The sequence below is a fragment of the Ruegeria sp. F5 genome (assembly GCF_056533845.1).
Genome location: NZ_JBQFOU010000003.1, coordinates 394,926 through 450,096, shown reverse-complemented (window position 1 = coordinate 450,096; position 55,171 = coordinate 394,926). Strand labels below are relative to the sequence as shown.

Here is a 55,171-nt window from a genome sequence, read left to right as displayed (position 1 = left end):
TTGTTCCAGCAATCCATGCGCAGGCTGCAGAAACGCCGTGGTCCGCAGGTCGGACCCATCGACGTCACGTTCGGTGATCGGCAGGGTCGTGTCGACGCACACAACGTCGAACCCGGCTGCTCCGAACACCGCCGCAGCGGTCAGGCCGGCGATTCCGCCGCCGGAAATCAGGATGTCGCAGCTGTCAGTCATGGCGTTTCCCATCGTTTTGGGCGGACCCTAATGCGGTTACGCACGACGTGCCAAGTGACATCCTGTCCCGTGTCTCAGCCGCGCGAGATCAGGATGAGGATCAGGAACATCACCGGCACCATCATCAGGGCGGGAATGTAAAGACCCGGCAGGCCGAACAACAGGGCGGAACAGCCCCACATGCTGAAAATCGCAAGGGCGGTATAGCCCAGATCCTCGGGCTCGCCATCGGCCACATCGCGGGCCATCCAGCCAAACAGGGGGATTGCAAATAGCAGGCGTTGCCACATCGGCGGGTGCCGAAGGCTTTCGATCGCGGTCATGGGGGTCTCCGTTCTGTTCGTCGCAACAGGCGATATAGGGCGCATGCTGCACGCGCAAAATGTTCAGAAGGTCGCAGTGCGACAGCCTATCGCAGGCGGGACAGAAAGGCGGTCAGATCGTCGGTGTGGTGGTGAATATGATCGGCCTGATGCGGCTCGGGCGCGACATGCACCGTGCGCATGCCCATTTCGTGCGGGGCGGCCAGATTGCGGGGGTCATCCTCGAACATGGCGGCGGTTTTGGCCTGGATGCCGTCTTTGGCAAAGATCGCCTCGAACGCGGCTTTGGTTGGTTTGGGGCGGTATCCGGCGTGCTCGATGCCGTAGATCGCGTCGAACAGGCCCGACAATCCGCGCGCCTCGAGCACCCGTTCAGCATAGGGCGCGCTGCCGTTGGTATAGACGATCCGGCGACCGGGCAGGGACCGGATGTGATCGGCCAGTTCGGCGTCGGGGTCCATGTGGCTCATGTCCACCTGATGCACGGCGTGCAGATAGGGGTCGGGGTCCAGATCATGCTCGGCCATCAGGCCGGCCAGCGTGGTGCCATATTCGCGCCAATAGTGGGAACGCAGCCGGTCGGCCTCGGCCCGGTCGACGCCGATGGCCTGAACCACGTAATCCGTCATCAGCACCTCGATCTGATCGAACAGGCGCATGTGGGGCGGGTAGAGCGTGTTGTCCAGATCGAACACCCATTGGGTGACGTGGCTGAAGGCGGGTTTGACCATGATCCGGGTTTAGGACGCGGCGGACCGGTTTTCAATGCCGCACTTGATTGCAGCCCCTCGCCACGGATAGACATGTCCGAACCAGGAGACATAATAACCCCATGCCCCAATCCCGACAGTCCAACAAGGACGCCTATAGCCTGATACTCGAAGCCATCGATGTGGGCGTCTACAAACCCGGTGATCGTCTGGTCGAAAGCGAGCTGGCCGAGCGGTTTGGCGTATCCCGGACTCCGATCCGCGAAGCGCTGCAGCGGCTGGAAACGCAGTCCTTGCTGGAACGGGACGGGCGGTCGCTGATCGTGGCGTCCCTGGATCACAATCAGATGGCTGAACTTTATGTCGTGCGGCGCGAGCTTGAGGGGCTGGCCGCAAGTCTGGCCGCAAAACACGCCACCGAGGAAGAAATCAAGGTGCTGCAGGACATGGTCGCCGCCGATGACGCGCTGGTCGACGATCCGTCGGCTTTGTCGCGGGCCAACCGGCGGTTTCACGAACAGATCCATCTGGCCTCGCACAATCGCTATCTGGTGCAGCAGCTTGACCTTGTGCACCGCACGATGGCGCTGATGGCAACGACCTCGCTGGCCGTGCAGGGGCGCGGAGAGATTGCGCAAAGCGAGCATAAGGGCATTGTCGAAGCCATCGCCGCCCGCGACGAAGAAGGGGCGGCGCGCGCGTTGAAAGACCATATTTCGATCGCGTTCATGACCCGTCTGAAACAGGATGCTGTCCGGCGCGAAGGCTAGGGGTCAATGGGTTGGCTGGTCCTCGCCAGCCTGTCCATGTTGGGTCTTGTCCCAGAAGAACGGTTTGACCGCCAGTTCCCACAGCGCCTTGTAGGCCGCGACCACGCCAAGAGGATAATACAGGAACATCGTCGGGACCCATGGCAGCAGAAAGCGCCGCTCGCGCGCGGATACGGCCAAAACGCCGATTGCGGCGTTCAGCCCCTCAGCCCCCAGAAAAAGCCAGATGAGGCTGGTTTGCATCTGGGGCGAGATGACCTGCAGCAAAGGGTTGTGCAGCCCCAGTGCGGTCAGCCAGAACATCCAGAGCACCGGGGCCAGCAGAAACTGGCCAATTGTGCCCAGAAAAAACGCCTGCACCCCGAGGAATTTCCACCAGCCAAGGTCCCTGCACAGCCGCGCAGGATCGCGCATGTGAACCAGATAGGTGACCATGAACCCCTTGAGCCAGCGCGAGCGTTGCTTGACCCAGGGCCAGGCGCGGAAATTTGCCTCTTCATAGGTTGCGGTCCCGACCATCTCGGTCCGGTATCCCGCGCGGCTGAGGCGCACGCCCAGATCCGCGTCCTCGGTGACGTTATGCGCGTCCCAGCCGCCAAGCTTCAGCAGCTTGTCGCGGCGGAAGAAGAACGTGGTCCCGCCCAAGGGGACGACAAGACCCAGACGGGCGATGCCCGGCAGGATGATACGGAACCAGCTGTTGTATTCGATGGTGAAGCAGCGGGACCGCCAGTTGGTGCGGGGGTTGTAATAATCCAGTACACCTTGCAGGCAGACGACCTCAGGCGGGGCCTGCACGAAGTGTTGCACTACGCGTTCGATCTGGTCCGGTTGCGGGGCATCTTCGGCATCCCAGACGCCCAGAATATCCCCCCGGCAGAAATCCAGCGCATAGTTCATCGCGCGGGGCTTGGTGGTCAGCCCGTTCAGTTCCGGCACCTCGACCGTGCGAATCCAACTGGGCAGGTCGACGTTGGCCAGTGCGGCACGGGTGACCTGGTCTTCCTTCTCGAGCACAAGGATGACGTCGAGCAGGGCTTTGGGATATGTGAGTCGCTGAAGCCGTCGGATCAGGGCGCCTGCGATCTCTCGTTCCTTGTAAAGCGGCACCATGATCGAGACGCGGGGCTGCTGCAGTGGGAGGGGGGCGGTGTTTTCCGGCCTTTTGGAAAACAAAAAAGCAAATGCGCCGGAGACGCGCAAAGAAACAAAGAGGATCAGCGTGGTGACGGCCACAAATACAAGCAGGGTCAATCCAAGCTTAGGTGCCGCTGAAAAAAGTGCCAACAGCCCGATCAAGCCCAGCACAGGCCCGACGCGTGAACGTGCAGACCATGTGCGGCAGCTTTGCGCCTCGTCCACGCGTGTTTCAGCCGCCTGCGCCAGCGGTTGGGAAAAGAGATGCGCAATCGCCCGATCGATCTGCTCTGGCGCGGCCAGAACCGGAATAACGACATAGCCGCAGTCCTGCATCTCGGCCTTAACAGTCGAAAAGCTGTCGGGCCGGGCGGTTGCGATCAGAACCAGAGGCCCGACGCGCATCCATGGAATGACATTATGCTGCAGCCAGAACCCGACCGGCCTCAGATCGCACAGTTCGGGCGATGGCGGGACCTGCTCCAGATCCGCGACCTGCCAGCCGGTCTGTTCGGAAAGCGCGTTCAGAACGTCCTGTCGGCTGACCCAACCTTCGCCAACAAGGATTTCCCCCAGCGGTGCTTTTTGCCGAGATTGCAGCTTAAGCGCGTGATCCAGTTGATCCGGCGTAATCAGCCCTGAATCGAGCAGGCAGGTTCCAAGCGGTTTCCGGTGTCCCGGCGGCTGCACCGGCGCGGCGGAGGTAAAATTCTGTAAATTCAGTTCCACCATAAAGAAAACCCTGACGCACTGATCTGGCGTCAGGGTTGATCCATCAAGGTTAACAGCGGGTTAACTTCGACCCGGCAGGGATCAGGCTTGTGCCTTTTTCGCGGCCATAGCGCTGGCAAACCGCTCGAACAGGTAGAAGCTGTCCTGCGGGCCTGGCGATGCTTCGGGGTGGTACTGCACCGAATAAACCGGGCGGTCGGTCATGCGGATACCGCAGTTTGACCCGTCGAACAGCGACCGGTGGGTTTCAACCACGCCATCGGGCAGTGTCTGGGCATCCACAGCAAAACCGTGGTTCATCGAGGTGATTTCGACCTTGCCGGTTTCCATATCCTTGACGGGGTGGTTCGCACCGTGGTGGCCGTGGTTCATCTTGACGGTCTGGCCGCCAAGGGCCAGCGCAAGCATCTGATGGCCAAGGCAAATTCCGAAAACGGGCAGATCGGTCGTGTCCAGAACCTGTTTGATCATCGGCACCGCGTATTCGCCGGTCGCAGCCGGATCGCCGGGGCCGTTGGACAGAAAAACACCGTCGGGTTCATGCGCCAGAACTTCGGCTGCCGTCGCGGTTGCGGGCAGGACAGTCACGTCACATCCGGCCGAGGCCAGACAACGCAGGATGTTGCGCTTGGCCCCGAAATCCACCGCAACAACCTTGTGCACAGACGCTTCCTGCCGCGTGTAGCCATCGGGCCAGGCCCAACGCATTTCGTCCCAGCGATAGCTTTGGGCGCAGGTGACATCCTTGGCCAGATCCATGCCTTCCAGCCCGGCAAAGCCACGAGCGGCGGCGATCAGGGCAGCGATATCGAAGTTCCCCTCCGGATCATGCGCCAGCGCGACATGAGGCGCGCCCTGCTGGCGAATGGCACGGGTCAGACGGCGGGTGTCGACGCCGCCGATGGCGATGCGCCCACGGCGGGCCAGCCAGCCCTTGAGTTCTTCTGCGGAACGCCAGTTCGAAGGCTCGGTCGGGTCCCACTTGACGACCATGCCCGCGGCCACGGGGTCGCCGGTTTCATCGTCTTCCGGGTTCACGCCGACATTGCCGATATGCGGGAAGGTAAAGGTCACGATCTGCCCCGCGTAGGAGGGATCGGTCATGATCTCCTGATAGCCGGTCATTGCGGTGTTGAAGCACAGTTCGGCCACGGTCTGGCCGGTTGCGCCGAAGCCAATGCCATAAAACAGCGTTCCATCGGCCAATGCCAGACATGCGGTGGGCTTGGACGGGGCGTTCTGGGCCATGGCGCGACTCTCCTGCAAGGTAAACCGGCGCATACCTAAGGGGGTTGAGGCCTTGGGTCAAGCCTGATCAAAATTTGGGCTATTGTTACTTTTCAACAGGTTAACGGCTTTCGCCCCCTGTTGTGCCCGCCTTTTTGTTTCGATATGGTCGGGGTTCCTTTGCCATGGGGATGGACAGACCATATGGATATGCGATCACGGGTGAATGCCGCCCTGAAGCAAGCAATGAAAGACAAAGAGGCCGAGCGCCTGTCGACGCTGCGGCTGATCAATGCGGCGATCAAGGACAAGGATATCGCCGCGCGCGCCTCGGACAATGAAGAGGTCAAAGGCTGCGGCGACGCCGAGGTTCTTGAAATCCTTGGAAAAATGACCAAGCAGCGCAAGGAAAGCGCGCGCGCCTATGAAGAGGGCGGGCGTCTGGATCTGGCCGAGCGCGAGCTGCGCGAAGTTGAAGTCATCGAGGAATTCCTGCCCAAGCAACTGGATGAAGATGAAGTCGCCAAGGCGATTCAGACCGCCATCACAGCGACCGGCGCGGGCTCGATCCGCGATATGGGCAAAGTCATGGGCGAGTTGAAAACGCGCTATACCGGCCAGATGGATTTCGGCAAGGTCGGGCCGATGGTCAAGGACCACCTCTGCGCGGCTTCAAACGGCTAAAGCGACTGCACGGCAGGGTCGTGCAGTTTCTGAACCAGGTCGTCATACAGGGTGATGCGCTCATCCTCGGACAGAAACGCGCCAATCTCGACCTCGCGCCCGTCGCCGATCAGGGTGACGTAATGCGGCACGGGTCCGCCTTTTTCGTGCATCTCGGGCCGCGCCCAATAGCGGTTGCAGGACCATTCCTGTTGCTGCCGTCCCGGCGTGTGGTGGACCAGATGCGCCTGCGTGCCGCTGAGCGTCAGCACCTCGAATTCACTGCGGGCGCGGTAGTTGGTCTGGATGGCCAGCCACAGGCCCAGAACCGTCAGCAGCAGGAAGGGCAGCAGCCCCCACAGGATCACCGATCCCAGCACCGCCAGCAGGGGGATCAGGCCGAACAGAAACACCGACAGGATCACAATCATCGCCCCGCGTTTGGGCAGCGAGTTGTGTGGCCACAGGCGTAGCTGCTGTTCGGTGTCCGAGGTCTGATTCCATCGATAGGGCATGACGAAAATCTAGCGCAATGACCCTGCGTGTCGAAGTGCAAATGATCAGATGACGTGGCCGACGCGCGCCCAGGACAGGGCATCGTCCAACCGGTCGTCGCCCCAGAAAACCTCTCCGCGCACGACAAGGCTGGGTGCGCCGAATACGCCCAGTTTTGTGGCCTGATCGGTCTCAGCCTCCAGCGCAGAGACGGCTTCAGGACCACGGGCCCGGGCCAGGGTCAGGCGCGGGTCTTGCTGGCACCGCAGCAACGCCTCGGACAGGGCGCTTTCGCTGCCCGCCTCGGTGCCCTCTTCAAACCAGATGCGATAGAGGTTCTGCGTGAACGCCTTGCCCCAGCCATCCGGCATGCCCATCAGCGCCACCTGATTTGCCAGCGCAAGATCGGTGATCGGGTAGGGCGCGGGCAGTTTGGCGTGGATGTGGTATTTGGCAGCGCGACGCTCGATATCGCGCCACATGTAGGCGGATTTGACCGGTTTGCCTGCAAAGGGCACGTTTTGCTGTTCAGACATCACGGTGCGCACGTTAAAGGGTCGCCACTGTACCGTTGCATCGTTTTCAGCGCACCAGTCATCCAGCCGCATGATCGTCAGGAAGCTGTAGGTGCTGCCGATGGAATACCAAAAGTCGATTTCGGGCATCTGAACACTCCGGATTGCCGGATGGTTTGCCCGAACCAGAATAGACTATTTTTGGCATTCTGGCGACTTGCCCGCATTTTCAGCGCCTGAACCAGTGCTTTTGGCAAAGAAAAACCCCGCCGGTTAGGGCGGGGTTTTCCGGGATTTCCGGTGGGATCAGTGCGCGTGGCCTTTGTCCCAGTCTTCCTGCTTGGGCAGCTGCTCGAACGTGTGTTCAGGCGGCGGGGTGGGCAGGGTCCATTCCAGCGTATCCGCGTATTCGTTCCAGGGGTTCGGACGTGTCTCTTTCGCGCCGCGGAACAGGGCGTAGAACACAATGCCGAAGAACAGCAGGAACGAGGCGAAGGACACGAAGGCACCGATCGACGAGACAAAGTTCCACTGAGCGAACGCCTCGGGGTAGTCGATATAGCGGCGCGGCATGCCCTGACGGCCCAGGAAGTGCTGCGGGAAGAAGGTCAGGTTGGCACCGATGAAGAACATCCAGAAGTGGACCTTGCCCCAGAACTCGGAATACTGGCGACCCGTCATCTTCGAGAAGTAGAAGTAAACACCGGCAAAGATCGCGAATACGGCACCCAGGCTCATCACGTAGTGGAAGTGCGCCACCACGTAGTAGGTGTCGTGATAGGCGCGGTCGATACCCGCCTGCGACAGAACCACACCGGTCACACCGCCAACGGTGAACAGAAACAGGAAGCCGAAGGCGAACAGCATCGGCGTCTTGAACTCGATGGAGCCGCCCCACATGGTCGCGATCCACGAGAACACCTTAACGCCCGTTGGAACCGCAATGACCATCGTGGCCAGCATGAAGTACGCCTGCTGACGCAGCGACATGCCAACGGTGTACATGTGGTGCGCCCACACGACGAAGCCCAGCACACCGATCGCGATGATCGCCCAGACCATCGGCAGGTAACCGAAGATCGGCTTGCGCGAGAAGGTGGCGATCACGTGGCTGATGATGCCGAAACCGGGCAGGATCACGATGTACACTTCCGGGTGGCCGAAGAACCACAGGATGTGCTGATACAGGATCGGATCGCCGCCACCGGCCGGATCAAAGAAGGTGAAACCGAAGTTCCGGTCCATCAGCAGCATGGTGATCGCGCCCGCCAGAACCGGCAGGGACAGAAGAATCAGCCATGAAGTGACGAAGATCGACCAGCTGAACAGCGGCACCTTGAACAGCGTCATGCCCGGGGCACGCATGTTCAGGAAGGTGGTGATCATGTTGATCGCGCCGAGGATCGAGGAGGCGCCCGATACGTGCACGGCGAAGATCGCAAGGTCCATGGACATGCCGCCCTCGGTCGTCGACAGCGGCGGGTAGAGAACCCAGCCAACGCCCGAGCCGAGCTGATCGTTACCGCCCGGAGACAGCAGCGAGGCCACACCCAGCGAGGTACCGGCCACATACAGCCAGAAGGACAGGTTGTTCATCCGCGGGAACGCCATATCCGGCGCGCCGATCTGCAACGGCATGAAATAGTTGCCAAATCCGCCGAACAGCGCCGGGATGACCACGAAGAACATCATCAGAACACCGTGGTAGGTGATCATCACGTTCCACAGGTGACCGTTCGGGGTACACGGGTCGGCCATGAACCCTTCGAGGCACATGTACTGTACACCGGGGTGCATCAGTTCGAGCCGCATGTATACGGTCATCGCCACCGAGATGAACCCGGCGATGGCCGAGAAGATCAGGTAGAGAATCCCGATGTCCTTGTGGTTGGTCGACATGAACCAGCGCGTGAAAAAGCTGCGCTGGTCTTCATGATCGTGACCATGAATGGCTGCGTCTGCCATTATAGGTGCCTCCTGTTGCAACTACACCGCGCAGCCAGACCTCTCCGGCGCGCGGGATTCCTGCTGGTTTTAGAATGCGTAGGGGCGACCTTCAATGGTCGAGTTTGATCTGGATCAAGATTAATTGTCGCGGGCAGAGGTCTGCCGCGCGATTTCCGGGTCTTGAACGGGTTCTATCTGGCTATTCCGGCCCTGATTTCAAGAGGGGCAATGCCGACATCCACCTTGACCCCCGCAAGGCCCCGCCGCAGAACTGTTACAACCGCCCGAAATCCGGAGATCACACATGGCCGCCTATGACCCCGAGAACATCTTCGCCAAGATCCTGCGCGGAGAAATCCCGTCGACCCGCATCTACGAGGATGACGACACACTGGCCTTCATGGACATCATGCCGCGCACCGATGGCCATCTGCTGGTGATCCCCAAAACGCCCTGCCGCAACGTGCTGGACGCGACGCCCGAACAGCTTTCCGCCGTCATGGCGACCGTCCAGAAACTGGCAAGAGCCGCGAAAGAGGCGTTCGGTGCCGATGGCATAACCATCCAGCAGTTTAACGAAGCCGCCGGCGGGCAAGAGGTGTTTCACCTGCACTTTCACGTTCTGCCACGTCACGAGGGCGTTTCGATGCGTCCGCCGGGCAATATGGGGGATTTCGACCTGATCGCTGAACATGCCGAAAAGATCAAAGCGGCCTTGGCATGACCCCGGAATGAGAATTGCCGTTCCGATTTTGGGTCGGAACGGCAGACTCGTACCAAACACTATACGGATTTCTCGGGGGCAGGCCCCGGTCCACCGGTTAACATACCACTCACTCAAGATTGGCAATTTCATACTAAGAGATTTGCGCCGCTCTGTATTCAACCAACGCGCGTTTTGGTTAAAATTGGTCGAAAACCTGCGGGGATGCCGGTCAATTGTTACCGTGACGGGAAACAGACAATCTCAGCGCGCAGAATTGTTGTTGCCCTGAATATCTCAATGCGATTCGAGTCAGTCGGGATCAGGCTTCGGCGTGCTCGAAGACTTCGGCAAAGGTTTTCTGCAGGGCGGCGTCAAGATCCGCCATGGTCACAGGCAACCCCAGATCGACCAGAGAGGTCACGCCGTATTCACTGATCCCGCAGGGGACGATCCCGGTGAAATGGTCCAGATCCGGTTCCACATTGACCGAGATTCCGTGAAAGCTGACCCATTTGCGCAGGCGCAGCCCGATGGCGGCGATCTTGTCTTCGGCTGGTTTGCCGGTGATCGTCCTGGGCTTATCGTCCCGGCGCACCCAGACGCCCACGCGACCGTCGCGGATTTCACCATTCACGTTGAACTCACCCAGCGCCGCGATGACCCAGTTTTCCAACTGCTTGACGAACCGGCGTACATCGCGCCCGCGTTTGTTCAGGTTCAGCATGACATAAGCAACACGCTGGCCGGGGCCGTGATAGGTGTATTCGCCCCCGCGCTGGCTTTCATAGACGGGAAACCGGTCGGGGTCTGTCAGGTCTTCGATCTTGGCCGAGGTCCCGGCCGTATAAAGCGGCGGATGTTCCAGCAGCCAGACGCATTCATCGGCTTCACCCGCCGCGATTGCGGCGACGCGCGCCTCCATAAAGGCGACCGCATCTTCATAGCTGGTCAGACCGTCGGTGATTTTCCATTCCATGGGGGCCTCATACCGTGCGGGGCAGGCGGGGGAAAGAGGTCAGGCGGCCTCGGTTTGGCAGCGCTGCAGGACCTGGCTGTAGGTCTCGGTCCCCTGAGCCCCGGTCAGCAGGTATTTCCCGGCAAAGACCATTGACGGCACGCCCGAGATCCCCCGGCTGGTCCAGAACTGCTGTTTCTCACGCACCGGGGCGGCGTGTTGCCCCGAATCCAACGCCACCCGCGCTGCGTCCGGGTCCAGCCCTGCGGCTTCCACGGCGGTCAGCAGAACCTCGGGATCCGAGACATCCTGTTGCCCGGTGAAATAAGCGTCGAACAGCGCCAGCTTCAGCGGATGCTGCCGACCTTGCGCTTCCGCCCAATCCAGCAGCTGATGCGCTGCGAAAGTGTTCACAATCCGACTTTCGTCATTGAAATTGAAGGTAAACCCCAGTTCTGCGCCCAATGCTGTCAGCCGGTCACGGGCTTGCTGGCTTTGCGCTGCGGTCGAGCCGTATTTCTCGGCAATATGCTCACGCAGGTTCTGCCCTTCGGGCGGCATGTTCGGGTTCAGCTCAAAAGGATGCCACCTGAGCCGCGCCAGCAGGCCCTGTTCCTGCAGGGCCAGATCAAGCTGCCGGAACCCGACGATGCACCAGGGGCAAACGACGTCGGATACGATGTCGATCTGGATGGCGGGGCGGGGGTCAGGTGTGGGCATTCGTTGTTCCTGTCAGATGAGCGCGTCTAGGATATGCCCCAAAATATGAACGCAGGCCGGGAATTTAAACCACTGTGTTTTTGCCTCTTCACATCACCTGCGCCAGCGTCTATACGCGCCTCTACCAAGCCAATGGCAGTGCGGTCGTGGCGGAATTGGTAGACGCGCAGCGTTGAGGTCGCTGTGGGGTAACACCCGTGGAAGTTCGAGTCTTCTCGACCGCACCAAACACTCCAACAAGACTACTGAATTAGCCGGTTACAGCCTGTTAAGGACGGCGGTGTATCCGTCGGGCTATGCCCTGCCGCAAATCGTCTTGTCTGGTCTTTCTTCGCGCGCCGCGGTCGGTCAGGTTCGAGAAGCCGCAGATGCTGGTCAGTCGCGGTGCGGTCGCTTGCAAAGCGTTGTTGGGACACATAACAAAGTCGGGCGTTCGGCGAACCTGAAAGAAACAGGCGAAAAACGCAGCAAACGGCTACAGGTGCAATCTGATGAGACTTGTCATTTCCACGATGAAAGACGAAGGGCCGTTTATTCTCGAGTGGATCGCCTATTACCTCTCCATCGGATTCACGCATTTCATTGTAAGCTCGAACGATTGCTCGGACGGTACCGACAAAGTCCTCAAACGGTGCGATGAACTGGGATTTCTTAAACATATCGACAACCCGGGGCCCTGGAAGTTTGGTCCACAGGCGTCTGCTTATTCAAACGCCATGGATCATCCCTGGTACAAAGAGGCTGAATGGATTCTGGTCTGCGATGTCGATGAGTTCTTGGACATTCGTATTGGGGGCGGGACATTGGATGACCTGTTCCGCGCCATGCCGCATGCGGATGGGTTTGCAGCGATTTGGCAGCTATTCGGCCATAATGGCATCGTCGATTTCGAAGATCGGTTTGTGACCGAGCAGTTCACCCGCGCGGGTGCACTGGGGGCGGTAAGCCCGCATAATCTGCGCGCTTTCAAATCGTTGTTCCGCAACATTGGTGCGTACCGTGAGATCAGTACGCACAGGCCCCGAGGCCCCGTTGGCGACAAAGCCGAAAAGTTTTTTTGGGTGGACGGAGATGGCGACCCCTTGCCGCCAGCGTTGCGCAGGCGGGGTTGGGCCTATTCAACCACGGGTGCCGCGTTTGGACAGTCCTTGTTCCGCATGAACCACTATGCTGTCAGATCAATCGAGAGTTACCTGATGAAGCGGCTACGGGGGGACGTGAACACCACGGCTTTTCATCCAAAGATGGAAGCGTCTGGTCAGGCTTATTGGAATCTGCACTGCCACAATGATGTTGAGGAAACATCCATCCTTTCGAAGTTTGATCGGCTTCGCACTGCCTATGAGAAGTTGTATTCAGATGCCGTTTTGAAAGAGTTGCACGATCAGGCCGTGGCCCACCACAAGACACGGATCGCAACCATCCGAGAGACGGATGTGGCAAAGAGTTTCATTAGGAAAAACAAGAAATTCCGCAGCGGTAAGAATGTGAAGGCGCTTGATTTAGGTGTAATGGAAGAGGCGGACCTTTCCTTTCATCCCGAAACCTACAAAGACCCCGAGGTCACATTTGCTCAGGTGGCCAAGTGGACACGCTTGGGCAAGATGTCGAAAATCGAAAACTCCAAGCCGAACAATTTTCCTTGGTTTGTCCGGCTGGATTCCCTGGAAACTGCTCTGGAGTATGAAGAGGCCGCAGCGCTGCACGACAGTATTATAGATGCCAAACAGGTGTCCCTTCCGTTTGACCCGAAAGACCCCGCGCTTCTGCCCGCAGCTTCGCCAGAGATGGAAAGAACCAGGGAACAGCGGCAAAGCTTTCTGAAATCGATCAGCGGCAAGAAGAACTGGGTTCTGATCGGGCATGTGGAGCCCGAACTGGTCGATGAAATACTGGCGCTGGATGCGGTGTCCCAACTGACGGTCATTGCCCCCTGGGGACTGTCATGGGACAGCTTCAACTGCGCCGATGCCACCAAAGACCCCGAATTGCAGGCGCTCGACCGGTCGTTCTACGCTTTTCTCGAGTATTTTCGGCAACCCATCCTTGACGGGCGGCTGCGGGTCTACCGGGCGTTGCCCCCATTGATGCTGAAACTGTTCGAGGACGAATCCGTCGGCGTGGTCATCATTCGCGGTGTCCGGGCCGAGCGTGTCATGACCCAGCTACTCCGGCGGATCGACCGTGTTCTGGCCCCCGGCGGCAGTATCGCGTTTACCTCTTACCGCAGGGGGAAGGGGTCGTATTCGGGTATGTCCGCAGCGATAAACAGTTTTCTGGGGGGCAACGCGGCCCGGTACCGTGTCACCAGCCTGCAGCCACCGTGGCTTGGCATCGACAAGTTACCTCCACTTAACACTGAAGATACATAGTTTCTGGCTCTTGCGTCTTGGGCATGGTAGCCCTTCATCAAGCAACAAAACGGGTTGGAACAAAGCCCGCCACCACAGCGAGGTCGAGATGTCAGACGAATCCAAGGTCATCGGTGCGATGCCCGGAAGCCAGAAGAAGCCAAAGGCGGCGAAGGCGACCAAGCGGAAGAACTCGAAAGATGCCATTCGTCGGACCTTTCTCTCGCGCCTGCCCAAAGGCGGTGTCGCGGTTGAGATCGGGGTCTGGCAGGGAGAGTTCTCGCCGACCATTCTGAAGCTTCTGGAACCCAGCCAGCTTTTCCTGATCGACCCTTGGAAACATATCGGTGAGGAATCGCACACAACCGCGTTTGTCGGGCGGACCGAAGACGAAAAGATGGAGGCGATTTTCCAGAAAGTCGTCAAATCTTTCGAGAAAGAGATTGATGAGGGCAAAGTCGGCATCATCCGCGATTTTTCGGTTCCGGCGCTGCAGTTGTTCGAGGATGAGAGTATCTCATTCGCTTACGTGGATGGCGATCACTCCTACGAAGGCGTATCTGCCGATCTTGCGGCGCTGTTTCCCAAGATCAAGCCGGGCGGGATCATGGCCTTTGACGATTACCACCGGCGCGGCTGGTGGGGCGATGGCGTGATCCGTGCGGTGAACGAGTTTCTGGGGCTTCACCCCCGCGAACTGCGCATCCGTGCAATCGCGGGCGCGCAGATCGCGATTGAAAAGATCGTTCCGCAGGACGACAGCAAGCAATAAGACCACAAGGTATCGGGTAGCGGCGATGGGCAAATCTGAAAAAGTCCTGATCACGTCCATGAAGAACGAAGGGCCCTATATCCTGGAATGGGTGGCCCACCACACGGTGCTTGGCTTCGACAAGATCATCGTATTCACCAATGATTGTTCGGATGGGACAAACCAGATCCTCAGACGCCTGCAGCATTTGGGGCATGTGGAGTTTCACAGGAACCGGGTCGGTGTCGGGGGAATTCACCGGTCCGCTTTGCGGCAGGCGCGCCGTCTTCCCGTTGTGAAAGAGGCGCAGTGGATTTACGTCGGGGATGCAGACGAGTTTTTGAATATTCACGTCGGCAACAACAGGGTCGACGACCTGATCGAAGCTACGCCGGATGTGGATGTCATATCCATCCCGTGGAAGCTGTTTTCGAACAATGGTCGCCACGTGCTGCGGGATTCCCCGATCACCCGGCAATTCACCGACAGTGAAATGGATTTCGAAGATGGCGGGGCCGGGCGGCGGTTCGTCAAGTCGATGTTCCGGCAGGGGGAATACTACACGCGCTACGGGCTGCATAACCCGCACCCCAAGCCTGACCTGCAGGCCGGTATCTTCCGTTCCGTACCGGGCGGCCACGCGAAAGAGCCTGCGCCGTTCGGAAACCACGTGGCGCCCCCATTCGGGTTTGAGGTGGCACAGATCAACCATTACGCCGTCCGGTCAACGCAAGCCTATCTGGCTAAGCGCAGCCGGGGGCGGGCCAACCATTCCGCGCAGACTTTGGGAACCGAATACTGGGATCGCTGGAACCGGGGCGGTGCTGAAGACACCTCGGTCCTCAGGTACAAGGATAAGGTCGACGCGCTGGTGGAGGAATTCAAGGCTGATCCAAAGCTTAAACGGCTCCATAAACGGGCCTTCCGCTGGCACAAGGATCTGATCGGCCAGCTTCTGGAACTGCCGGACTACCACGATCTTTACGAAAAGCTCATCGACAAACCGGCTGTGAAATTCGTCGCCCGGGATCGCGATACTCACGAACGGCTTGCCAAGGTCGCGGTGCCTGCCTCGGATGAAAAGCGCCCTGAAACCTGACCGATAAGCCCCCGGAGTTGCGTTAATGGGTGTCGACAACAATCTTCCGACAATTGGAATGCTCTGGCTGGAGGGGCCGCTGAGCTTCCTTGAACAGATGTGCCTGCTGTCCTTCACGGCCAACGGGCACAGGGTGGTGCTGTTCCACTATGGCGAGGTCGAGAACGTCCCCGAAGGTATCGAACTGGTGTCGGCGAACGAGATTCACGAGCCGAAGCAGTTCATCATGAACAATCAGTTCCAAACACCTGTGCCGCAATCTGACATTTTCAGGCTGCAGCTTATGAAAAAGACGGATTTCCTGTGGTGCGATACCGATGTGCTTTCGCTGGCCCCAATTCCGAAAGCGGATCATGTTTTCGGATATTTCAGCAAATACTCGATCTGCAACGCGGTCATGCGGCTGCCAACCGATAGCCCTACCTTAAAGGCCTACACCGAATACAGTCTGGACCCGTTCCCGATCCGCCCTTGGGTTGAAGGTGCCGAAAGGGCAGAGCTTGAGCGCCAGAAGGCAGCTGGGGAATTGCCACACGCGTCCGAGCAGGCGCACAGCGTCTATGGCCCCGAGGTCATGACGTGGTACCTGAAGCATTTCGATGAGATCTCGCATGCCAGCCCGATCCCGGTGTTTTATCCCCTGCCGTTCCGCCAGACCGGGCAGGCCAACGATATTCATGCGCGTGAGTTCCGCGAAACCTACCTGACCGACGAAACGCTTGCTATCCACCTGTGGGGGCGTCGGATGCGTTGGTGGATTGCCAGGGGCATCAAGCGGTATTCGTTTCTGGATCGCAGGCTGCGCGCGCTGGGCATCCGCCCGGCCAACGCGCCGCTGCCACCGAGCAAGAAAAAGGCCGCCCGGAACAAGATCAGGTTTCCCGACGACCTTCCCCCGTTGCGCATCAGCCGGGAAGAGATCAGCCGGGCCACGAATGGCATCGTGTCCGAGGCTCAGGTCGCCAGTTCCGAAGACTCTCTTCGATACGCGCAAGAGCAGCTTGACGGGATTATGGAAGACAACTTGTTCGGTGTGAACAACACGCCGCGTCAGGGGCTTCTGCGCGGCTGGGATCATTACAAAAACCATGCCGCTAGGCTGAATGCCCTGTCGATGTCGCTGTCACGTTTTGCGAATAGTCATGGCTATCTACCGGATTTGACCAAGCCAAAGACGCTGACGGAAAAGCTGTTGGTCACGAAGCTGTTCGGCGAGATGCCGGAGCGCTCGGCGGCTGACAAACTGTCTGCCGACAGCTTCGTGCCCGAGGGTGCCCGGCACCTGTTGACGCCGGTGCAACGATATTGGGACTCGCCGTCGCCCGTGTTGCCTTCGCAACTCGAGCTTAACCCGGGTCGGTACTGGCTGAAACTCAACAACGGGCAGGGGAAGAACTTGCGCCTGACCTGGCCGTTGGACGAGGCTCAGCGCGACTTTGCCAGCCAAACGCTTTCGATATGGGCCAGAAAGCGTATTCCGCACGGCTTTTGGGCGGCAGAGTGGTGGTATTCCACAATAGAAACCCGGTTCTTTCTGGAAGAGGACCTGACCGCAGATGGTCAGGACATCATCGACTGGAAGTTCTGGGTGATTGCCGGGCGGGTTCACCTTGTGCAGGTCGACCGGGATCGCTCGCGCGGGCATGTGCAGATGATCCACGACCGGGATTTCAAATACATTCCGAAAGAACTGTATTTCCCGACCAGCGCGGAAACCGAGCCCCGGCCCGAACGATATGACGACATGGTGCAGATCGCCGAAGCCATAGGACAGCGCGTCGAGTTTGCGCGGGTGGACCTTTATGCCAAGGGTGACCGGATTTATCTGGGCGAGATCACGCTATGCCCCTTTGGCGGCAAGCAAAAAATGCGCACGCCGGGATTGGATGAGGAATTGGGACAGCGCTGGGTCGGAACGCGGCTGTTTCCCAACTGAACCACCGGTCATGTGCCGCGCGGGTCACTCGACCGCAACCTCCCGCCGCAGTTTGCCCGTGGTTTTGTCAAAGATCAGAATGCGGTTGTCATCCGTCACCACCGCATACCAGTTGTTGCCTATCGTCAGCGCCTGCGCCCGTGCACCGTCCGGCAGTTCGATCTGATCGGGCAGGGTGGGGGTGCGGTCCGAAAGCCGGATGACAATCAGCGCGAATGTCACTAGAACCCCGCCAATCATCACCGCGGTCAGTAACATGACCATGCGCCGCAACAGCCGAAGTTGCGGTGTTTCCTGCGGTTCCTGGGGTTCGGAAGGGACAGTCATGAGCACCCGCCAGATTGAGTTTCAGATCGCGGCCGCTCCGCCGCCCCGCCTTGATAAGGCGCTTTCGCGGGATGTGCCAGCCGGGGAAAACCTGTCGCGCACCCGTTTGGTTCGGTTGATCGAAGACGGCGCGGTTCTTGTAAACGGGGCGCAGGCGCGGGACCCGAAATTCAAGGTGGCCGAGGGCGCTGTGGTCGTGATCACCGTGGCCGATGCGGAAGAAAGCCATATCGGCCCCGAAGATATCCCGTTGCAGGTTGTCTATGAAGACGACGATCTGATCGTGCTCAACAAACCGGCGGGAATGGTCGTGCACCCGGCACCCGGCTCACCCAATGGGACGCTGGTAAACGCGCTGTTGCATCATTGTGGCGATGACCTGTCCGGGGTCGGCGGGGTCAAACGCCCCGGCATTGTGCATCGGATCGACAAGGAAACCTCGGGCCTGCTGGTCGTTGCCAAATCCGACGCCGCGCATCACGGGCTGGCGGCCCAGTTCGAGGCGCACAGCGTCGAACGCTACTACCGCGCCATCTGTTACGGCGTGCCGGATGCAAACGACCCGCGTTTGCGGGGGGTAAAGGGCGTCAGTTTCGAGCCCGGAAACATCATGCGCCTGACCACGCAACTGGCGCGGCACAAGACCGATCGTCAGAGGCAGGCGGTTCTGTTTCACGGCGGTCGCCACGCTGTCACGCGTGCGCGGGTGGTTGAAACATTTGGCGCACCCGCTGGTCTGGCGCTGATCGAATGCTGGCTGGAAACCGGGCGCACGCATCAAATCCGGGTCCATATGGCGCATGCGGGGCATGGGCTGGTCGGCGACCCGGTCTATGGCGGCAAGCGCAAATTGTCGGCCAAGGCGTTCAGCCCGGCTGCAATGGATGCTGTGCGCGCTTTCCCGCGTCAGGCGCTGCATGCCGCCGTTTTGGGCTTTGAGCACCCGGTAACGGGCGAAAACCTGCGGTTTGAGGCTGATTTGCCGGAAGATATGCAAAACCTGATTGTAGGGCTACGCGATCCGCTGACATAATCAGCAAAGTCTTGTGAGTAAGCGTTTCTTATCTTTTCTTTACCAAGGTTTAATTTCAAACTGTTAACAGCACCTCTTGAACGGACAGGGTTCCTTACCCATATCCTATGTTAAAGACTTAAACATTTGTCGGAGGGACATCATATATGGCAAACTACGCAAATCTCCCCGCACCGACGCCCGAGGGCGGCCTGAACCGCTATATGCAGGAAATTCGCAAGTTTCCCCTGCTGGAGCCGGAAGAAGAATACATGCTGGCCAAGCGCTGGGTCGAAAAGCAAGACACCGAGGCGGCGCATAAAATGGTCACCTCGCACCTGCGTCTGGCGGCCAAGATCGCCATGGGCTATCGCGGCTACGGTCTGCCGCAGGCCGAGGTGATCTCGGAAGCCAATGTGGGCTTGATGCAGGCGGTCAAACGGTTTGACCCGGAAAAGGGGTTCCGTCTGGCGACCTACGCGATGTGGTGGATTCGTGCCTCGATCCAGGAATATATCCTGCGGTCGTGGTCTTTGGTGAAGCTGGGCACGACCTCGGCGCAGAAGAAGCTGTTTTTTAACCTGCGCAAGGCCAAGGCCCGCATCGGCGCTTTGGAAGAGGGCGACCTGCGCCCGGAAAACGTCAAACAGATCGCCAACGACTTGGGTGTGACCGAAGAGGAAGTGATCAGCATGAACCGCCGGATGTCCGGTGGCGATGCCTCGCTGAACGCCACGGTCGGGTCCGAGGGCGAAGGCACGATGCAATGGCAGGATTGGCTGGAAGACGAAGATGCCGATCAGGCCGGTGACTATGAAGCGCGTGATGAGCTTGAGGCGCGGCGTGAGTTGCTGGCAGCCGCTTTGTATGTGCTGAATGACCGGGAAAAGGACATTCTGACCCAACGCCGCCTGATGGATCAGCCCGTCACGCTGGAAGAGCTCAGCACGCAGTATAACGTCAGCCGCGAACGTATTCGCCAGATCGAGGTTCGCGCTTTCGAGAAGCTGCAGAAAAAGATGCGTGAGCTTGCCCGCGAGAAGGGCATGCTGGGCGCTGTCTGACAAGGCAACGATCAGCCCGCTGTTTCGGCGGGCTGATCACTTTGCCAGCGACCAAATTTCCCAAATAATCCAAGCCCCGGAAAAGACTGACTTCGCTCCGGTTGCCTGATAGACAGGTCGGGCTGGTGAAACCCTTTGAGCGCAAAGGGCTTCTGCGTTTGGATCACGGAGGGGATGATGCATAAACCGGTTCGCTTTGGTGTTTTGGGTGCCGCCAAATTTGCGCGGCAACATATGGCTCCGGCCATACATGCTGCGGGTGGGGCGGAACTGGCCGGTCTGGCGACCTCGGACCGGTCAAAGGCCGAGCCCTTTCTGGACTTCTGCCCCGGTTTGCAGGTCTATGACCGCTATGACGCCCTGCTGGCCGACCCGGAGATCGAGGCGGTCTATATCCCTCTGCCAAATCACCTGCATGTGGAATGGAGCCTGAAGGCGCTGGAGGCCGGCAAGCACGTTCTGTGCGAAAAGCCGATGACGATGCGGGTGGATGAGTTTGACGCCTTGATCGCCAAACGGGACCAGACCGGCCTGCTGGCAGCCGAGGCCTACATGATCGTGCACCACCCCCAGTGGCAACTGGCGCGCAAGCTGATCGCCGACGGGGCCATCGGCAAGCTGGCGCATGTGACGGGCGCTTTCAGTTTCGACAACCGGCAGGACACGACGAACATCCGAAACCGGGCCGAGACGGGCGGCGGGGGGCTGCGCGACATCGGCGTCTATGTCATCGGCGGCGTGCGGTTCGCGACAGGGCAAGAGCCGGCTTCGGTCCAATCGGCGATCCGCTGGCAGGATGACATAGACGTTTTCACCGAAATTCGCGCGCAGTTCCCCGATTTCACTTACTCAGCCTATGTCTCGATCCGCATGCATCCGCATCAGGAGATGGTGTTCCACGGCGAAGGCGGTGTGATCCGCCTGACCGCGCCTTTCAACGCGCGTGTCTTTGGCGAGGCGCGGGTGGAACTGCACCGTCCGGGGTTGGAACTGCAGGTCATGCGTTTTCCGGGGGACGACCACTATAAGCTGCAGGTCGAAGCCTTTTGCCGCTCGGTGCGCGAGGGCGTCGATTATCCGTGCCCGCTGGAATTCACACGCGGGACTCAGGACATGATTGATCGCGTGTTCGACGGGGCGGTTTCGCTGTAACTTGCCCGATCCCGCGCGACCTGTGTATCCTGTCCATCTCGGAAGCAGGAGGTGACTCATGGCCGGTGGTTGGGCGCGTGATGGCGCGGTAAGCGAACAGATCGAGGCGTCGATTTCGGACGAACTGGCGCGAATGCAGGCGCAAAAGCGGCCCGTTGGCGAAAGCCTGACCCACTGTGCGGAATGCGAGGAACCCATTCCCGAAAAACGCCGCAAGGCCCTGCCGGGGGTGAAGCTGTGCCTGGACTGCCAGCAGGACCGTGATGGCGCGTTCAAAGCGCGCGCCGGCATCAATCGGCGCGGATCGAAGGACAGTCAGCTGAAATAACCCGGGGAGGGGAGGCTTTGTGACCCACGATCCTGCAAAACGCACGCCGCTTTTGCAAAACGGACTGGTCCTTGGATTTGCAGCCGCTTTTCTGTGGGGGACCCACTCTGTCATCGTGCGGTATCTGACCGGTGATCTGGGCGGAATGCAGATTGCCGTGACGCGCCTTTTCATTGCGGCTTTGGCAATCTTCTGCATGCTGCGCGCGATGCGCGCGCCGGTCTCTGTTCAGTTTCGGGACGTCAATTTCCGCCTCGCGGTTTTGGCGACCGTTGTGAATTATGTGCTGTTTCATGTCGGGCTGGAACATACCGGTGCCGCCAACGCGATGGTGCTGGAAAACACGGCCCCGTTCTTCGTTCTCCTGTTCCTCTATTTCTTTGCGGACACACCCGTCAGACGGATCGAGGTGCTGGCAACCGTGCTGGCTATCTTCGGTGTTTTTCTGACCGTTTTCAGAGACTTCCAGGGCGGAGGTGAACCGCTCTTCGGCGACCTTATGGAGATCGGCGCAGGGTTCAGCTGGGCCGCGTTCCTGATCGCCAGCAGCCGGGCGATGAAGGCCTCGCAAACGACGGCTGAGCGGCTGAACTTTCTGTTCGGCATATTCGTCTGCTCTGGCGTGTTGCTGGTGCCTCTGGCGTTGTTTTCCTTGCAGATGCCGACAGCCAACGACGTGGTGTTCCTGTTGCTTCTGGGGATCCTGCCGACCGCGCTGGCCTATTACCTTTGGTACGAAGCTGCCGCGCTCGTCTCGACCCTGACCGCGACCCTGATGTTCGCGGCGTCGGTGGTGTTCACCTTTATCAACTCGGCGCTGTTTCTGGGGGCCGCAATCACGCCGATTGCGGCCTTGGGGGCTGCATTGATCGTGGCCGCCGTGTTCCTGACGACCACAAGCCAGAAGTGATCAGCCCTCCATCGCTTCCAATTCGTCAATAAAGCCCGAGATCATCGACAGGCCCTTGTCCCAGAATTTGGGATCGCTGGCGTCCAGCCCGAACGGGGCCAGCAGTTCCTTGTGATGCTTGGACCCACCGGCGCGCAGCATGTCGAAATACTTGTCCTCGAACCCGTCCGCGCCGCTTTCGTAAACGGAATAAAGCGCGTTCACGAGGCCATCGCCAAAGGCATAGGCGTAGACATAGAAGGGCGAGTGGACGAAGTGGGGGATATAGGCCCAGAACGTCTCGTATCCGTCCATGAATTCAAATGCGGGGCCAAGGCTTTCGGCCTGAACGCTCATCCACAATGCGTTGATGTCATCGGGGGTCAATTCGCCCTCGCGCCGGGCGGCGTGGAGCTTGCACTCGAAGTCATAGAACGCGATCTGGCGGACGACTGTGTTGATCATATCCTCGACCTTGCCGGCCAGCAGAACCTTGCGCTGTTCAGGCGTTTCGGCCTTATCCAGCATCTTGCGGAAGGTCAGCATTTCGCCAAAAACCGACGCAGTCTCGGCCAGCGTTAGCGGGGTCGACGACAGCATCTCACCCTGACCGGCGGCCAGAACCTGATGCACGCCATGGCCCAGCTCATGCGCCAGAGTCATCACGTCGCGCGGTTTGCCCAGATAGTTGAGCATGACATAGGGGTGAACATCGGTGACGGTCGGATGCGCAAACGCGCCCGGAGCCTTGCCGGGCTTCACGGCGGCGTCGATCCAACCTTTGGTGAAGAAAGGCGTCGCGATTTCGCCCATACGCGGGTCGAAGGCATTATAGGCGTCCATCACCGTTTTCTCGGCCTCGGACCAATTGACGACGCGGGTGTCTTCCATCGGCAGGGGCGCGTTGCGGTCCCAGACCTGCATCACGTCCAGACCCAGCCATTTGCGTTTCAAATCATAGTAGCGATGGCTCAGCTTGGGGTAGGCGGCGACAACGGCTTCGCGCAGGGCCTCGACCACTTCGGGTTCGACATCGTTTGACAGGTGGCGACCGGTTTGCGCTGTCGGCATGTTGCGCCAGCGGTCGACGATTTCCTTTTCCTTGGCCTGCGTGTTGTGGACGCGGGCAAAGGTTTTGACGTTGTCCTGAAATACGCTGGCCAGTTCCCGCGCGGCAGCTTCGCGCTTGCTGCGATCCTGTTCGGTCAGCAGGTTCAGCGTGCCCTCGATGTTCAGTTCCTGATCGTCAACGGTAAAGGTCAGCCCGGCGATGGTTTCATCGAACAGGCGTTCCCAGGCATCCCCGACAACGCCGAGGTCGTGTAGGAATTTCTCCAACTCGTCAGACAGTTGGTAAGGTTTCATCGCCCGGATACGGCGGAAAACAGGCTCGTAGCGGGCGAGGTCCGCATTTGCATCGAAATGCGCCTTTAGCGCGTTGTCGTCGATCCGGTTGATCTCGAGCGTGAAGAACACCAGCGGCGTGGTGAAGATGGTGATCTTTTCCTGCATGTCGGACAGGAACTTCGCGCGTTCCGCATCCGTGGTCAGTTGGTAGTAGCGCAGACCGGCAAAGGACATGATCCGCCCGGCGATGGCGTTGATCTTTTCGTTGCGCTGAACGCAGGTCAGCAAGCCCTGGGCGTCCAGATCGGCCAGCTTGCCTTCGTAATCCGCCGCGAACGAGGCGCATTCGCCTTCCAGCCAGTCCAGATCGCGCGAAATCTCGGGCGCCTCTTCCGAGGTGTAGAGATCACTCAGATCCCATTCCGGCAGGTTGCCCAGATTGTCGGCACCGCCGCCAGCGTTTGCATCACGGACGGGAAAGGGAAGGTCGCGCATGGATCACCTTTGTAAGATTGTTTGGCAAACATCTAGGGCTGGCGCGCCCGGATCACAAGCGGCCAGACCCTATCGCGACGATCAACGCGACAGGGCAGGCTCGGGCGCGCCGTTGGATTGGCTGGCCAGAAAATGCGCCGCCAACTGGTCAAGCACCGGTCCGCGGACGTCCGGGGCCTCCATCAGCACCTCATGCTCGCCATCGGGAATCTCGATCAGTTTGCCCGTGGGCCAGCTGGCCATGCGCGCCCGGATCGCCTTGCGGTCGACGATCTGTTCGTGACTGCCCATGAAGGTCAGGCACGGGGTGTCCGGTGCCGGCTGTTCGATCAGCCAGGCGCATTCATCCAGGGATTCACGCAGCCACCGGTTCGACGGCGCGCCAAGCGCCAGTTCGGGGTGGGCGGTCAGTTGATCCTGCATCATCTTGTACATGGCGGGATCGCGTGTCAGGACGTTTCCGTCAAAGGGCTGCGACAGGACATAGCTTTCCAACGTCGTCGTCGGAGGCGTCCATTGCCCCATCCCAAGCGCGGTGCCCCAATAGGCCGTGACCCGGCTGAGCGGCTTCATGATCGGGGTAAAGAAAATACCCCACATCGGGCCGGTAAAGGCGCAGGCCGCGAAGCATTTGTGTTCGATCACAGCCCGCAGACCGATTGCACCGCCCATCGAGTGGCCGATAACATACCAGGGCTGGGGCAGATCAAGTGTGGTGGCCAGATCAAGCACCGCCTGAACATCCCGCTGATAGTCGGGGAAGTGATCTACATGGCCGATGCGCGGATCATCCAGCAGCCGGTCCGCCATACCCTGTCCGCGCCAGTCCACGGCCAGCATTGCAAAGCCGCGTTTTACGAATTCGCCCGCCGTGCTGCCGTATTTCTCGACATATTCCGTACGGCCGGGAAACAGCATCACCGTGCCGTTCGCAGTGCCCTGCGGCAACCAATGGCCCACGCGAATGCGCTTGCCGTCCGAGGTGCGCAGCCAATGCGCCGCGCCCCCGGCAGGTCCACCGGCCACGGCTTCGAACAAGGGGGCCGGCGACAAGTCCATCAGGCCAGCACCGAGGCGAGCTTCATGGCGATTCCCATGTCTCCGTCCACGCTCAGCTTGCCGGACATGAACGCGCCGGTTGGGTTCATCTCACCGCTCAGGATCTGTTCGAACGTGTCCGCGTCGGCGCTCAGGGTCACGTCGGCCTCGTCATCACTGACGCGCGCGCCGTCGGCATCCAGCACGATGTTGCCCAGATCGGTAATGGCAAACCGGGCCGAGGCGTCGAACGCGCCGCTTTCGAGTTTTTCGTTCAGCGCGGCGGCTGCCTTTTCAAGAGTCACGCTCATGGTCTTCCTCACTTTTGTTTCGTGCGTCGTGAATGGACATCCTCTGTCTCGACGCTAAAGTGATGCTTGTTATGAGCATTGCAAGCATCAATCTCAAAGGTATCGTTGCGGCAACCGCAGTCCTAGTCATGTTTTCCACCAGTTGCATCGCGCAAGAGGCGGATTCCCGGGATGAGGGCGTGCTTTTGCAGCAATTGCAAGAATCGACGCCGGAACAGGCCATTGGGATTGAACGGCAGCTAAAGGCTTTGTGGTCGCAGTCGGGTTCGGCCTCGGCGGATTTGCTGCTGGAACGCGGGCGCGAGGCGATGGAAGACGGCGATATGGACGCGGCGCTGGATCACTTTACGGCGCTGACGGACCATGCGCCTGATTTTGCCGAAGGCTGGCATGCGCGGGCCTCGGTCTTTTTCGGGATCGAACGGTTTGGGATGGCCGCCGCCGATCTGGAATACGCGCTGACCCTGAACCCGAACAATTTCGAGGCGATCTACGGCCTGGGCTTGATTTTCGAAATTCTGGACAAGCCCAAGCAGGCGTATAACGCCTATGAGCGCGCGCTGGCTATACATCCCCACTATGAAGAAGTAACCAATGCCGTGAATCGACTGAAGCCTCAGGTCGAGGGCGCTGCGCTCTAAGATCCGGGGCAGGGGGCAAAGGTGAGCGGGTCATCCCGAATCGTGGCCGTACTTGGCCCGACAAACACAGGAAAAACCCATTACGCGATCGAGCGGATGCTGGGCTATCGGACCGGAGTCATCGGTCTGCCGCTGCGTCTGCTGGCGCGCGAGGTCTATGACAAGATCGTCGCCATCCGTGGTCCGTCCGTCGTGGCGCTGGTCACAGGCGAAGAACGGATTGTGCCGCCCCGCACCCAGTATTGGGTCTGCACGGTCGAGGCGATGCCCGAAGGCATGGGCGCGGATTTCGTGGCGGTGGATGAAATCCAGCTCTGTGCCGATCCCGAACGGGGCCATGTGTTCACCGACCGTCTGCTGCGTATGCGCGGCACGCATGAGACGCTGTTTCTGGGTTCTGACACGATGCGCGGTTCGATTGCCGCACTGGTGCCCGAGGCGCAGTTTGTCCGGCGCGAGCGGATGTCGCAGCTGGTGTATTCCGGTTCGAAAAAGATCAGCCGGATGCCTGCGCGCAGCGCCATCGTCGGGTTCTCGGTGGATAATGTCTATGCGATTGCCGAGTTGCTGCGCCGTCAAAAGGGCGGGGCGGCGGTGGTCATGGGCGCGCTCAGCCCGCGCACGCGCAACGCGCAGGTGGATCTTTATCAGAATGGTGAGGTGGATTATCTGGTCGCCACTGATGCCATCGGCATGGGCCTGAACCTGGACGTGAACCATGTGGCGTTTTCGTCCCTGACCAAATTCGACGGTCGGCGGATGCGTCCCTTGGCCCCGAACGAACTGGCCCAGATCGCGGGCCGTGCAGGTCGTGGCATGTCCGACGGCACCTTTGGCGTGACGGGCGAGGCCCCTCCGCTGGACGAAGGCGTGGCACAGGCGATCATGGACAGCCGATTCACGCCGATGAAAAAGCTTAACTGGCGGAATGCTGCCCTTAGGTTCGGCTCGGTTGACGCGCTGATCGACTCGCTCGAGGTCAGCCCGAATGACGAACATCTGATCAAGGCGCGGCCCGCCGATGACCTGAACGCGCTGAAATCGCTCTCGCAAGTGACCGAGGTGGCGGCCCGCGCTAGCGATGGTCAATCGGTCCGTTTGCTTTGGGATGTGTGCCGTATTCCCGACTTTCGCGGCATCAGCCACGCCGAACACGAAAGTTTGCTCGAAGTTATCTACGGCCACCTCCACGAACGAGGTGCAATCCCCGACGACTTCATGGCGCGGCAAATCCGCCGGATCGACCGAACAGACGGGGATATTGATGCGCTCTCCAAACGACTGGCATATATTCGCACCTGGACATATGTTGCGCAGCGAAATGGCTGGGTACGTGACGAATCCCATTGGCGCGAGGAAACGCGCACTGTAGAAGACAGGCTGTCGGACGCGTTGCATGACCGTCTGACCAAACGATTTGTGGACCGGCGCACGTCCGTTTTGCTGCGCCGGCTCAAACAGAAGGAGGCCCTTTTGGCCGAAGTAAATGACAAGGGTGAAGTGACCGTCGAAGGTGAATTCGTCGGTCGTCTGGAAGGGTTCCGGTTCATTCCGGACAAAGCCGCGCAGGGGACCGAGGCGAAAGCCTTGAAATCGGCCTCTTTGCAGGCACTCGCACCGCAATTCCATCTGCGTGCCGACCGCTTCTACAACGCGCCCGATACCGAAATTGATTTCACCGATCAGGGTGGCCTGATGTGGGGCGAATATGCCGTTGGTAAGCTGGTTGCAGGGGCTGAACCTCTGAAACCGGTGGTCGAGGTGTTTGTGGACGAGGCCGCAGGCCCGGACGTTGAACAGAAAGTGCAGCGCCGGTTGCAGCATTTCATCGACCGCAAAGTGGCCGCGCTGTTCGAGCCGCTGCTGAACCTGTCACGCGACGAAGAACTGACCGGTCTGGCCAAAGGTTTCGCCTTCCGCATGGTCGAAGCGTTGGGCGTGCTGCCCCGCGCGCAGGTCGCGCAAGAGGTCAAGGATCTGGATCAGGACGCCCGCGGTGCGCTGCGCAAGCACGGCATCCGGTTTGGCCAGTTCACCATCTTCATGCCGCTGCTGCTGAAACCCGCGCCGACGCGCCTGCGTCTGGTTCTGTGGGCGCTGTCCAGCGGGCTACAGGAATTCCCCGAAGCGCCGCCTCCGGGTCTGGTCACTGTGCCGGTCGCCAAGGACGCGCCCAAAGGCTACGACACCATGTGCGGTTACCGCGACGCCGGTGAGCGTTCGATCCGGATCGACATGCTGGAACGTCTGGCCGACATGCTGCGGTCCGAAGACAGCCGGGGCGGGTTCGAAGCCAAGGCGGATATGCTCTCGATCACCGGTATGACGCTGGAACAGTTCGCCGACCTGATGCAGGGGCTGGGCTACAAAGCCGAGCGCGGTGAGCGGGAGAAGGTCAAACCTGCTCCGGCAGAGCAACCTGCGGAAGAAGCGCCCGCGCAACCTGTCGCCGAAGAAACCCCGGCACCCGAAGCAACAAGCGAAGAGGTCGCCGCACCCGCCGAGGCGTCAGCCGAGGCACCTGCAGAGGATCAAGCTGCGGAACCGACATCCGACGAGCCCGAGGTCGAAGTGTTCTTCACCTTCACCTGGGGTCGCCAGCGCCAGCAGAACCGTGGCCCGCGCCGCGAGCAGGGGCCAGGCAAGGGCAAGCCGCGCGGCAAACCTCAGGGCAAGCCGCAGGGCAAGAAGGGCGGCAAGCCGCAGGGCGGCAAATCCTTCTCGTCCCGGCCTCCGAAAAAGGAAAAGGCCATCGACCCCGACAACCCCTTCGCAGCCGCGCTGATGGGGTTGAAAGACGGCAGCTAAGCGCCAATGGCAGAGCCCAAACTGCGGATCGACAAATGGCTGTGGCAGGCGCGGTTCTTCAAGACCCGCAGCCTGTCCGCCAAACAGGTCAGCGGCGGCCATGTGCGCCTGAACGGAAACCGGGTTCTGAAACCGGCCCAGTCGGTTGTTCCCGGTGATGTTCTGACCTTCCCGCAGGGGCGGATCGTGTGCGTTGTCCGCATCGAAGCGCTGGGTGAACGGCGCGGTCCTGCGCCCGAGGCGCAAATGCTGTATACGGATCTGACCGAAAAGCAGGAAGCAAAGCCCAAAAATCCGGGTTTTGAGGGAAAAGGTCGCCCGACCAAGAAAGATCGGCGTGCGATTGATCTTTCTCGCAGGTCCGACGGCTGATCTTGGCTTGAAGAGAGCGCCATACTGAATTAGCTAGTCGCTCAAACCGCAAACGGGAATTCGACCATGACCTACGTTGTCACCGAGAACTGCATTGGCTGCAAATACACCGACTGTGTCGAAGTGTGCCCGGTGGACTGTTTCTATGAAGGCGAGAACACGCTGGTCATTCACCCTGACGAATGCATCGACTGTGGCGTCTGCGAACCCGAATGCCCTGCCGACGCAATTCGCCCCGACACCGAGCCAGGGATGGACCAATGGGTCGAGTTCAACCGGAAATACTCGGAAATGTGGCCGGTGATCGTCACCAAGAAAGATCCTCTGCCCGAGGCCGAGGAGCGCGATGGTGAAGAAGGCAAGATGGAAAAGTATTTCTCGGAAGCGCCGGGCGAGGGCGGCTAAGCGATTCGCGCCCGAAAATCGGCATGAAATTGGCGCAATACATGACCAACATGTTGAAAACGCGCAATATTCACCTGTCCGCGAAAGTGCGAACTTTCGGGTGTCGTATTTTTGTGATATAAACACTCTCACATGATGACCGATATTGGGATGCACTCCGTAAGTATGCTCACTTTGGAGTTCTGAATTTGTGACAATACCACCGCCTGACGGGGCTGAAAAAGTCCCCGCACGTGGTGTTTTTGTCGCCTGCGTTCCAAACTGTAACCAAGGATAAAACTGAATGACAAAGTCGAAAAAGCTTGAGTTCCGCCCGAACGACTATGTTGTCTACCCCGCTCATGGCGTGGGTCAGATCATCTCGATCGAAGAACAGGATGTCGCGGGGTTCACACTTGAGCTGTTCGTCATCTCATTTGAGAAAGACAAGATGACCCTGCGCGTGCCGACCAACAAGGTGACCGAAAGCGGCCTGCGTTCGCTCAGCTCGCCGGACGTGATCAGCCAGGCGATGAAGACGCTGAAGGGCAAGGCCAAGGTAAAGCGCGCCATGTGGTCGCGCCGGGCGCAGGAGTATGAACAAAAGATCAACTCGGGCGACCTGATCTCGATCGCCGAAGTGGTCCGCGACCTGCACCGCACCGACGACCAGCGCGAGCAGAGCTATTCCGAGCGTCAGCTTTATGAAGCCGCGCTCGAGCGTCTGACCCGCGAAGTGGCCGCCGTGTCCGGCGCAGGCGAGATTTCGGCTGCCAAGCAGGTGGATGAGGTTCTGACCTCGCGCGCAGCCTAAAACCGAGCAAATTGTATCAAGGGCCGTCTCTTTCGGGGCGGCCCTTTTTCGTGGCTTGGTGAAACCCGCATTTGGCGCTAATTTTCCTGTAGCCAGAGGCGGATACATGTCCAGGATAAAGCAAACCGTTAAGTTTCTGTACATCGCGCATGAGCCGGTTTCGGTCTGGTTCCGCTATGGATTGATCCTGTTTGATGCGGTGTCGATCGTGTTTTTCGTCGCCACGGCGAATATTCCGCATGGCCCGGGGATCACCCTTGCCAGCCTGTGTATCGGGGCCTTGATTCTGCTGGATTTCTCGGCCCGGGTGTGGATTGCGAAAGACCGCTGGAAGCTGTTGCGGCAGATTTACACGATTGCCGATATCGTGGTGATTGCCTCACTCATCCTCGATCCGTTTCTGACCGGCAATCTTGCCTTCCTGCGTATCCTGCGCGCCCTGCGCCTGATCCATTCCTACCATCTGCTCAGGGACCTGCGGCGGGACAGCAGCTTTTTCCGAACGCATGAAGACGCCGTAATCGCAGCAATCAATCTATTGGTGTTTGTCTTTGCAACCTCGACGGCGGTTTTAGTGTTCTTCGTCCCGGAAGACAGCCAAACGCCTTATATCGACGCGTTGTACTTCACGATGGCAACGCTGACGACGACGGGGTTCGGAGACATAACTCTGGCATCCCCGGCGGGTAAGCTGTTTTCCGTCTTCATCATGGTGGTCGGCGTCGCCCTGTTCGTGCGGTTGGCGCAGGCGGTGTTCATGCCGCAAAAGGTGCGTCACAAATGCCCAAGCTGCGGGTTGTACCGGCACGACCCCGACGCGGTGCATTGCAAGCATTGCGGATGCACCTTGCGGATTGAAACGGGCGGGGCGTCCTAAATCTGGGCGCTGATGGCGAGCAGAAAGGCGATCTCGGCTAGTTGCTGCGCGGCGCCGAGGATGTCCCCGGTCTGGCCGCCGATTTTCCTCCGCGCGACCCAGGCAAGTAGGCCAACTGCCACAGCAGCGGCCAGAACGGCTTTCAACGCAAGGATTCCGCAAAGAGCGAAGGTGACCAATACGGCCAGTCCCAGTGATACGCCAACCGGTATCGAGCCGGGGATGCCGACCGAATGGCTGAGGCCCGAATTGCGGGCATTCGGCAACGACGCCATCAAAACCGGCATCAGGGCCCGCGAAAACACGCAAGCTGCCAGAACCGCCCAGATTGGTCCGTTTGCCAATACCGCCGTAATGGCGGAAACGCGAAGAAGCTGCGAGATCAGCAGGGCAAGCACGCCATAGGTTCCGATATGGCTGTCCTTCATGATCTCAAGCCGGCGCTCGCGGGTGAACCCGCCCCAAAGACCATCGAATGTGTCGGCCAGCCCGTCCTCGTGCATCGCGCCGGTTGTTGCGATCAGAACGGCAACCACCAGAACCGCAGCCGCAAAGGATGACAGATAGGCATCGGCCAGCCAGCCAATCAGGCAGGCCAGCCCGCCCACGACCAGGCCAACCACCGGAAAAGCCCAGACCGCCTGCGCCTGCCGGGCGAAAACACCATCAGGCAACCGGGGCAGGGGCAGGCGGGTCAGCAGGACCAGCGCCAGCGGGATGTCCCACGCGGAAAAGGGTCTGGTGTCGTTTTTATGCACTCCCGCGCCTTTCGGGGTCTTGTCGGTTTGGTTGCTTCGGTTAAACACACAGGACCACTCTGATGCAATGAGGCTTTGGATGCTGCCCGAACTTAATGATTTGAAGACTTTCCGTGATGCGCTGACAACCGCTCCGGGCCCTGATGAAGCTGCGCTGAGCGGGGCGGCGGTCCGAAACGGGCAATTGACCAAACCTCCGGGCGCGTTGGGGCGGCTCGAGGATCTGGCGATCTGGTATGCCGGTTGGCGCGGGGACGCGCGGCCTCGGATCACCGCGCCACAGGTCATCGTGTTTGCGGGCAATCATGGCGTTACGGCGCAGGGCGTTTCCGCCTTTCCGCCCGAGGTTACGGTGCAGATGGTGATGAACTTTCAACACGGCGGGGCGGCGATCAACCAATTGGCCAAGGCGGCGGGTGCCAAGATGGACGTGCACGCGCTGGATCTGGACCGGCCGACCGCCGACTTCACTCAGGCCCCGGCGATGAGCGAAGAGGAGTTGCTGGATGCCCTGCGCACTGGCTGGCAGGCCGTCGACCCGCAGTCAGACCTGTTGGTGGTGGGCGAGATGGGCATCGGCAACACGACCCCCGCCGCCGCGATTGCCTGCGCGTTGTTCGGCGGTGAGGCCGCAGACTGGACAGGACGCGGCACCGGCGTCGACGATGCGGGGCTGGCCAACAAGACCCGCGTCGTGGCCGAGGGTGTGGCGCTGCACGGCGGGTCTGACGACGGACTGGACATCCTGCGCTGCCTTGGCGGGCGCGAGATTGCAGCGATGGCGGGGGCCATTGCCGCTGCGCGTGTCCTGCGCATCCCCGTCATTTTGGATGGATTCATATGCTCGGCGGCGGCGGCCTGCCTTGCGCAGGTATCCGACAGTGCGCTGGATCACGCCATAGCGGGCCACCAAAGCGCCGAAGGGGCCCATGGTGCGGTTCTGGCCCGGTTGGGCAAGGACCCTCTGCTGAATCTGGGCCTGCGCCTTGGTGAAGGCTCGGGCGGGGCGCTGGCCATCAACATTCTGAAAAGCGCGGTTGCCTGCCATTCGGGCATGGCCACCTTTGCCGAGGCAGGTGTGTCTGACGGCTGATTGCCGACCCTGACCGGAGCAAGTGCGCCGGTCAGGCCGATTTCTTGGCGTGTTCCTCGGCCAGTTCAAGCAGCGCCGTTTCCAGATCTTTTTCCAGCCGCCGTGCGCGGTCGATGTATTTCTTGTTCTCGGCGGTTGGCAGGCCCGGAACCCAAAGCTCGGCCAGTTCGCGAACCGAGGCCCGGTCGTGATGGTAAAAGGTCTGCTCGGCCTGAGCGGCCTCGTATTCGCTGAGCCCTATGTTTTCCAGCACATAGCGGCCAGCCCGCAGTGAACTGTCAAACATCTCGCGCACAATGTCGTTCGCGCCGGCCTGATACAGCTCGTACACATGCGTCCGGTCATGGGCGCGCGCGATGATATGCAGGTCGCGCCGCTGACGCCGCGCATAGCTGACCAGCCGCGTGACTTGTGTCCGATCATCCATGGCGGCCACAAGAACTGACGCCTTTTCAAACCCCGCCGCGCGCAGCAGTTCGGGCCGAGTGGGATCGCCAAGGAACCCTTTGACGCCAAAACGGCGCATCAACTGGATGGTCTCGATATCGTGGTCCAGAACGATTGTCTTGAACCCGCTGGCGCGTACCAGGCGGTTGACGATCTGACCGAACCGCCCGATCCCGGCGATGATCACAGGGCCTTTTTCGTCGATCTCGTCCGGTTCCATTTCCGTGGTCACCTCACCGATTTTGCGCGAAAGCAGATCGAAGAGAATGAACAGCAACGGGGTTATCAGCATCGTCAACGCGATGATCATCAACAGTTTTTGGGCCAGATCCGGCGGGATAACATTCTGTTGTCTGGAAAACGCCAAAAGTACGAAACCGAACTCACCCGCTTGTGCCAGCCCGAGTGTGAACAGCCAGTGATCGCGCCCGCGCAGCTTGAATGCTTTGCCGACCAGAAACAGGATGATCCCCTTGGCCAGTATGACCAGCAGCGCCAGCCCGATCAGGTCAAACGGGTCATTGAAGAAATACGCGACGTTGATCCCGGCCCCGACGGTGATGAAAAACAGCCCCAGGAACAGCCCTTTGAAGGGTTCAAGGTCACTTTCCATCTCATGCCTGAATTCCGAGTTCGCCAGAACGACACCGGCCAGAAACGCACCCAGCGCGGGCGACAGCCCCACCAGCGTCATCAGGAATGAGATGCCGACGACGATCATCAGGGCCAGCGCCGTGTACATCTCGCGCAGGCGGGTCGAGTGAATGAACCTGAACAATGGCCGGGTCAGGTAGATACCTGCCAGAATGACAAATGCCACCGCAGCAAGGGTTATCAGTGTCACCGCCCAGCCCGGCAACCCTTCGACCAGGGACAGGCTGTGATGGGCCGCGCCGTGATGATCGTCACCGGCACCACGGTCGATTGACCCATCCGCCAGAATATGCGGCATCGCAGGCAGCGCGAGCAACGGCAGGAACGCCAATATCGGAATGACCGCTATGTCCTGCGTCAACAGGACCGAGAAGGTCGCGCGCCCGCCATTGGTCTGCATCAGCCCCTTTTCAGACAGCGTTTGCAGCACGATCGCGGTCGAGGACAGCGATAACGTCAGCCCGACCGCCAACGCGACGGACCACGGGTGGTTGGCATACATCGCCACGCCGGCGATGACGGCAGTGGACAGGGCGACCTGCAGACCGCCAAGGCCCAGCAACCTGTCGCGCATGTCCCACAAGGCGCGCGGCTCAAGCTCCAGTCCGATCAGGAACAGCATCATCACGACGCCAAACTCGGCAACGTGCTGCAATTCCTCGGTTTCGGCACCCACCAGCCCCAGAACCGGCCCGATGATGATACCGGCAGCCAGATATCCCAGAACCGACCCCAGCCCCAGACGCGCCGAAAGGGGTACGGCGATCACGGCGGCGGCCAGATAGATCGAAGCCTGATAAAGGAACTCGTCCATATTTTTCCTCTTGCACCGGTCAGGTTGGCAGGGGGGCGTCTCGTTTTAGCTGGTCCATCACGATCTGGCTCTGGACCCGTGCAACGGCAGGATGCGGCAGGATCACCTGATGAAGCAAGCTGTTGAGGGCGGAAAGATCATCGCAATAGACATGCAGCAGGTAATCTGCCTCTCCGGTCATCGTCCAGGCGCTGGTGATTTCCGGGCGGGTATCGACCATGCGGGCGAAACTGGCCGATTGCTCGGGGCCGTGGGTGCCCAGATGGACCTGAATGAACCCCTGCACGTGCAGCCCCAGTTTCAACGGATCAAGCCGCGCGGCATAGCCGGTGATGTAGCCTTCGGCCTCAAGCCTTTGCCGCCGTCGCCCGGCCTGACTGGGTGACAGGTTCAGCATCTCACCCAACTGATGCGCCGTCAGGTGGGCATCCTTCTGCAAGGCGGAAAGAAGATGCGTGTCTGTGGCGTCAAGCATATGCGGCGTATTCCCGTATTTCTAATTATGTGTGCGAGATTTGCGCGTCTGAACATAGTTTACAGGAAAACAATGCGCAGAAAAAGCGTGGGATAAGGCGTATTTTAGAATCAGCAAAGAATTTCCTGTTTGAAAGGAGGCACCCATGGGCCCTTTCCCGCATAATGCACCGAAATCTGTCATCAGTGACGAAAACCCCGCCGGAACGGACGGCTTTGAATTTGTCGAGTTCGCACATCCCGAACCGCAGGAACTGCGCGACCTGTTCGCCAAGATGGGGTTCGAACTGGTGGCGCATCACAAACAGAATCCTGCTGTCGAACTTTGGCAGCAGGGCGATGTCACCTATATCCTGAACGCCAACCCGGACAGCTTCGCCGACAAGTTCGTGGCCGAACACGGCCCCTGCGCCCCGTCGATGGGATGGCGTGTCGTCGATGCGCAAAAGGCTTATGAGCATGCCGTGTCGAAAGGGGCCGAGCCCTATGACGCGGTCGATAAAACAATGGACGTTCCTGCAATCAAGGGTATCGGTGGATCGCTGATCTATTTCATCGATCAGTACTACGACACGTCGCCCTATAATCACGAGTTCAACTGGATCAAACAGTCCAAACCACGGGGTGAGGGGTTCTATTACCTCGATCACCTGACCCACAATGTCTACAAGGGCAACATGGACAAATGGTTCGGGTTTTACGGCGACCTGTTCAACTTCCGTGAAATCCGCTTTTTCGACATTCAGGGCAAGTTCACCGGGCTTTTCAGCCGCGCGCTGACCTCGCCCTGCGGTCGCATTCGCATTCCGATCAACGAAGATCGCGGTGAGACAGGCCAGATTGTGTCCTACCTGAAGAAGTACAAGGGTGAAGGCATCCAGCACATCGCGGTCGGAAGCGAGGATATCTATGCCTCGACCGACGCGATTGCCGAAAAGGGCCTGAAATTCATGCCGGGGCCCAATCAGGCCTATTACGACATGTCCACGACGCGCGTGACCGACCATGAAGAGCCGCTGGACCGGATGATGAAGCACGGCATCCTGATCGACGGCGAAGGCGTCGTGGATGGCGGCGAGACACGGATTCTGCTGCAGATTTTCTCGAAAACCGTAATTGGCCCTATCTTCTTCGAGTTCATTCAGCGCAAAGGCGATGATGGGTTCGGCGAGGGGAACTTTCAGGCCCTGTTTGAATCCATCGAACGGGAACAGATCGAATCCGGCGAGATTTCGGCGGCCTGAAATTGTTACTTCAGCGCGCAGACCAGTTCTGCGCGCCTTTTTTTGTTGGGCACGAAATGCTCAGCTACGCGGCATGGACAGGGTCAGGTTGCGGCCCTTTTTCTGATACCGCAATTCGCTGTCGCTGATGGCGATGACCTTGCCGCCATCCAGACGATCCCCGATTTTCAGCTTTTTGTACCGCCCGCTGGGCAGGCGCACCAATGCGCGCCGGTTGGCCGGGGTGCCGTAAACGCCGATCAGGTTCAGCCTGCGCAGGTTAAGCGCGTTGTCGATTGTCGCCTGACGGGCAACGGACGCAGCAGACGGTATCTTGGGCGCCACCGCTCTGGCTTGGAACGATCCGGCCTCGTCCGAGCTTTGGTTGACTGCCGCCGTCGAGCCCAGATTGGCCGTGTTTGCGCTGGCCGGTGCAGCCGCCGCCACGACACGGGCCGGGCGGAGTTTGGGGCGCGGGACCCGGACAACAGCCAAGGCCGTGGGGGTTTCATCCACCTGCTGCTTAACCTGCAGCGACTCAGGGCGCAGTTTGGGGCGCACACCTGCGAGTTCTTCCAGCGAGCGACCGCCCAGTTGCTGGCGTTCGAACTGCTCAATCAGATCGCCGGGACGACCCTTCGGGCGCAGACCTGCCAATCGCTGATCAGCCTCGTCGATCACCGGTTCTTCCTCGAACCGAACGGGCGGTTCCGGCGGCACCGAGGAGGGGCGACCTGCATAAACCATGACGCCATCGGGGTTCAGGGTGCCTTCGGAGGTTGGCGGCACCAGCCCGCGTTCATCCAGATCAAAATCTCCGTCTGCGGATTGAGGCAGAGCGATCTGAACAAACGGTAAATCCGTGTCAAAGCTTTCGACCGGGGGCAGGGCAATGGCGTCACTCGACAGGTCTGGTTTGTTGACCGAGGCCAGATAGTAATCGTCATCCTCTACCGGAACCGGCAACTCCAAGGCGGCTGGAGGCGTGATGTTCACCGCAGTCGCCGGGGCGAATTCCGTCTGAGGGTCCGTCTGGACCGACTCCACCGGCGTCGGAGGAATTTTCAAGGCCTCCAGAATCGCCGCGTCGGTTGAGGAGAGTTCCGGTTGCTCCTCAGGCTCCGGCAAAGATGCGGTTTCTGTGCCGGTTTCATCCGGCTGTTCGGGCACGGCAGGCTGAGGTTCGGAATTGTCTGCGATATCAGTTTGTTCTGTGTCTGTCTTAACCTCTGGCTGCACCACTTCAACGGGGGCCGAGGCGACCTCGGTTTCTTCGTCGTCAGACGCAAACAACGTCCAGACCGACAGCAAAACCCCGGCCAGTATTGCCGCCGCAATTGCGGGTAAAACCAAGCGTCCGGCCTTGGGTTCCGCCGCCGCAAAAACCGTTTGAAACGGTGCGCTGGACGGTTCTACCGAGCGGAACGTGTCAGGGTCCGCGCTTTCGGCAATGGCGTGAACGGGCGGTTCGGGTTCGGCAGGTGGCGGAGCAACTTCCGGTTCTGCAGGTTCAAGCGGTTCCTCTTCTGAGGTGGTTTCGACCTCGTGAGGGGACTCTTTCTCTGGCGTCGTATCAAGCTCGGCAAGCGGCTCGTCCTCGGGCGTCGTTTCAACCGCGACAGGCGGCTCATCCTCTGGCGTCGCTTCGATCACGTGCGGGGGGCCATCTGAGCCAAAACAGGGCTCTTGCGGGAAGTCCTCTTGACCCGGATCAGCGCTGAACAGGACCGGGATGAACCCGTGCTCGGCAGCAAAGGTTTGCGCCTCATCCAGTGTCTGGCGTGCTACTGCCGCGATGTGGATCGTGGTGCCTTCGGTCGCGGTGTCAAAGGACAGTTCCGACAGGTCGTAGGGCGTGGCCGAGGCCAGCGCGTCATAGACTTTTTGCTCGCTTTCCTCGGGGCTTAACCCATTTGTTTCAACCGACAAGTAGCGTATTTGATCCTCGGGGATCACGACCTTGCAACTCAGGTCATTTTCCAGCGCAAAAGCCTGATCGCGCAAGCTGCGAATCCGGTCCGACAGGTCGGGCGCGTCCAGCGGGACTGTGCCGATCTGATACCAATCGTCATCCGATTGGTGGTGCAGCGATATTCCGGCAGAAGAAAATGACAGCGCAAAGGCAGGTTTCATAATCCGGAGGAACCATAATTGTCAGCATCAATGCAAACGGCATTGCGTTCGCAGACCGACAATAAAGCAGGAACCCGCCGAGGGAAAGAAAAAGCCAATCTTCCCCCTTGTTCCACATACCCCCGCAAACCCATGTTGAGGCAGAACAACTCGGAGAGAGAACCTTGAAGACACTCGCTTTTCTGGCCGCAATGATGGCCGCGACCACCGCCGGGATGGCCCATGCGGAAGAACGTCGCATCACCGTTGATGCCACCGGAACCGTAGAGATTGCGCCCGATATGGCAACAATCACCCTGGGCGTCACCAACGAAAACGCTGAGGCATCTCAGGCCATGCAGGCCACATCTGACGCCGTCAGCCAGGTGCTGGCGCGGCTGCAGGAGATGGGCGTCGAAGAGCGCGATATCCAAACCCGCGACCTGTCCCTGTCGCCGATCTGGTCAGGTCGCAACAGCCAGACCGGAGAGCAGCCCGAGATCACCGGTTTTGCTGCCTCGAACCGCGTGTTCGTGCGGGTGCGCGATCTGGACAAGCTGGGGCAGATCATGGATGCGGTCATTCAGGACGGCGCGAATAATTTTGGCGGTCTGACCTTTGGCGTACAGGACCCCAAACCGCTCGAGGCGCAGGCCCGCGCAAAAGCAGTGGGCGAGGCCACGGCCAAGGCCGAGCAACTGGCGCAGGCCGCCGGGATCACTCTTGGGCCGGTCCAGTCGATTTCCGAACATTCGGGCGGGGTTCGCCCGATGCTCGAGATGCGCGCGATGAGCATGGCCGATTCCGGTGGCGTTCCGGTCGCGGGGGGCGAGGTTTCGGTATCCGTCAGCGTCTCGATGGAGTTCGGAATTTCCGAATAATCCTAACCCTTTGCACGGGCCATCAGCGGTTGGCGCTGTTGGCCCGTTTCGTCGAAGTTGTCCGGGGACAGCCAGGTTTCGAACGCCTCGCGAATACGCGGCCAGTCGCTGTCGATGATGGCGTACCACGCCGTATCCCGATTACGCCCCTTATAGTGGGTTGCCTGCCGGAAAATTCCTTCGAAGGTAAAGCCCAGCCGCTCCGCCGCGCTGCACGAAGGCGCATTCAGGGCGTCGCATTTCCACTCGTAGCGGCGATAGCCCAACTCATCGAAAACCCGCCGCATCATCAGATACATCACCTCGGTCGATTGCGGCTTGCGCTGCAACAGGGGTGAGAAGTGGATATGACCAACCTCGATCGCGCCCGCGACGGGTTCGATCCGCAGGTATGAGGCCATGCCGACCGGCACCTCATCCGCATCCAGCACCGTATGAAACATCGGGTCGGCATCCATGCAATTGGCGCGCGCCCAGTCCTCGAATGCGGGTTCCGCGTCGAAGGGGCCGTAGGGCAGGTAGGTCCAGTTACGCCCATCGGTGTCGTTGGCAAACGCCCGGAACAACCCGGGCGCATGGCGGTTCACGTCCAAAGGCACGACCGAGCAATACTGCCCCTGCATCGGCGTATAAGGCGGCGCAGGGCGGGGAAACTCGCCCTGAACCGGCAGGCCGATGGGCTGGCCCAGCTCGTTTGTGTCGTGCTGTGCCATCGTCAGGCGCTGGCTTTGCTGAGCGCCTGATCCAAGTCGGCGATCAGGTCGTCGGCGTCCTCGATCCCGATGGACAAGCGAACCACGTTGGGGCTGGCGCCTGCGGCCTCTTGCTGTTCGGGTGTCAGCTGCCGGTGGGTCGTGGATGCCGAGTGGATGATCAGTGATCGCGCGTCGCCCAGATTGGCTACATGGCTGAAGATTTCCAAAGCGTTGACCAGCTTGATGCAGGCGTCATAACCACCCTTGACCGCAAAGGTGAACAGCGCGCCCGCGCCGCGCGGGTACTGTGCCTTGACCCTGTCGTGGTAAGGCGATGAGGGCAGACCCGCATAGGTCACGTATTCCACACGGTCGTCAGCCTCGAGCCAGGCGGCGATCTTCTGGGCGTTCTCGACATGCCGCTCCATCCGCAGCGACAGGGTTTCGATCCCCAACAGCGTGTAATGCGCTGCCTGCGGGTTCATCGTCATGCCGAGGTCGCGCAGGCCGATGGCGATGCTGTGGAAGGTGAAGGCCAGCGGGCCGAATGTCTCGTGGAATTTCAGGCCGTGATAGGCGGGTTCCGGTTCGCTGAGCGAGGGGAACTTGCCATTCGCCGACCAGTCGAACTTGCCCGAATCCACGATGCAGCCACCGGTGACAGTGCCGTTGCCGGTCAGGTACTTGGTGGTCGAATGCACCACCAGCGTTGCGCCATGTTCGATCGGGCGGCACAGGTATGGCGTGGCCGAGGTGTTATCGACGATCAGCGGAACGCCCGCGCCATCGGCCACATCCGCCAAAGCGCGGATATCGGTCACATAGCCGCCGGGGTTGGCGATGGATTCACAGAACACCGCGCGGGTGTTTTCGTCGATGGCGGCTTTGACAGCGTCCAGATCGTCGGTGTCCACGAACTTGGCCGACCAGCCAAAGCGCTTGATGGTCTGGCTGAACTGCGTGACCGTGCCGCCATATAGACGTGTCGAGGCGATCACGTTGCAGCCCGGCCCCATCAGCGGGAACAGCGCCATGATCTGCGCTGCATGGCCCGAGGAACAGCAAACCGCGCCAACGCCACCTTCCAGCGTGGCAACACGTTCCTGCAGAACGGCCACCGTAGGGTTGGTCAGGCGGGAATAGATGAACCCAACCTCTTGCAGGTTGAACAGGGCTGCCGCGTGGTCCGCATCGCGGAACACATAGGCCGTTGTCTGGTAAATCGGTGTCTGGCGCGCACCGGTCGCCGGGTCGGGGCGGGCGCCTGCATGAATTTGCAGCGTGTCAAAACCATAGGTGGGGCCGTCAGACATCTTGAAAATCTCCTGTTGGAATTTGTCTTTAGTGACTGTCTAGGCGATTGCCCGTGTCCGCACAACGATCCTGTCAGCGCATCCACAACCCGTTGCGCTTGATCGTATTGCGAATGACCTGCTCGCGCTGGGGCAGGTTGTCCTGATCGAACAGATTGCGGATTTTCGCGCCCTTGCCCTGAATGACCAGTTTTTTCAGCGGGTCGTAGTTTTTCAGGACTTTCTTGACCTTGTTGGGCGTGGCGACGGTTTCCAGAACCTTGATCACATGATCGCTTTCGCGGGCGTAAAGCAGGGGAAACAGCCGGTAGTGGCAGCTGACGGTGCCATCCAGCAGCCCGTCGGGCAGAGCATCCCGCCCGCCCCCGAAAGAGTGGATCACCAGCGGAAGCGCAACCTGATCCAGCCAGGGGTCGAGGTTTTGTCCTGTCAGTTCCGGAATGTCTTCGTCGCGGATGGCGCGGGCGTATTCAAGGAAACGCTCACCGAACAGACGGGGGCATTTGTAGAAGAAATAGCCTGCGTTGAAGTACAAATACCGCCGCCAGTAGTCTTGCGGCTGTCCGGCATCCAGCGAGCTTTCGAAATCCAGCCCAAAGCGCTGGTAAAGCGCGCGCCAGATCCCTTCATAGCCCGGACCGTAAAGCGTGGGTCTGGGCCATGTCCCTTCAACCCGCAGCGACGCGCCGGGGCGGTTGAAATCAAACGGGACGCTGTTCAGGTCTCCGGTGATCAGCGTGTCGGTGTCGAAGAAGACAAAGGGCTCACCCTCGGGCAGGGCAAGCAGGGCCTCGATCTTGTTGCCGTTGGGATAGCTGTCGCCGAACACATGCGTGTCGAATGGCAGGATCTCGGCTCCCAACTGTCTCAGCGCCTTCAACACATCCTCATCCTGGATGCTGGGGTTCTGCTGCCAGCGCGGGCCGGGGTTCGGCGTTGCGACAAACAGCTTCCCGTCGAAATCCGGCGAAGAATGGCGCAGCGAGGCGGCGAACAGAACCGCCTCATACTGCAGGCGGTTGTTTTGCCCGACGATGACGACGTTGAATTTCTGCGAAGGTGCCTGCATTTTGCCTGTCCCTGTGGGCGTCTTTATCTTGCGCTCTTAGTTCGGGATTACAGGAAGCCGCGTAGGGCGTCAAAAGCCTGTCGTTTGAATCTGAAGGGGCAGGGCAGACAGGACACAGCGGCATTTGCATCAAAATCGGGCAAAACCGACTGGGAATGCACGTGATCGGGTCGGATTCCTCATTTTTTGACCAATTGGCAAATTTTACCAATTGATAAAAATTTCAGATGTGGCAAGCTGGAGCCATAACAAACATATCTACAGGGAGTAGAGTGATGGCACAGGGCCAGATGGCACCCGGGATCGTTTCCGGGCGGCTTTCCAGCGATGAGCTGACCTCGAATTTCACCGATCTGCATCCGCCACTGGCCCCGCATGAGGCCGCCGTGGCCGCCGATCGCTGCTATTTCTGCTATGACGCGCCATGCGTGACGGCCTGTCCGACGGATATCGATATTCCGCTGTTCATTCGCCAGATACAGGCCGGGCAGCCGCAATCGGCAGGGCGCACGATCCTTGAACAGAACATTCTGGGCGGCATGTGCGCCCGCGTATGTCCGACCGAGACACTGTGTGAAGAGGCCTGCGTGCGCGAAGCGGCCGAGGGCAAACCGGTTGAGATCGGACGCCTACAACGCTTTGCAACCGACGACATCATGGCTTCCGGCGCGCATCCGTTCAGCCGCGCGACGTCGACCGGCAAGACCGTGGCGGTGGTTGGGGCGGGGCCTGCGGGGCTGGCCTGCGCGCACCGTTTGGCGATGCTGGGCCATGACGTGGTGATCCACGAAAGCAGGCCCAAGCCGGGCGGTCTGAACGAATACGGGATCGCCGCCTATAAGTCGACCAACGACTTTGCGCAGGCCGAGGTGGACTGGCTTCTCAAGATCGGCGGCATCGCGGTTGAGACCGGATCGATGCTGGGCGAAACCATCTCGCTGGACGGCCTCTTGGAAAATTACGATGCGGTCTTCCTGTCGATCGGTCTGGCCGGTGTGAACGCACTGCGCGCAGGTGGTGTCGACAAGGATGGTGTGCGTCCTGCGGTCGATTTCATCTCGGACGTGCGGCAGGCCAGTGATCTTGCCGATCTGCCGGTCGGTCGGAATGTGGTTGTCATTGGCGGCGGCATGACAGCGGTGGATGCGGCTGTGAAGTCCAAGCTGCTGGGGGCCGAGCATGTGACCATCGCCTATCGCCGGGATCGTGACGCGATGGGGGCCAGCCGGTATGAACAGGATCTTGCAGCGTCGCACGGGGTTCGGATCATGACCAACGTGCAACCCGTGGCCGTTCACGGAAACGGCGCTGCGGCAGAGATCGAGTTGGAATACACTTCCAGCCGGGATGGGCAACTGACAGGCACCGGAGAAATGATCCGCCTGCCTGCGGATCAGGTGCTCAAGGCCATCGGCCAGACACTGGATGGCGCGCCCGAGGGGTTGACGCTGGACGGCAACAAGATCGCTGTCACCGGGGCAGGCCGAACCTCGATGACAGGTGTTTGGGCGGGCGGAGACTGCGCTGCCGGTGGCGAGGACTTGACCGTGACTGCCGTGGCCGAAGGCCGGGACGCGGCAATGGACATCCACGCAGCACTGGTTTCGTGATAGGGTGGGGTATTCACCCCATTCCTTTCGCTGCCGAGGTTTTCTCATGTCCCAGATCGAACAAGCTGTTGCACAACACTACACGACCGGCGCTTTGACCGAACGCGTCCGCGCGGCGCTTGAGGCAAGCGGGATCGACCCGGATGCGGCCACCGTCGCCGATCTGAAGGCCGGGGATGAGTTCCACACGGGCGGCGTTCTGGCGACCGACAACCTGTTCGCGCAACTGTCGCCGACCCATGCGACACGGGTGCTGGATGTCGGGTGCGGGATAGGCGGCACCTCGCGTTACATCGTGGACCGGTTTGACTCGACGGTGACGGGGGTCGATCTGACGCCGGAATTTGTCGAGACAGCGACCGCGCTCAGCGATCTGGTTGGTCATTCCGGGAAGACCAGCTTTCATGTCGGCAGCGCCTTGGACATGCCGGTACCGGATGCCGGGTTTGACCTTGCGGTCATGTTGCATGTGGGCATGAACATCGAAGACAAGGCCGGGCTGTTTGCCGAAGTCTCGCGCGCCTTGGCCACAGGCGGGACCTTTGCCCTGTTCGATGTCATGGGCGGAGAGGCTGCCGAACCATTGGCTTTCCCCCTGCCGTGGTCGACCTTGGCCGAAACGTCCTTTGTGGATGCGCCGCAGGTTTACAAGGATGCGGCGGCGGCGGCGGGTCTGGACCTGACCACCGAAACGGACCGCACCCAGTTTGCGCTGGAGTTTTTCGAGGAAGTCTTTGCCAAGATCGCCGAAACCGGCCCGGCCCCGCTGGGCATCCATCTGATGATGGGCGAGACGGCCCCTGAGAAGTTCCAAAACTACGTCGAAAACCTCAAGGCCGGGCGCATTCGCCCGACAGAAATGATATTCAGAAAAACCGGCTGAGGAGCCGGGAAGGAGTACCCATGGCTGACCTGACGACTGACTTTCTGGGAATTTCCAGCCCCAATCCCTATTGGCTGGCATCCGCACCCCCGACCGACAAGGAATACAACGTGCGCCGCGCGTTCGAGGCCGGGTGGGGCGGTGTCGTCTGGAAAACGCTGGGGGCCGAGGGTCCGCCGGTCGTCAACGTCAATGGCCCGCGTTACGGCGCAATTTACGGCGCGGATCGGCGGCTGTTGGGCCTCAACAACATCGAACTGATCACAGACCGGCCATTGGAGGTGAACCTTGAAGAAATGGCGCGGGTCAAGGCCGACTACCCGGATCGCGCGCTGATCGCGTCGCTCATGGTTCCGTGCGAGGAGGAGGCGTGGAAAGCCATCCTGCCCCGCGTGGCCGAAACCGGCGCGGACGGGATCGAACTGAACTTCGGCTGCCCCCACGGGATGAGCGAGCGGGGCATGGGCTCTGCCGTGGGTCAGGTGCCGGAATATATCGAGATGGTCACGCGCTGGTGCAAGAAACACTATGACCGTCCGGTGATCGTCAAGCTGACGCCGAACATCACCGATATCCGCAAACCCGCCGAGGCCGCGCGGAATGGCGGTGCCGATGCGGTGTCGCTGATCAACACGATCAACTCGATCACCAGCGTCGATCTGGACACGTTCAGCCCCGAACCCTCGATCGACGGCAAGGGTAGCCACGGCGGCTATTGCGGCCCGGCGGTAAAGCCGATTGCACTGTCGATGGTGTCCGAAATCGCTCGGGCCGAGGCGACGCACGGCTTGCCAATCTCGGGCATTGGCGGCGTTACGACCTGGCGCGATGCGGCAGAGTTCATGTCTCTCGGCTGTGGCACGGTGCAGGTCTGCACGGCGGCGATGACCTATGGTTTCAAGATCATTGATGAACTGACCGCTGGTCTGTCCGAGTGGATGGACGAAAAGGGCTATTCGAACGTCTCGGAAATTGTCGGGCGGGCGGTCCCGAACGTGACCGACTGGCAATATCTGAACCTGAACTATGTCGCCAAGGCCAAGATCGACCAGGATCAGTGTATCAAATGCGGTCGATGCTATGCGGCGTGTGAAGACACCAGCCATCAGGCGATTTCCATGTCACCCGACCGGGTGTTCGAGGTGATTGATGAGGAATGCGTCGCGTGTAACCTCTGCGTTGATGTCTGCCCAGTCGAAGGGTGCATTTCGATGGTGCCAATGGCCGCTGGTGAGGTCGATCCGCGCACCGGTAATGTTGTGCAGGAAGAATACGCCAACTGGACGACGCACCCGAACAACCCGATGGCAAAGGCCGCCGAGTAGGGGAAACGGGCATATCGGCAACCCGCGTTCGGCGTTAAGCTGCCGCTGACGGACATGATCAAAGGAGAGCGTCATGCCAGCGGCACCAGCGGGCCGGAACAAGGGCGGCAACCGGGTTTCCAAACTGGACCGGGACCAGTCGAAAAAGAACGTTGCTTTGTCAAAGGCAAAGCAGCGCGACGCCATGGCCGCCAAGAACTTCATACAGCATCAGAAGCAGATCAAGAAGGATCGCGACGACATTCTGAAGTTGAAGAAATCCATCGAAGGCATGCTGGCCAAGCTCAAGGAAGACCGCGCGCTGGATCGCCAGTTCATGGGGCAGGTCATCAAAAAGGTCAAAGCGCTTCAGAACTTTGACCAATACGTGAAGGCATCCGCTCAGCAGCACACGGCTGGGGTTCAGCAACCCAAGATGTATACGGCAATCGTCAAGGATGCAGGGAAAGTGCCCAAGGTCAACACGGTCAAAACGATGGGTGATTTTACGATTCTGCTGGCAATGGCGATTGTTATTCTGAACCGTATTCTGGCGCTGAAACCCAACAAATAATCACTGGCTAGGGCGTCAGCAATTTTCGATAAAGCGTGTCGATAAACGGTCCGGCCCCATCATAGGGGTCTTCGTCCCCCAGAATAGACCGCACCTGCACATCAAAATCGGCGTAGTGCTGGGTCAGCGCCCAAATCGAAAAGATCAGGTGATGCGGGTGGAGCCGGGCGATTTTCCCCTGATCCATCCAGCGGGTCAGGATTTCGGCCTTTTTGTCCACAAGTTCTTTCAGATCATTGGACAGCGCCTCGTGAATGCGTGGCGCGCCCTGAACCAGTTCATTTGCAAACAGACGGCTTTCGCGCGGTAACTCTCGGCTCATCTGCAGCTTGCGGTGGATGTAGGACAGGATCTCGTGCATCGGGTCACCGTCCGCGTCGAGATCGTGCAGGGGGGCCAGCCAGACCTCGAGCAAACCGGACAGAAGGGCGGTGTGAATCGCCTCTTTCGACGGGAAATAATAGAGCAGGTTGGGTTTGCTCAGACCGGCCTCGGCGGCGATCTGATCCACGGTCGCCCCACGAAACCCATGCGCCGAAAACACGTTCAGCGCGGCCTCGAGAATCGCGGCGCGGTTCTTTTTCTGGATACGGGTCGGTGCGCGGTCTTTTGGCATGTTTCCTGCGTGTTTCTTTTTCCGTCAACCGGGTGCGAAATATGCCGAAAAATCCGGCGGTGCCTCGCAATTTCTTGACTGATCCCGAACCCGTGATAGCGTGAGTTTGACCAGATGGTCAAATCAAGACACCAAAAGCGAGCCAAATCGCAAGCGACAGGGATAAAGACTATGGCAGCTCCGGCGCAGAATCTCAGGATCAATGGCGACAGGTTGTGGGACAGCCTGATGGAGATGGCCAAGATCGGGCCGGGTGTTGCGGGCGGTAACAACCGTCAGACCCTGACCGATGAGGATGCCGAAGGACGTGCCCTGTTCCAGGCCTGGTGCGAGGAGGCCGGGTGTTCGATGGGTCTGGACCAGATGGGCAATATGTTTGCGCGACGCGAAGGAACAGACCCCGAGGCGTTGCCAGTTTATGTCGGCTCGCATCTGGATACACAGCCCACCGGCGGCAAGTATGACGGTGTGCTGGGGGTGCTTGGCGGGTTGGAGATCATCCGCACCCTGAATGATCTGGGTATCAAGACCAAACATCCGATTGTGGCGACCAACTGGACCAATGAAGAGGGTACGCGTTACGCGCCCGCAATGCTGTCTTCGGGCGTTTTTGCCGGGATGCACACGCAGGATTGGGCCTATGACCGCGAAGATGCCGAGGGCAAGAAATTCGGCGATGAATTGCAGCGTATCGGATGGCGCGGCGACGAAGAGGTCGGCGCGCGCAATATGCATGCGTTCTTTGAATTGCACATCGAACAGGGGCCGATTCTGGAGGCCGAAGGGAAAGATATCGGCGTTGTCACCCATGGACAGGGCCTGAGTTGGACGCAGGTCACCGTGACCGGGAAAGACGCGCATACGGGATCGACCCCGATGCCAATGCGCAAAAATGCCGGTCTGGCGATGGCGCGTATTCTTGAGAAGGTGGATGAGATTGCATGGTCCCACGCCCCTCATGCCGTTGGCGCGGCGGGGCATATCGAAGTGTTCCCGAACTCGCGCAACGTGATCCCCGGCAAGGCGGTGTTCACGGTCGATTTCCGCTCGCCCGATTTGGAGGTGATCACGGATATGGAAGGCCGCTTGCGGGTAGCCGCCGAGAAAATAGTGGCGGACATGGGCCTGCAGATCGAGTTCGAGAAGGTCGGCGGTTTCGATCCGGTGAAATTCGACGACGGCTGTGTGGCCGCGGTGCGCGATGCGGCGAACCGGCTGGGGTATTCGCATCGCGACATCATCTCGGGCGCGGGGCATGATGCCTGTTGGATCAACCGGGTAGCTCCGACCGCGATGGTCATGTGCCCCTGCGTGGATGGGTTGAGTCACAATGAGGCGGAAGAGATCAGCAAGGACTGGGCCGCGGCCGGGGCGGATGTTCTGTTTCACGCGGTCGTTGAGACGGCGGAGGTCGTGGAGTAGGAGATGGATGTCGATAAGATACTTGCAGCGGCGGTTTCTTTTTCGAATTTCTTCACAATTCGTTTGATTTGTGGATTTCTCGCCGTACTAATTGTATTTCCGGTTTTCGGAATGGAGTTTGACTCCGCCAGCACATATTTAAGTAATCTTCCTTTGCTTGATGCGGCGCTTGAATCCTACACTAACACGATCACTGCACTGGGCATCGACGATGTCGCAATATACCTAATTTTTTTCGTCTTCATTACTCTTCTTCATCTAAACTACGTCTTTAGCCTATCCATCGGAAAAGTAATTCCTCCCAGCTTTAACTTTCAAAGCCTTGAAAATCTGGAATTTCTGATTTGGACGGATGTGTCGCGATTGATTTCTGAGCGGGGCGGAGACGAAGAAGCTCGAAAAACTCTGACGAAAAAACTTGCTGGGGCGGTTGATGGTATCGGAAATGAAACGAGTAACTTGTACTCTAAATCTCTAAGTCAATCAGTTGAGTTTTATCGGTTAACCAAGTTCTTTTTCTTCGCTTTAATCATCATTACATTTTTTACTGATGCGTTTCCGAGTAACCCTCTTCTTAAAGGAAGGGCCGTTCCAGTATTGTTTTTGGCGTTCATCGGCACGCTTATTTTAGGTCTTCGATACTACCTGATTTCCAGAAACGCGCATACGCAGGTCGTGTCCAATATTAGAAGAAGGGTTGAGCATGTTCTTCGCGGCGAAGCCGACGAAGTGTTTGCACAGAAAATGGATGGCGCTATCGCGAGCTATTACGCCCGTTTCTCCGCCAAAATCGATTGGAATCTCCCAGGTGTTGGTTCTGCACGTGTTTTGGTGGAGCCGTTGCTGGAAAAACGAAAGCTAAAAAACAACAGAAATGTCCGAGAGGAACAGGAAAAATGAGCACTGTGATCAAGAACGGAACCGTTGTGACCGCTGATCTGACCTACAAGGCGGATGTGAATGTCGAGGGCGGGGTTATCACCGAAATCGGGCCCGATCTGCGCGGTGACACAGAGTTGGACGCGACCGGCTGCTACGTGATGCCGGGTGGCATTGATCCGCATACGCATCTGGAGATGCCGTTTATGGGGACCTATTCCAGTGACGATTTTGAAAGTGGGACGCGGGCCGCGCTGGCGGGCGGCACGACGATGGTTGTCGATTTTGCGTTGCCCAATTCGGGGGAAAGCCTGCTGGATGCATTGAAGCGCTGGGACAATAAATCAACCCGGGCCAATTGCGATTACTCGTTCCACATGGCGGTGACCTGGTGGGGCGAGCAGGTGTTTGACGACATCAAGACGGTCATCGAAACGCGCGGGATCAACACGTTCAAGCATTTCATGGCCTACAAGGGCGCTTTGATGGTGAATGATGATGAGTTGTTCGCCTCGTTCAAACGTTTGGCCGAGTTGGGTGGCACCGCGATGGTGCATGCCGAGAATGGCGATGTGGTGGCTGAGCTGAGTGCTAAATTGCTGGCCGAGGGCAATACGGGCCCCGAGGCGCATGCCTATTCGCGTCCGCCGCAGGTTGAGGGGGAGGCGACCAACCGCGCGATCATGATTGCGGATATGGCTGGCGTGCCGCTTTATGTGGTGCATACCTCCTGCGAAGAGGCGCATGAGGCTATTCGGCGTGCCAAGATGCAGGGTAAGCGGGTGTGGGGCGAGCCTCTGATCCAGCACTTGACCCTGGATGAAGGCGAGTATTTCCATCACGATTGGGAGCACGCGGCGCGGCGGGTCATGAGCCCTCCGTTCCGGAACAAGCAGCATCAGGACAGTTTGTGGAATGGTCTGCAATCGGGGACGTTGAGCGTTGTGGCGACGGATCACTGCGCCTTTACGACCGAGCAGAAACGCTATGGCGTGGGTGATTTCACCAAGATTCCGAACGGCACCGGGGGGCTTGAGGACCGGATGCCGATGCTCTGGACTTATGGCGTGAACACCGGGCGGTTGACGCCGAACGAGTTCGTGGCGGTTACTTCAACAAATATCGCCAAGATATTGAATTGCTATCCGAAAAAGGGCGCGGTTCTGGTCGGTGCGGACGCTGATCTGGTGGTTTGGGACCCCGACAAGGCCAAGGTGATCTCGGCCGAGACGCAGCAGTCGTCCATCGACTACAACGTGTTCGAAGGCAAAGAGGTGCGCGGGCTGCCCCGCTTCACGCTGACTCGTGGCGCAGTGGCGGTGCATGATGGCGAGATCAGAACTCAGGAGGGCCACGGGAAGTTCGTGGCGCGCGAGGCCAATACACATGTGCACAAGGCTTTGAGTACGTGGAAAGAGTTGACTGCGCCGAGACCGGTTGAGCGGACGGGTATTCCGGCGACGGGGGTGTAATCTGATGAGGCGTATGCAGAGGTAACGGCGATGAAGGTTGGGAATACCATCAAGCTGAAGGGCTACATCACGCAAGCACATTTTCTTGCCAAGAAGTCCGGCCCGCAGTTGGAACGATTGCTCGGCTTCAAGGCAGGGCGGCTTGGCCTCGGTTGGGCTTTGCTTCATCTGAGCAAGCTGCCCGGCGTCGACGATTTTCAGTTCCGTGGATATTCGCAGATGTCCGGTGGTGTCAGCATGGGACACCTGAAGAATCCTTTGGACAAACGTACAGCGGAACAGAAACTGAAGGATGACCATTTCGATGTCGTGAAGCTCAAGGAAATGATCATCAAGAACACTTTTTCGGTGTCCGGCTCAAAGCGCCTTGTGAAGGTGATTCCGAACAGAAAACCCAGTGGAAACAAGGACTACCCGCCGGGATCAGGAATACCGCAATGGGAGCTTGTCCGTCCGCTTCAGTTCAAGGTCGCAGCCGTCATTCTGCCGGACGGTACAAAATGGCAAAAGAAGGATGGATAATTCAGTGTCGTGCCACGTGAAATCGGGACAGCGGGATCATCACCTGCAATGAGTAGTGCCGTAATCAAAGCAAGCAACCTTGACCTCACCTTCCAGACCAATGACGGCCCGGTCCATGCCCTCAAGGACGTCAATCTGACCGTCAACAAGGGCGATTTCGTCAGTTTCATCGGGCCTTCGGGCTGCGGCAAGACCACGTTCCTGCGTTGTATTGCGGCGCTGGAAACGCCGACCGGGGGGAGCCTGACCGTCAACGGTATGACCCCGGATGAGGCGCGGCGGAACCGGGCTTATGGCTATGTGTTCCAGGCGGCGGGGCTTTATCCGTGGCGGACCATCGCCAAGAACATCAAACTGCCGCTTGAGATCATGGGCTATTCAGTTGCTGAACAGGATGAAAGGGTGAAGAACGTTCTGGAACTCGTTGATCTTGAAGGGTTCGGCGGGAAGTTCCCGTGGCAGTTGTCCGGTGGCATGCAGCAGCGGGCCAGCATTGCACGGGCGCTGGCGTTCGACGCAGACATTCTGCTGATGGACGAACCCTTTGGGGCCTTGGACGAGATCGTGCGGGATCACCTGAACGAACAGCTTCTGGCGCTTTGGGCGCGGACGGGTAAGACCATCGGGTTCGTGACGCACTCGATCCCCGAAGCGGTGTATCTGAGTACCAAGATCGTGGTGATGAGCCCGCGTCCGGGGCGGATTACGGATGTGATCGATAGCCCTCTGCCGAAAGAACGGCCATTGGACATCCGCGATACGCCCGAGTTCATCGAAGTCGCGCATCGCGTCCGCGAGGGGCTGCGCGCCGGGCATGGGGAAGAGGTGTGATGGCGGCAGGCGACCTCAGACGGGCCACGGTGGAAGACGTCCGTGCTTGCGCTCGGGTCATTTCGACCTGGATGAAACGGACAGACTGGATGCCCGAGGAACTGGCACAGGACCAGCTGGCGGCGTTGATCGCCGAGACCTTCCCCGACCGCGAGATCTGGGTGCTGGGCGATCCGGTGGATTGCTATATGTCCGTCGACCCCAAGGAAAACAAAGTCGGGGCGCTCTATTGCCTGCGTACCGGTAAGGGCCTTGGCAAGCGGCTGCTGGACAAAGCCAAAGAGGGGCGGGATTTCCTGTGGCTCACCACGCATGTGCCGAACAGGGCCGCGCAAAGATTCTATCGGCGCGAGGGGTTTGTCGCCACCGGCACCGAGGCTCCGGTTCCGCCCGAAACCCTGCCTGTGATCCGAATGGAGTGGCGCGCATGAAACAGGTCTATGCTGTTGGTCTGGTCGTTCTCGCCATTTTAGCCGCCTGGTATATCGCGTGTATCCCGATGAACATTGACAGTGCCCTGAACCAGGCTGAGCGCGCGGGTGAGGAGGTCGACCCGCCGACCATGAAAGCGCGGACGCTGGAATACGATATCATTCTGGTCTGGAACAACAGCTTCGCCATCCCCGAAACGTGGGAGCAGGATCGCCCCAGGCTGCCCGCGCCCCATGATGTGGCCATTGAGCTGTGGCAATCCACGGTGAACAAGAAAGTGACCTCGAAACGGTCGCTGGTGTATCACGGCTGGGTGACGCTCAGCGCGACGATGCTGGGGTTTGTGATCGGGACAGGGCTGGGCATTCTTCTGGCCGTTGGGATCGTGCATAGCCGGGTCATGGACCTTTCCGTCATGCCATGGGCCATCGTCAGCCAGACCATTCCGATCATCGCACTGGCACCGATGATCATCGTGGTACTGTATTCCATCGGGGTGCAGGGTCTTGTTCCGAAAGCGATCATTTCGGCCTATCTCAGTTTCTTCCCGGTGGTCGTGGGCATGGTCAAAGGGCTGCGCAGCCCCGATGCGATGCAGCTTGATCTTCTGCGCACCTACAGCGCCAGCCGGTCTCAGGCATTCTGGAAGCTGCGTTTGCCTGCGTCGATGCCCTACTTGTTCACCTCGCTCAAAATCGGGATTGCCGCGTCTTTGGTCGGCGCGATTGTCGGAGAGCTGCCAACCGGCGCGGTGGCCGGTCTGGGCGCGCGCCTGCTGGCGGGCAGCTACTATGGCCAGACGGTGCAAATCTGGTCAGCCCTGTTCGCGGCGGCCATTCTGGCGGCCAGTCTTGTCGGTCTGCTGGGGCTGTGTGAGCGGACGGTGCTTAAGCGGATGGGGATGGCGCAATGATCTTTGTCCTGTTCGCGATCCTGCTTTGGGTATTGGGCTGGTGGCTGAACAGCCGCCTTGCCAGCGGACCGCAGGCAGATACTAGGATGGTCCGGCTTCTTGCCCCGCTGATCTTTGGCCTGACGATCATAGCGGTGTGGGAGTTGCTGGTGCGGGGGCTTGAGGTGCCCCTTGTCATCCTGCCCGCGCCGTCGGTCATCGCTGTTCGGTTCGCGGACAGCCTGCCGATCCTGTGGGCGGATTTCGTGCAGACCATCATAAAGGGCGCGCTCAGCGGGTATCTGCTTGGCTGCGGCGCGGCCTTTCTGATGGCGATTGCCGTGGACCGCTGGGAATTCCTGCGCCTCGGCCTGTTGCCGGTCGGGAATTTCGTCGCGGCCCTGCCCATTGTCGGGACCGCGCCCATTCTGGTGATGTGGTTCGGGTTCGACTGGCACTCGAAAGCCGCCGTGGTGGTTGTGATGGTGTTCTTCCCGATGCTCGTGAACACGGTCGCCGGATTGCGTGAGGCGACAGCGATGCAGCGCGATCTGATGGAGACTTACGCCGCCACCTATTGGCAGAGCTTCTTTAAACTGCGTTTGCCTGCGGCGATGCCGTTTATCTTCAACGGATTGAAGATTTGTACCACTCTGGCCCTGATCGGCGCTATCGTGGCCGAGTTCTTTGGCTCGCCCATCGTTGGCATGGGCTTTCGGATTTCGACCAGCGTGGGGCAGTTGGCGCTGGATATGGTCTGGGCGCAGATCGTCGTGGCCGCGTTGGCTGGCACGGCGTTTTACGGGGCGGTGGCGATGATCGAAAAGACGGTGACATTCTGGCACCCGTCGCAGCGAGGATAAAATTCAGAAGATCCCGAAAACGGGACAAAAATAGCAACTAGGAGAAGTGAAGATGAATAAATTACTCAGCGGGGCGGTCGCAGCCTTTGGCCTGGCGGCCAGTTCGGTTCTGGCGGCAGATGAGGTGACACTGCAGTTGAAATGGGTCGGTCAGGCGCAGTTTGCAGGGTATTTTGTGGCCGAAGCCAAGGGATTCTACGACGAAGAAGGGCTGGACGTGACAATCAAACCCGGCGGCCCCGACATCGCG

56 protein-coding genes and 1 tRNA gene (2 of these 57 only partly in view) are annotated in these 55,171 nt (G+C 59.6%); 35 read left to right on the top strand and 22 right to left on the bottom strand.

Going from position 1 to position 55,171, the window contains the following annotated elements; all coding sequences use genetic code 11:
* The 3 genes from ACR0K1_RS07100 to ACR0K1_RS07090 form a co-directional block, all read right to left on the bottom strand.
* Positions 1 to 192 carry the 5' end (the start) of a UbiH/UbiF family hydroxylase gene (locus ACR0K1_RS07100; RefSeq protein WP_480849430.1) on the bottom strand. The gene continues 1,005 nt to the left of window position 1, outside the view, so 192 of the gene's 1,197 nt are visible here — the first part of the coding sequence; its start codon is at positions 190 to 192; its stop codon lies off the left edge, out of view.
* A 74-nt stretch (positions 193 to 266) separates the two neighbouring features.
* Positions 267 to 515 carry a hypothetical protein gene (locus ACR0K1_RS07095; protein ID WP_480849427.1) on the bottom strand — a complete coding sequence of 83 codons (249 nt, stop codon included), beginning with the start codon at positions 513 to 515 and terminating at the stop codon, positions 267 to 269.
* Positions 516 to 601: 86 nt separating this feature from the next.
* The gene (locus tag ACR0K1_RS07090) at positions 602 to 1,246 is read right to left on the bottom strand and encodes a pyrimidine 5'-nucleotidase (protein WP_480610154.1); all 645 of its coding nucleotides are present in this window, start codon (positions 1,244 to 1,246) and stop codon (positions 602 to 604) included.
* A gap of 101 nt (positions 1,247 to 1,347) precedes the next feature.
* Here ACR0K1_RS07090 and ACR0K1_RS07085 point away from each other — a divergent pair, with 101 nt between their 5' ends.
* Positions 1,348 to 1,995, top strand: coding sequence for a GntR family transcriptional regulator (locus tag ACR0K1_RS07085; protein WP_480849425.1), 648 nt, complete (start codon positions 1,348 to 1,350; stop codon positions 1,993 to 1,995).
* A gap of 3 nt (positions 1,996 to 1,998) precedes the next feature.
* On the opposite strand, the gene ACR0K1_RS07080 is transcribed toward ACR0K1_RS07085, so the two are convergent.
* Positions 1,999 to 3,864 carry a glycosyltransferase gene (locus ACR0K1_RS07080; protein ID WP_480849423.1) on the bottom strand — a complete coding sequence of 622 codons (1,866 nt, stop codon included), beginning with the start codon at positions 3,862 to 3,864 and terminating at the stop codon, positions 1,999 to 2,001.
* 81 nt (positions 3,865 to 3,945) lie between these two features.
* Positions 3,946 to 5,112 carry a glutamine-hydrolyzing carbamoyl-phosphate synthase small subunit gene (carA, locus tag ACR0K1_RS07075; protein ID WP_480849420.1) on the bottom strand — a complete coding sequence of 389 codons (1,167 nt, stop codon included), beginning with the start codon at positions 5,110 to 5,112 and terminating at the stop codon, positions 3,946 to 3,948.
* Between the two features lie 183 nt (positions 5,113 to 5,295).
* On the opposite strand from carA, the gene ACR0K1_RS07070 reads away from it, so the two are divergent.
* Positions 5,296 to 5,775 carry a GatB/YqeY domain-containing protein gene (locus ACR0K1_RS07070; protein WP_480610161.1) on the top strand — a complete coding sequence of 160 codons (480 nt, stop codon included), beginning with the start codon at positions 5,296 to 5,298 and terminating at the stop codon, positions 5,773 to 5,775.
* Here ACR0K1_RS07070 and ACR0K1_RS07065 read toward each other — a convergent pair.
* The 3 genes from ACR0K1_RS07065 to ctaD form a co-directional block, all read right to left on the bottom strand.
* Entirely contained in the window at positions 5,772 to 6,269 is a 498-nt protein-coding gene (locus tag ACR0K1_RS07065) for a DUF2244 domain-containing protein (protein ID WP_480849418.1), read from the bottom strand. The genes ACR0K1_RS07070 and ACR0K1_RS07065 overlap by 4 nt on opposite strands.
* A 45-nt stretch (positions 6,270 to 6,314) precedes the next feature.
* Entirely contained in the window at positions 6,315 to 6,914 is a 600-nt protein-coding gene (locus tag ACR0K1_RS07060; RefSeq protein ID WP_480610165.1) for a DsbA family protein, read from the bottom strand.
* Positions 6,915 to 7,070: 156 nt separating this feature from the next.
* Positions 7,071 to 8,729 carry a cytochrome c oxidase subunit I gene (ctaD, locus tag ACR0K1_RS07055; RefSeq protein ID WP_480849415.1) on the bottom strand — a complete coding sequence of 553 codons (1,659 nt, stop codon included), beginning with the start codon at positions 8,727 to 8,729 and terminating at the stop codon, positions 7,071 to 7,073.
* A 286-nt stretch (positions 8,730 to 9,015) separates the two neighbouring features.
* On the opposite strand from ctaD, the gene ACR0K1_RS07050 reads away from it, so the two are divergent.
* Entirely contained in the window at positions 9,016 to 9,435 is a 420-nt protein-coding gene (locus ACR0K1_RS07050; RefSeq protein WP_480610169.1) for an HIT family protein, read from the top strand.
* Positions 9,436 to 9,736: 301 nt separating this feature from the next.
* On the opposite strand, the gene lipB is transcribed toward ACR0K1_RS07050, so the two are convergent.
* Positions 9,737 to 10,393, bottom strand: coding sequence for a lipoyl(octanoyl) transferase LipB (gene lipB / locus ACR0K1_RS07045; RefSeq protein ID WP_480849413.1), 657 nt, complete (start codon positions 10,391 to 10,393; stop codon positions 9,737 to 9,739).
* Between the two features lie 39 nt (positions 10,394 to 10,432).
* The gene (locus ACR0K1_RS07040) at positions 10,433 to 11,092 is read right to left on the bottom strand and encodes a DsbA family oxidoreductase (protein ID WP_480849411.1); all 660 of its coding nucleotides are present in this window, start codon (positions 11,090 to 11,092) and stop codon (positions 10,433 to 10,435) included.
* A gap of 140 nt (positions 11,093 to 11,232) precedes the next feature.
* On the opposite strand from ACR0K1_RS07040, the gene ACR0K1_RS07035 reads away from it, so the two are divergent.
* The 5 genes from ACR0K1_RS07035 (at position 11,233) to ACR0K1_RS07015 (ending at position 17,229) form a co-directional block, all read left to right on the top strand.
* Positions 11,233 to 11,319, top strand: a tRNA-Leu gene (locus ACR0K1_RS07035).
* 264 nt (positions 11,320 to 11,583) lie between these two features.
* Positions 11,584 to 13,464, top strand: a complete 1,881-nt coding sequence (locus ACR0K1_RS07030) for a glycosyltransferase family 2 protein (RefSeq protein WP_480849408.1) — start codon at positions 11,584 to 11,586, stop codon at positions 13,462 to 13,464.
* An 88-nt stretch (positions 13,465 to 13,552) separates the two neighbouring features.
* Positions 13,553 to 14,215: a class I SAM-dependent methyltransferase gene (locus ACR0K1_RS07025; protein WP_480610190.1), complete on the top strand. Its 663-nt coding sequence runs from the start codon at positions 13,553 to 13,555 to the stop codon at positions 14,213 to 14,215.
* Positions 14,216 to 14,240: 25 nt separating this feature from the next.
* Positions 14,241 to 15,293 carry a glycosyltransferase family 2 protein gene (locus ACR0K1_RS07020; RefSeq protein WP_480610192.1) on the top strand — a complete coding sequence of 351 codons (1,053 nt, stop codon included), beginning with the start codon at positions 14,241 to 14,243 and terminating at the stop codon, positions 15,291 to 15,293.
* Between the two features lie 25 nt (positions 15,294 to 15,318).
* The gene (locus ACR0K1_RS07015) at positions 15,319 to 17,229 is read left to right on the top strand and encodes an ATP-grasp fold amidoligase family protein (protein ID WP_480610194.1); all 1,911 of its coding nucleotides are present in this window, start codon (positions 15,319 to 15,321) and stop codon (positions 17,227 to 17,229) included.
* 24 nt (positions 17,230 to 17,253) lie between these two features.
* Here the strand turns inward: ACR0K1_RS07015 and ACR0K1_RS07010 are convergent, their stop codons facing one another.
* Positions 17,254 to 17,556, bottom strand: a complete 303-nt coding sequence (locus ACR0K1_RS07010) for a DUF6476 family protein (RefSeq protein ID WP_480610196.1) — start codon at positions 17,554 to 17,556, stop codon at positions 17,254 to 17,256.
* On the opposite strand from ACR0K1_RS07010, the gene ACR0K1_RS07005 reads away from it, so the two are divergent.
* The 5 genes from ACR0K1_RS07005 to ACR0K1_RS06985 all read left to right on the top strand — a co-directional run bounded on the left by ACR0K1_RS07005 (position 17,555) and on the right by ACR0K1_RS06985 (position 22,022).
* On the top strand, positions 17,555 to 18,589 hold the full coding sequence (locus tag ACR0K1_RS07005) for an RluA family pseudouridine synthase (RefSeq protein WP_480610198.1): 1,035 nt from the start codon (positions 17,555 to 17,557) through the stop codon (positions 18,587 to 18,589). The genes ACR0K1_RS07010 and ACR0K1_RS07005 overlap by 2 nt on opposite strands.
* Positions 18,590 to 18,735: 146 nt before the next feature.
* Positions 18,736 to 19,632 (top strand): RNA polymerase sigma factor RpoH, encoded by an 897-nt coding sequence (gene rpoH, locus ACR0K1_RS07000; RefSeq protein ID WP_480849405.1) that lies wholly within the window; start codon positions 18,736 to 18,738, stop codon positions 19,630 to 19,632.
* Positions 19,633 to 19,809: 177 nt separating this feature from the next.
* Positions 19,810 to 20,784 (top strand): Gfo/Idh/MocA family protein, encoded by a 975-nt coding sequence (locus ACR0K1_RS06995; RefSeq protein ID WP_480610202.1) that lies wholly within the window; start codon positions 19,810 to 19,812, stop codon positions 20,782 to 20,784.
* 58 nt (positions 20,785 to 20,842) lie between these two features.
* The gene (locus tag ACR0K1_RS06990) at positions 20,843 to 21,112 is read left to right on the top strand and encodes a DksA/TraR family C4-type zinc finger protein (protein ID WP_480610204.1); all 270 of its coding nucleotides are present in this window, start codon (positions 20,843 to 20,845) and stop codon (positions 21,110 to 21,112) included.
* Between the two features lie 19 nt (positions 21,113 to 21,131).
* Positions 21,132 to 22,022, top strand: coding sequence for a DMT family transporter (locus ACR0K1_RS06985; protein ID WP_480610206.1), 891 nt, complete (start codon positions 21,132 to 21,134; stop codon positions 22,020 to 22,022).
* Here the strand turns inward: ACR0K1_RS06985 and ACR0K1_RS06980 are convergent, their stop codons facing one another.
* The 3 genes from ACR0K1_RS06980 to ACR0K1_RS06970 form a co-directional block, all read right to left on the bottom strand.
* Entirely contained in the window at positions 22,023 to 23,843 is a 1,821-nt protein-coding gene (locus ACR0K1_RS06980) for a M3 family oligoendopeptidase (RefSeq protein ID WP_480849402.1), read from the bottom strand.
* A gap of 81 nt (positions 23,844 to 23,924) precedes the next feature.
* Positions 23,925 to 24,902 (bottom strand): alpha/beta fold hydrolase, encoded by a 978-nt coding sequence (locus ACR0K1_RS06975; RefSeq protein WP_480610210.1) that lies wholly within the window; start codon positions 24,900 to 24,902, stop codon positions 23,925 to 23,927.
* The gene (locus ACR0K1_RS06970; RefSeq protein ID WP_480610212.1) at positions 24,902 to 25,192 is read right to left on the bottom strand and encodes an SCP2 sterol-binding domain-containing protein; all 291 of its coding nucleotides are present in this window, start codon (positions 25,190 to 25,192) and stop codon (positions 24,902 to 24,904) included. The genes ACR0K1_RS06975 and ACR0K1_RS06970 overlap by 1 nt, the downstream gene beginning before the upstream one ends.
* Positions 25,193 to 25,263: 71 nt before the next feature.
* Here ACR0K1_RS06970 and ACR0K1_RS06965 point away from each other — a divergent pair, with 71 nt between their 5' ends.
* The 6 genes from ACR0K1_RS06965 (at position 25,264) to ACR0K1_RS06940 (ending at position 31,088) form a co-directional block, all read left to right on the top strand.
* Positions 25,264 to 25,833, top strand: coding sequence for a tetratricopeptide repeat protein (locus tag ACR0K1_RS06965; RefSeq protein WP_480610214.1), 570 nt, complete (start codon positions 25,264 to 25,266; stop codon positions 25,831 to 25,833).
* Positions 25,834 to 25,854: 21 nt separating this feature from the next.
* Positions 25,855 to 28,641 (top strand): helicase-related protein, encoded by a 2,787-nt coding sequence (locus ACR0K1_RS06960; RefSeq protein ID WP_480610216.1) that lies wholly within the window; start codon positions 25,855 to 25,857, stop codon positions 28,639 to 28,641.
* Between the two features lie 6 nt (positions 28,642 to 28,647).
* Positions 28,648 to 29,013 carry an RNA-binding S4 domain-containing protein gene (locus ACR0K1_RS06955; protein WP_480849399.1) on the top strand — a complete coding sequence of 122 codons (366 nt, stop codon included), beginning with the start codon at positions 28,648 to 28,650 and terminating at the stop codon, positions 29,011 to 29,013.
* Between the two features lie 66 nt (positions 29,014 to 29,079).
* Positions 29,080 to 29,418 carry a ferredoxin FdxA gene (gene fdxA / locus ACR0K1_RS06950; RefSeq protein ID WP_171121124.1) on the top strand — a complete coding sequence of 113 codons (339 nt, stop codon included), beginning with the start codon at positions 29,080 to 29,082 and terminating at the stop codon, positions 29,416 to 29,418.
* Between the two features lie 283 nt (positions 29,419 to 29,701).
* Positions 29,702 to 30,211, top strand: a complete 510-nt coding sequence (locus tag ACR0K1_RS06945) for a CarD family transcriptional regulator (protein WP_480610220.1) — start codon at positions 29,702 to 29,704, stop codon at positions 30,209 to 30,211.
* Between the two features lie 106 nt (positions 30,212 to 30,317).
* On the top strand, positions 30,318 to 31,088 hold the full coding sequence (locus ACR0K1_RS06940; protein ID WP_480610222.1) for a potassium channel family protein: 771 nt from the start codon (positions 30,318 to 30,320) through the stop codon (positions 31,086 to 31,088).
* On the opposite strand, the gene cobS is transcribed toward ACR0K1_RS06940, so the two are convergent.
* On the bottom strand, positions 31,085 to 31,846 hold the full coding sequence (gene cobS / locus ACR0K1_RS06935) for an adenosylcobinamide-GDP ribazoletransferase (RefSeq protein ID WP_480849396.1): 762 nt from the start codon (positions 31,844 to 31,846) through the stop codon (positions 31,085 to 31,087). The genes ACR0K1_RS06940 and cobS overlap by 4 nt on opposite strands.
* A gap of 79 nt (positions 31,847 to 31,925) precedes the next feature.
* Here cobS and cobT point away from each other — a divergent pair, with 79 nt between their 5' ends.
* The gene (cobT, locus tag ACR0K1_RS06930; RefSeq protein ID WP_480849490.1) at positions 31,926 to 32,939 is read left to right on the top strand and encodes a nicotinate-nucleotide--dimethylbenzimidazole phosphoribosyltransferase; all 1,014 of its coding nucleotides are present in this window, start codon (positions 31,926 to 31,928) and stop codon (positions 32,937 to 32,939) included.
* Positions 32,940 to 32,970: 31 nt separating this feature from the next.
* On the opposite strand, the gene ACR0K1_RS06925 is transcribed toward cobT, so the two are convergent.
* Both ACR0K1_RS06925 and ACR0K1_RS06920 read right to left on the bottom strand, forming a co-directional pair.
* Entirely contained in the window at positions 32,971 to 34,854 is a 1,884-nt protein-coding gene (locus tag ACR0K1_RS06925) for a monovalent cation:proton antiporter-2 (CPA2) family protein (RefSeq protein ID WP_480610228.1), read from the bottom strand.
* A 19-nt stretch (positions 34,855 to 34,873) separates the two neighbouring features.
* Positions 34,874 to 35,329: an Lrp/AsnC family transcriptional regulator gene (locus ACR0K1_RS06920; protein ID WP_480610229.1), complete on the bottom strand. Its 456-nt coding sequence runs from the start codon at positions 35,327 to 35,329 to the stop codon at positions 34,874 to 34,876.
* 145 nt (positions 35,330 to 35,474) lie between these two features.
* Between ACR0K1_RS06920 and hppD the strand changes: the two genes are divergently transcribed.
* Entirely contained in the window at positions 35,475 to 36,572 is a 1,098-nt protein-coding gene (hppD, locus tag ACR0K1_RS06915; protein WP_480610231.1) for a 4-hydroxyphenylpyruvate dioxygenase, read from the top strand.
* A 60-nt stretch (positions 36,573 to 36,632) separates the two neighbouring features.
* On the opposite strand, the gene ACR0K1_RS06910 is transcribed toward hppD, so the two are convergent.
* The gene (locus ACR0K1_RS06910) at positions 36,633 to 38,684 is read right to left on the bottom strand and encodes a hypothetical protein (RefSeq protein ID WP_480610233.1); all 2,052 of its coding nucleotides are present in this window, start codon (positions 38,682 to 38,684) and stop codon (positions 36,633 to 36,635) included.
* A gap of 164 nt (positions 38,685 to 38,848) precedes the next feature.
* Between ACR0K1_RS06910 and ACR0K1_RS06905 the strand changes: the two genes are divergently transcribed.
* On the top strand, positions 38,849 to 39,544 hold the full coding sequence (locus tag ACR0K1_RS06905; protein WP_480610235.1) for an SIMPL domain-containing protein: 696 nt from the start codon (positions 38,849 to 38,851) through the stop codon (positions 39,542 to 39,544).
* A gap of 2 nt (positions 39,545 to 39,546) precedes the next feature.
* Here the strand turns inward: ACR0K1_RS06905 and ACR0K1_RS06900 are convergent, their stop codons facing one another.
* The 3 genes from ACR0K1_RS06900 to ACR0K1_RS06890 all read right to left on the bottom strand — a co-directional run bounded on the left by ACR0K1_RS06900 (position 39,547) and on the right by ACR0K1_RS06890 (position 42,621).
* On the bottom strand, positions 39,547 to 40,257 hold the full coding sequence (locus ACR0K1_RS06900; protein ID WP_480849392.1) for a GNAT family N-acetyltransferase: 711 nt from the start codon (positions 40,255 to 40,257) through the stop codon (positions 39,547 to 39,549).
* A 2-nt stretch (positions 40,258 to 40,259) separates the two neighbouring features.
* A complete protein-coding gene (locus ACR0K1_RS06895; protein WP_480610238.1) occupies positions 40,260 to 41,552 on the bottom strand; it encodes an O-acetylhomoserine aminocarboxypropyltransferase/cysteine synthase family protein in 1,293 nt (430 codons plus the stop codon).
* A gap of 73 nt (positions 41,553 to 41,625) precedes the next feature.
* Entirely contained in the window at positions 41,626 to 42,621 is a 996-nt protein-coding gene (locus ACR0K1_RS06890) for a hypothetical protein (RefSeq protein WP_480610240.1), read from the bottom strand.
* Between the two features lie 275 nt (positions 42,622 to 42,896).
* On the opposite strand from ACR0K1_RS06890, the gene ACR0K1_RS06885 reads away from it, so the two are divergent.
* The 4 genes from ACR0K1_RS06885 (at position 42,897) to ACR0K1_RS06870 (ending at position 46,992) form a co-directional block, all read left to right on the top strand.
* Positions 42,897 to 44,231, top strand: coding sequence for an NAD(P)-dependent oxidoreductase (locus tag ACR0K1_RS06885; protein WP_480610241.1), 1,335 nt, complete (start codon positions 42,897 to 42,899; stop codon positions 44,229 to 44,231).
* A 46-nt stretch (positions 44,232 to 44,277) separates the two neighbouring features.
* Positions 44,278 to 45,114, top strand: coding sequence for a methyltransferase domain-containing protein (locus ACR0K1_RS06880; RefSeq protein WP_480610243.1), 837 nt, complete (start codon positions 44,278 to 44,280; stop codon positions 45,112 to 45,114).
* 20 nt (positions 45,115 to 45,134) lie between these two features.
* Positions 45,135 to 46,439 carry an NAD-dependent dihydropyrimidine dehydrogenase subunit PreA gene (gene preA, locus ACR0K1_RS06875; protein ID WP_480610245.1) on the top strand — a complete coding sequence of 435 codons (1,305 nt, stop codon included), beginning with the start codon at positions 45,135 to 45,137 and terminating at the stop codon, positions 46,437 to 46,439.
* A 73-nt stretch (positions 46,440 to 46,512) separates the two neighbouring features.
* Positions 46,513 to 46,992 (top strand): hypothetical protein, encoded by a 480-nt coding sequence (locus ACR0K1_RS06870; RefSeq protein ID WP_480610247.1) that lies wholly within the window; start codon positions 46,513 to 46,515, stop codon positions 46,990 to 46,992.
* A 7-nt stretch (positions 46,993 to 46,999) separates the two neighbouring features.
* On the opposite strand, the gene ACR0K1_RS06865 is transcribed toward ACR0K1_RS06870, so the two are convergent.
* On the bottom strand, positions 47,000 to 47,608 hold the full coding sequence (locus ACR0K1_RS06865; protein WP_480610249.1) for a TetR family transcriptional regulator C-terminal domain-containing protein: 609 nt from the start codon (positions 47,606 to 47,608) through the stop codon (positions 47,000 to 47,002).
* A gap of 171 nt (positions 47,609 to 47,779) precedes the next feature.
* Between ACR0K1_RS06865 and ACR0K1_RS06860 the strand changes: the two genes are divergently transcribed.
* The 9 genes in view from ACR0K1_RS06860 to ACR0K1_RS06820 are tightly spaced (at most 52 nt apart) and all read left to right on the top strand, a layout consistent with a single transcriptional unit that may run on beyond the window.
* The gene (locus ACR0K1_RS06860) at positions 47,780 to 49,030 is read left to right on the top strand and encodes a Zn-dependent hydrolase (protein ID WP_480849387.1); all 1,251 of its coding nucleotides are present in this window, start codon (positions 47,780 to 47,782) and stop codon (positions 49,028 to 49,030) included.
* 3 nt (positions 49,031 to 49,033) lie between these two features.
* Complete coding sequence (locus tag ACR0K1_RS06855) at positions 49,034 to 49,930, top strand: hypothetical protein (RefSeq protein WP_480849384.1); 897 nt, start codon at positions 49,034 to 49,036, stop codon at positions 49,928 to 49,930.
* Positions 49,927 to 51,381 carry a dihydropyrimidinase gene (hydA, locus tag ACR0K1_RS06850; RefSeq protein WP_480849382.1) on the top strand — a complete coding sequence of 485 codons (1,455 nt, stop codon included), beginning with the start codon at positions 49,927 to 49,929 and terminating at the stop codon, positions 51,379 to 51,381. The genes ACR0K1_RS06855 and hydA overlap by 4 nt, the downstream gene beginning before the upstream one ends.
* A 30-nt stretch (positions 51,382 to 51,411) precedes the next feature.
* The gene (locus ACR0K1_RS06845) at positions 51,412 to 51,903 is read left to right on the top strand and encodes a hypothetical protein (RefSeq protein ID WP_480610255.1); all 492 of its coding nucleotides are present in this window, start codon (positions 51,412 to 51,414) and stop codon (positions 51,901 to 51,903) included.
* Positions 51,904 to 51,951: 48 nt separating this feature from the next.
* Positions 51,952 to 52,734: an ABC transporter ATP-binding protein gene (locus tag ACR0K1_RS06840; RefSeq protein ID WP_480849379.1), complete on the top strand. Its 783-nt coding sequence runs from the start codon at positions 51,952 to 51,954 to the stop codon at positions 52,732 to 52,734.
* A complete protein-coding gene (locus ACR0K1_RS06835; RefSeq protein ID WP_480849377.1) occupies positions 52,734 to 53,165 on the top strand; it encodes a GNAT family N-acetyltransferase in 432 nt (143 codons plus the stop codon). The genes ACR0K1_RS06840 and ACR0K1_RS06835 overlap by 1 nt, the downstream gene beginning before the upstream one ends.
* Positions 53,162 to 54,079 (top strand): ABC transporter permease, encoded by a 918-nt coding sequence (locus ACR0K1_RS06830; protein ID WP_480610261.1) that lies wholly within the window; start codon positions 53,162 to 53,164, stop codon positions 54,077 to 54,079. Before ACR0K1_RS06835 ends, ACR0K1_RS06830 begins: the two co-directional genes overlap by 4 nt.
* Positions 54,076 to 54,921 carry an ABC transporter permease gene (locus ACR0K1_RS06825; protein ID WP_480610262.1) on the top strand — a complete coding sequence of 282 codons (846 nt, stop codon included), beginning with the start codon at positions 54,076 to 54,078 and terminating at the stop codon, positions 54,919 to 54,921. The genes ACR0K1_RS06830 and ACR0K1_RS06825 overlap by 4 nt, the downstream gene beginning before the upstream one ends.
* Positions 54,922 to 54,973: 52 nt before the next feature.
* On the top strand, positions 54,974 to 55,171 hold the beginning of the coding sequence (locus ACR0K1_RS06820; protein ID WP_480610263.1) for an ABC transporter substrate-binding protein. The gene runs 798 nt beyond the window's last position; 198 of the gene's 996 nt are visible here — the first part of the coding sequence; its start codon is at positions 54,974 to 54,976; the stop codon falls past the right edge of the window.

Coding starts and splice junctions, on each gene's coding strand:
- ACR0K1_RS06940 (WP_480610222.1), top strand. CDS start 30,318: ATGTCCAGGATAAAGCAAACCGTTAAGTTTCTGTACATCGCGCATGAG.
- fdxA (WP_171121124.1), top strand. CDS start 29,080: ATGACCTACGTTGTCACCGAGAACTGCATTGGCTGCAAATACACCGAC.
- ACR0K1_RS06900 (WP_480849392.1), bottom strand. CDS start 40,257: ATGGCACAGCACGACACAAACGAGCTGGGCCAGCCCATCGGCCTGCCG.
- ACR0K1_RS06855 (WP_480849384.1), top strand. CDS start 49,034: ATGGATGTCGATAAGATACTTGCAGCGGCGGTTTCTTTTTCGAATTTC.
- ACR0K1_RS06885 (WP_480610241.1), top strand. CDS start 42,897: ATGGCACAGGGCCAGATGGCACCCGGGATCGTTTCCGGGCGGCTTTCC.
- ACR0K1_RS06865 (WP_480610249.1), bottom strand. CDS start 47,608: ATGCCAAAAGACCGCGCACCGACCCGTATCCAGAAAAAGAACCGCGCC.
- carA (WP_480849420.1), bottom strand. CDS start 5,112: ATGGCCCAGAACGCCCCGTCCAAGCCCACCGCATGTCTGGCATTGGCC.
- preA (WP_480610245.1), top strand. CDS start 45,135: ATGGCTGACCTGACGACTGACTTTCTGGGAATTTCCAGCCCCAATCCC.
- ACR0K1_RS07080 (WP_480849423.1), bottom strand. CDS start 3,864: ATGGTGGAACTGAATTTACAGAATTTTACCTCCGCCGCGCCGGTGCAG.
- ACR0K1_RS06975 (WP_480610210.1), bottom strand. CDS start 24,902: ATGGACTTGTCGCCGGCCCCCTTGTTCGAAGCCGTGGCCGGTGGACCT.
- ACR0K1_RS06990 (WP_480610204.1), top strand. CDS start 20,843: ATGGCCGGTGGTTGGGCGCGTGATGGCGCGGTAAGCGAACAGATCGAG.
- ACR0K1_RS06955 (WP_480849399.1), top strand. CDS start 28,648: ATGGCAGAGCCCAAACTGCGGATCGACAAATGGCTGTGGCAGGCGCGG.
- ACR0K1_RS07025 (WP_480610190.1), top strand. CDS start 13,553: ATGTCAGACGAATCCAAGGTCATCGGTGCGATGCCCGGAAGCCAGAAG.
- ACR0K1_RS07085 (WP_480849425.1), top strand. CDS start 1,348: ATGCCCCAATCCCGACAGTCCAACAAGGACGCCTATAGCCTGATACTC.
- ACR0K1_RS07050 (WP_480610169.1), top strand. CDS start 9,016: ATGGCCGCCTATGACCCCGAGAACATCTTCGCCAAGATCCTGCGCGGA.
- ACR0K1_RS06860 (WP_480849387.1), top strand. CDS start 47,780: ATGGCAGCTCCGGCGCAGAATCTCAGGATCAATGGCGACAGGTTGTGG.
- ACR0K1_RS07040 (WP_480849411.1), bottom strand. CDS start 11,092: ATGCCCACACCTGACCCCCGCCCCGCCATCCAGATCGACATCGTATCC.
- ACR0K1_RS06830 (WP_480610261.1), top strand. CDS start 53,162: ATGAAACAGGTCTATGCTGTTGGTCTGGTCGTTCTCGCCATTTTAGCC.
- ACR0K1_RS06945 (WP_480610220.1), top strand. CDS start 29,702: ATGACAAAGTCGAAAAAGCTTGAGTTCCGCCCGAACGACTATGTTGTC.
- ACR0K1_RS06880 (WP_480610243.1), top strand. CDS start 44,278: ATGTCCCAGATCGAACAAGCTGTTGCACAACACTACACGACCGGCGCT.
- ACR0K1_RS07010 (WP_480610196.1), bottom strand. CDS start 17,556: ATGACTGTCCCTTCCGAACCCCAGGAACCGCAGGAAACACCGCAACTT.
- ACR0K1_RS06965 (WP_480610214.1), top strand. CDS start 25,264: ATGAGCATTGCAAGCATCAATCTCAAAGGTATCGTTGCGGCAACCGCA.
- ACR0K1_RS07090 (WP_480610154.1), bottom strand. CDS start 1,246: ATGGTCAAACCCGCCTTCAGCCACGTCACCCAATGGGTGTTCGATCTG.
- ACR0K1_RS06995 (WP_480610202.1), top strand. CDS start 19,810: ATGCATAAACCGGTTCGCTTTGGTGTTTTGGGTGCCGCCAAATTTGCG.
- ACR0K1_RS06840 (WP_480849379.1), top strand. CDS start 51,952: ATGAGTAGTGCCGTAATCAAAGCAAGCAACCTTGACCTCACCTTCCAG.
- ACR0K1_RS07070 (WP_480610161.1), top strand. CDS start 5,296: ATGGATATGCGATCACGGGTGAATGCCGCCCTGAAGCAAGCAATGAAA.
- ACR0K1_RS06835 (WP_480849377.1), top strand. CDS start 52,734: ATGGCGGCAGGCGACCTCAGACGGGCCACGGTGGAAGACGTCCGTGCT.
- ACR0K1_RS07060 (WP_480610165.1), bottom strand. CDS start 6,914: ATGCCCGAAATCGACTTTTGGTATTCCATCGGCAGCACCTACAGCTTC.
- ACR0K1_RS07065 (WP_480849418.1), bottom strand. CDS start 6,269: ATGCCCTATCGATGGAATCAGACCTCGGACACCGAACAGCAGCTACGC.
- ACR0K1_RS07005 (WP_480610198.1), top strand. CDS start 17,555: ATGAGCACCCGCCAGATTGAGTTTCAGATCGCGGCCGCTCCGCCGCCC.
- rpoH (WP_480849405.1), top strand. CDS start 18,736: ATGGCAAACTACGCAAATCTCCCCGCACCGACGCCCGAGGGCGGCCTG.
- ACR0K1_RS06870 (WP_480610247.1), top strand. CDS start 46,513: ATGCCAGCGGCACCAGCGGGCCGGAACAAGGGCGGCAACCGGGTTTCC.
- hppD (WP_480610231.1), top strand. CDS start 35,475: ATGGGCCCTTTCCCGCATAATGCACCGAAATCTGTCATCAGTGACGAA.
- ACR0K1_RS07020 (WP_480610192.1), top strand. CDS start 14,241: ATGGGCAAATCTGAAAAAGTCCTGATCACGTCCATGAAGAACGAAGGG.
- ACR0K1_RS06925 (WP_480610228.1), bottom strand. CDS start 34,854: ATGGACGAGTTCCTTTATCAGGCTTCGATCTATCTGGCCGCCGCCGTG.
- hydA (WP_480849382.1), top strand. CDS start 49,927: ATGAGCACTGTGATCAAGAACGGAACCGTTGTGACCGCTGATCTGACC.
- ACR0K1_RS07030 (WP_480849408.1), top strand. CDS start 11,584: ATGAGACTTGTCATTTCCACGATGAAAGACGAAGGGCCGTTTATTCTC.
- ctaD (WP_480849415.1), bottom strand. CDS start 8,729: ATGGCAGACGCAGCCATTCATGGTCACGATCATGAAGACCAGCGCAGC.
- cobT (WP_480849490.1), top strand. CDS start 31,926: ATGCTGCCCGAACTTAATGATTTGAAGACTTTCCGTGATGCGCTGACA.
- ACR0K1_RS06970 (WP_480610212.1), bottom strand. CDS start 25,192: ATGAGCGTGACTCTTGAAAAGGCAGCCGCCGCGCTGAACGAAAAACTC.
- ACR0K1_RS06845 (WP_480610255.1), top strand. CDS start 51,412: ATGAAGGTTGGGAATACCATCAAGCTGAAGGGCTACATCACGCAAGCA.
- ACR0K1_RS06895 (WP_480610238.1), bottom strand. CDS start 41,552: ATGTCTGACGGCCCCACCTATGGTTTTGACACGCTGCAAATTCATGCA.
- ACR0K1_RS06825 (WP_480610262.1), top strand. CDS start 54,076: ATGATCTTTGTCCTGTTCGCGATCCTGCTTTGGGTATTGGGCTGGTGG.
- ACR0K1_RS06980 (WP_480849402.1), bottom strand. CDS start 23,843: ATGCGCGACCTTCCCTTTCCCGTCCGTGATGCAAACGCTGGCGGCGGT.
- lipB (WP_480849413.1), bottom strand. CDS start 10,393: ATGGAATGGAAAATCACCGACGGTCTGACCAGCTATGAAGATGCGGTC.
- ACR0K1_RS07095 (WP_480849427.1), bottom strand. CDS start 515: ATGACCGCGATCGAAAGCCTTCGGCACCCGCCGATGTGGCAACGCCTG.
- ACR0K1_RS06920 (WP_480610229.1), bottom strand. CDS start 35,329: ATGCTTGACGCCACAGACACGCATCTTCTTTCCGCCTTGCAGAAGGAT.
- ACR0K1_RS06890 (WP_480610240.1), bottom strand. CDS start 42,621: ATGCAGGCACCTTCGCAGAAATTCAACGTCGTCATCGTCGGGCAAAAC.
- ACR0K1_RS07015 (WP_480610194.1), top strand. CDS start 15,319: ATGGGTGTCGACAACAATCTTCCGACAATTGGAATGCTCTGGCTGGAG.
- ACR0K1_RS06910 (WP_480610233.1), bottom strand. CDS start 38,684: ATGAAACCTGCCTTTGCGCTGTCATTTTCTTCTGCCGGAATATCGCTG.